Genomic DNA, 57671 nt, shown 5'->3' with positions numbered 1-57671 from the left:
CCGCATCGGCGTGGCGTCCGTCCACCACTATCAGCTCGTCCGCGAGATTGACCGCGTTGCAAACGTGATTCGGAATCACCCGCACCCTTTGCCCGAGGTCGGGCCGGGTGCCGGCATTCGGCCACTGCACGGTGGCGTGATGCTCCGAAAGGGCAGTGATCCGCGCGTCGGGTTCGCCGAGAATACGGCCGTATCCGGTGGCCCACGGTGCACGGTCGGCGCCGAGTGTCTTGCTTCCGGAGTCGAGCACCACCACCTCGCCCCGGGCCGACACCACCGTCGCCAACGCGGTGAGTGCGATATCGGATTCGGTCACCGCATCGAGTTCGAGTTGCTGAGCGTCCCCGAACACGTACACCCCCGGGCGTAGCTCGGTCGAGACGGTGGGTGTCTCGATGAGGGCGGTAGGCGACGAGCCGCCGCTGATCACCACGGGATCGATACCGGCGTCGCGCAATGCCGCGGCCGCGACGGCGAGTGACTCGGTCTCCTCGGCACCGGCGACGTGAGGCAGGCCCGGACCGTACGAATGCCCGGGAAAAGTGAACACGCCCAGCACATTCAGCTCCAGCCTGCGCGCCCGCCCCGCGACCTCGCCCGCCTGTTCGGGTGCAACACCTGTCCGATGGTGTCCGCTGTCGATCTCGACCAGTACCCCGATCGACGTGTCGCAGTGCTCGGCAAGTGCGCGAGCTCCGGCCGCGGAGTCGATTCCGACAGTCAGTTGCACGGTCTCGGACAGGGCTTGCAATCGTGCGCCGCGCGCGGCGTCGACCCAGAGCGGATAGGCGATGAAGATGTCGTCGAACCCGGCTCGAGCGAAGACTTCCGCTTCGGCCACCGTCGCGACGGTAAGTCCCCGCGCGCCTGCGGCGAGTTGGAGATGGGCGATCTCGATGCACTTGTGGGTCTTGGCGTGCGGTCGTACATCGAGACCGCGTTCGCGCGCCGATGCTGCCATGCGTGCGATGTTGCCGTCGAGGACGGCGCGGTCGACGAGGAGTGCGGGGGTGACGTCGATGGAAGGAAAGGCGATCATCATCTCGACCGTAGTCGCACGCGGAAGCGTGGGTGTGCTACCTGGCTCCGCGTCGCCCGGTCCGCTGCGTTCCGCCCCTGGGTGTGATCACGCGAGGAGACACCGTTCGTGTCATCGAGCGCTGCTGGTGGATCCGGGTCGGGTAGGTGCTGTGCTGCTTTCGCATTGGGATACTGCCTTTCGGGATGTGGGGCGGCCGGGTAGCCGGACTTTTCGGTGAGGGCGCGTCGATTCAGGCGCGGTCGAGCCACGTGAGCTGCATGCCGTTGCTGAATTCCCGGCGCGCAGTGACGGTGAACCGCGTCGGGCTGAAGTTCCCGGACAGCGCCGGGAGTCCGCCTCCTGCGATCACGGGGTAGCTCTTGAACATCAGTCGGTCGATCTCGTGGATGAGCTGACCTGCGAGGTTTCCACCTCCGCACAGCCAGATGTCGAGCCCCTCCTGCTCCTTGAGTGTGCGGACCAGTTCGACCGGATCGGTGTCGACGATCTTCACCTGCGGGTTGTCCACCGGTTCGAGTGTGCGAGAGACGACGTACTGCATCATGTGGTCGTATGGGCTGGTCATGCCGCCGGCCTCGTAGGTGTGGCGACCCATCACCACGGTGTCCCATTGCAGATTCGGTGTATCGGCCGGCATGTCGACGAGTTCGCGCAGCGGGGTCGGGACCGATTCCGGGTATCGCTCGTTGATCCACGACATGTCGTCGGCTACCGGGTAGAAGTCGAATTCTCCTTCGGGGCCCGCGATGTAGCCATCGAGAGTGACCGCCGCGTAGTAGACAAGCCTTCGCATAATTACCGGACCTTTCGTAGTACTATGCTTGAAGTGGTTTGAACGTAGTACTACAGATGGAGTGGTGTCAAGTGGTTCGGACGAATCCTGAGCGGCGACAGGCCTTGCTGGATGCATCGATCGAGGTCCTGGCCCGAGAAGGTGCGCGGGGATTGACATTTCGGGCGGTGGACAAGGAGGCTGCGGTGCCTGCCGGTACCGCGTCGAACTACTTCTCCAACCGCGACGACCTGCTCGTTCAAGTGGGGCACCGCTACTACGAGCGACTAGTCCCCAGTGGCGAGAGGATGGAGCAGTCCCAGCAACTGCAGACGCGCGAGTCCATGACCGAATTGATGACCGAGGTGGTCGAGCGGGTTTCCGGATTCCGCACGGGCTATCTCGCGATCCTCGAACTCCGGCTCGAGGCGACCCGGCGGCCCGAATTGCAGGCTCTGCTCACCGACCGGGTGCGCGCTGATCTGGAGTTCAATATCAGCAACTATCGACTGTCCGGATTGCCCGGCGGCGAGGATGCCGTCGTTCTCTTGTATCTCACCTTGAACTGGCTCATCCTGGACCGCCTTACGCTCCCGGGGATCTTCGACGAGAAGCGCGCCGCAGATCTGGTGCGAACGGCGGTCGACCGCGCTATTCCGGCCGAGGGCTGACGTTCCGTCCGAACCCTTGTCTCATTGCGCCTACTCGAAAGGCGTGTTTCGGTAACAATCGAATAACGGTATCCACTTCGAGAGTGGACGTCCGCTTTCTGTGAATACGCTCTGCGCATGACCAGTGGTGTGGATCACGAAACGGGCTACGACCTCGTCGTGCGCGGCGGGCTGTGGTTCGACGGAAGCGGCGCGCCAGGCGTCGTGCGCAATCTCGGCATCCGCGACGGCGTCGTCGAGGTTGCGTCCACTGACGAACTGCTCGTCGGGCCCGATACCGAGGTCGTCGACGCGCACGGTAAGTGGGTGCTACCCGGCTTCATCGACACCCACACTCATTACGATGCGGAAGTGCTTGTCGGGCCCGGGTTGTCCGAGTCGGTACGGCACGGTGTCACCACTGTGCTCATGGGTAACTGCTCGCTCTCGACCGTCTATGTCAACGCACTCGACGGCGCGGACCTGTTCAGTCGCGTCGAGGCGTTGCCCCGCGACCACGTGCTGCGCGCGCTGGACTCGGCGAGAACGTGGTCGTCGCCGCAGGAGTACGTCGATGCCCTCGACAAGTTGCCGCTGGGGCCCAATGTCACTGCATTCATAGGACACTCGGACGTGCGGGCGTCGGTGATGGGACTCGGCCGATCCACTGAACCCGCTGTTTCACCGTCCCGCGCCGAACTCGCAGCCATCGACGACAAGGTGAACGAGGCGCTCGACGCCGGATTCCTCGGGGTCTCCACGATGACCAACCCGTGGGACAAGATGGACGGCGACCGCTACCGCTCTCGTACGCTCCCGTCGACGCACGCATCGTGGTCGGAATTCCGTCGGCTGCATCGTATTCTGCGGCGCCGCGGCCGCGTGCTCCAGGCGGTGCCGAATCTCAACACCAAGTACGATGTCGCCTTCTTCGCTCTGGCGAGCACCGGCCTCGGCCGACGTCCGATGAAGGCCTCGGTACTGGCTGCCGCCGACACCAAGGCCGAGCGGTGGGTCAACCGGATCTTCGGGCCCATCGCCTACGCTGCCAACCGCATCGGTAAGGGTATGTTCCGCTGGCAGCATCTACCCACCACCTTCGAAGTGCACTCCGACGGCATCGATCTCGTGGTTTTCGAGGAATTCGGATCGGGCCGTGCCGCGCTTCATCTGAAGGAAGAACTGGGGCGCAACGACCTACTGAAGGACGAGGGGTACCGGCGGTGGTTCCGCGAGGACTTCGAGAAGAAGTTCTCTCCGCGCGTGTGGCACCGCGACTTCGACGACACCCGGATCACGGAATGCCCCGATGAGTCACTCGTGGGCCGATCCATCGGCGAGGTCGCCCGCGACAACAACCTCCACCCCGTCGACACCTTCCTCGACCTCGTCGTCGAACACGGACGGAAGTTCCGGTGGCACACCGTGATCGCGAACGATCGGGAGAAGGTTGCGAACCGGTTGATCCGGACCCCGGGTGTCACGGTCGGATTCTCGGACGCGGGCGCGCACCTGCGCAATATGGCCTTCTACAACTTCGGGATCTGTTTGCTGCGCCGAATCCGAGACAACGAGAAGCGGGGCACCCCGGTGATGCCGCTCGGGGAAGCGATCCACAAGCTCACCGGTGAACTCGGCGACTTCTACGGGATCGACGCGGGACATCTGCGAGTCGGCGACCGTGCCGACTTCGTGGTGATCGACCCGGCAGGTCTGAACGATGATGTGGACGCCTACCACGAAGCAGCAATGGACGAGTTCGGTGGACTCAGCCGGATGGTCAACCGCAATGACGACGCCGTCACCGCGACCGCGGTGGCCGGGAAGGTGGTGTTCCGCGAGGGCAGTTTCGTGCCGGGGTACGGGACCAGCATCGGGACCGGGCGGTTCCTGCGCGCGGGTGTCGAGGAGCGCGGACCGGCGCCGGTGCGGGGAACGCCTGTGGCACATCCGCTGTGAGTACCCCGGCGCGTACTCGCCGCACTCAGCAACAGCGGCGGCAGGAAACGATCGGGCGCATCATCGACTCGACCATCGAGTCTCTTGCCGAACTCGGCTACGCCGCTACCACGATCGGTGAGATCTGTTCGAGATCCGGGGTGTCCTCGGGCGGTATATTCCGGCACTTCCCGACGCGCCTGGACCTGATGGTCGCGGCGGCTGACGAGGTCAGTATTCGGCAGCTCGCGAACTTCCGGACGGGGCTCGAACAGCTCGGCGGGCCCGACGCCGGCATTGAATCGGTGCGCGCGTGCCTACAGTTGCTTCGCGACGCGACACGAGCCCCCATCAACGCGGCCTGGTACGAACTGCTCGGCGCCGCCCGCACCGATTCGAGGTTGCGTGAGCATCTCGTCCCGATGGGGGCGCGCTACCACGCTGCGATCGCCGAGTTCGCGCGTGCGCTGCCCGTCGCCGAGCGTTTCGGGGCCGCTGAGTTCGACATGATTCTGTTCTCCCTCGTCCACCTGTTCGACGGTGAAGCACTCGTCGCAACCGTGCATCCGCAGCCCGAGCAGGAGGAGCCCCGGATCGAATTCCTGGCCCAATTGTTGGTGAGCGTCACACTTCGCATAGGTTCGGGTAATGAGCAATGAGAACGGTCCTGCTCCGCAGTGGTTCGTGGATGCCCTTGCCGCGCCCGTCGAGACTGGAACCTACACGGTGTCGGGTGCGAGGATCGCCTACCGCGCGTGGGGTGAAGCGGGCTCACCCGGCGTAGTTCTCGTCCACGGCGGTATGGCACATTCGCGCTGGTGGGACCACATCGGTCCACAGCTGGCGAGCGGTCGTCGCGTTGTCGCACTCGATATGAGCGGACACGGCGACAGCGACCACCGCAAGATCTACAGCCTCGACCATTGGGCCGATGAAGTCCTCGGTGCGGCCGAACACGGCGGTATCTCCGGGCCACCTGTCCTGGTCGGCCACAGCATGGGCGGAATCGTCTCGTTCGTGGCGTCGGCATTGCACGGTGATCGGCTTACCGGTGTCGTCATTCTCGACTCTCCGATTCGGGACATGACCCCCGAGGAGATCGAGATGCGTACCAAGACGGTCGCGAACGCCGGGCCGCCGAAGGTGTACCCCTCTGTTGATGCCGCTGTTGCGCGGTTCCGGCTCGTACCTCCGCAGGACGAAGCAGAGCCGTTCGTGTTCGACCACATCGCCCGCACATCGCTGAAGGAGGTCGATGGGGGCTGGTCGTGGAAGTTCGACAACCTGCGCATGGGCCGGGAGGCGCGCCGCAGTCTCGAAGCATTGCATCAAGGCTGCCCCCTCACGTATTACCGATGCGAGAACGGCATCATCCGCGAACCGTTGCTGTCGCAGATCCGGGAGCAGCTGGGGTCTGACGCGACGATGGTGGAACTACCCGTCGCCGGACACCACCCGATGTTCGATCAACCGCTGGCCCTGGTCACGGCGATCCGGACAGTGCTCGCCGGTTGGGGTCGCTGAACCTGTGAACCCGCTTCGCCGGCTGGCGATCCGCCTGGGCGCTCAGCCGTGGCTGCCGCGCTACGCCCGCGTCATCGTCGGGATGGACCGTGCCATCCAGTGGCTGACGCGGGGTCGGCTCACGCTGCTGACGGCTTCCGGGCTACCCGAACTGATGCTCACGGTCGTCGGACGGAAGACCGGTGTGCACCGTACGACGCCCCTGCTCTGTGTGCCGTACGACGGAGGTTGGCTGGTCGCGGGATCCAACTGGGGCAATCCCGAGCCGCCCGCGTGGGTGCGCAACCTGAATGCAGTGGATGACGCTGCCGTACGGTTTCGTGGCACCGTCACCGCGGTCTCGGTACGGATCGCCGAAGGCGCCGAGCGGGAGGCATCGTGGGCCGCGCTGGTGGAGACATGGCCGAACTACGACTTGTACGCCGAACGGATCGAGCGTGAGATACCGGTGTTCATCCTGATGCCGAAATAGGTGTTCACGCCGGCTGGTGCGCGTCGGCGTCCTCCATCCGAATCGGCGTGCGGCGCTCGCGGAGCAGGTGACGCGCCGCCCAGTCGAGCCAGAATCCGAGGAAGCCGATCACGACGATCACCGCCATGACCTGGTCGTAGGCGAGCTGGTCACGCGCGTTGAGGATCTGATAGCCGAGCCCCGAACGCACACCGAGCATCTCGGCAGGGACCAGCACGACCCATGCGATACCGAGCCCCACGCGCAGACCCGTCTGTACCTGAGAGCGGATCGAGGGAAGCACGACCGTCGTGAGCAGCTCGACACGTGTCGCGCCGAAGGACCGGGCGACCATGAGGTGTCCGGGGTCGATGGCGTGCACCCCGGCTGCGGTGTTGATGACGATCGGCCATATCGCCGCTGCGGCAATGAGAAAGAATACCGGTTGGTGCCCGATTCCGAACAGCGCCACTGCGATCGGAGCCCATGACAACGGCGAGATCATCCGCAGGAACTGCATGACCGGCATGGTCGCCTGCTCGACGACCGGGTTGAGTCCGATCAGCAGCCCGAGTGGGATGCCGAGTGTCGCGGCGATCAGCAATCCGACCAGCAGCCGCCACAGGCTTGCGAGCATGTCGGGTAGCAGCACGCCGCGGGCGAACAGATCCACGATGGCCGGACCGACATACTGCGGCGCGAATTCGCGCACGAGTGAATCCGGTCCGGCGACCACGGTGGTGACCAGCCACCACAGCGCCACGGCGATGACGATCGCGATGGTCTGGGGCAGAAGCGGAAGACTCCGGGCGGACCGGGCCGTGGCGCTCACGTGGGGTCGACCTCCTCGATGCGGGTGAGATCTGCGGGTAACCCGAAGGCGTCGGTGCCGGGTATCCGGGTCAGTGACGTGCGGACGAATCGGTCGTCGACGAGTTCGTGGTGCACGGTGGCAGGGTCGATCCGTGACAGGAAGTCGGTATTGCCGTCGACGACCGTGCCGTGCATCGCCTCGACCAGTGCGGTGGTGAAACTGGGGAAGGGGAAGGGCTGGTAGCCGATCTGCTGAGGCATCCACTGGGGGTGCCGGGTGCCGGCGTCGCGGCCCGGATAGGTCAGTGCCGTCGTGATCGCGGGCAGCGGTTGCGGCAGATAGCGGTCGGAGAGCATCGCTGCGGCAGCCGGACGATCGGCGCCGATCTGCAGCTGTGCGGATACCACCGAATCGGTCAGGGACTGCACCGCCGCGGGATTCTCTTCGATGACGTCCTCGTGGACGAGCAACGCGCAGCAGGCGTGATCACGCCACAGGTCGCCGAGGAAGCGGTGGATCCGACCCACGCCGCGGAGTTCGGCGGCAGCGTTGAACGGATCTGCGACAGTGAATCCTGCGATCGAGCCGTTGGCCAGGGCGGGAATCATGTCGGACGGGCCCATCACGACAAGCCCGACGGTACCTGCGACTTTCGACGGCGCCTGCCGCACGACGGGTGTCAGTCCGCGTTCGCGCAGCATCTGCTGAACGACGATGTTGTGGATCGACCACCAGAATGGAATTGCGATGGTCTCGCCCGCAAGCTGCCCGAGGTCGGTGATGTGCGGAGCGACGGTGAGCGCGGAACCGTTGGTGTGGTTCCAGCCGAGGATGCGAGCGGAACTTCCCAGTCCGTAACGTAATTGGACCGCGAGCGGCATCAGCAGGTGCACGACGTCGACCTGCCTGCTGACGAATGCCTCTGCGAGCGACGCCCAGCTGCGGAACAGCACGGGTTGCGCGCCGTCGACGACGCCACGGGGATACAGTCCGGCGCCGTGTGCGACGAGCAGCGGCGCCGCATCGGTGATCGGGAGATAGCCGATGCGGAGTTGTCCCGTCGTGTTGGCGCGGTCTGTTGCGGCGGTGCGCACCAGATCGGCTGCGCCGAGCACGCCACCGGCAGCGGCGAGTCCGAGCGCTCCCTGCATCAGGGTCCGCCGTGTCAGTTTCCCATTCACGACGGAGTCAGCGACGAATCGCGGTAGTGCTCGAGGATCTCCGTGCGCAGGGGTGCCCGTTCGTTCTGGTTGACATCGGCGATGCGCCACTGCTGCCGCACTGTTCCACCTCGGCCGAACAGGGCGATCCGGTTGGCGAGGCGAAGTGCTTCGTCGATGTCGTGCGTGACCAGCACGGTCGTGAAGGCGAGTTCGCGGGCGAGTTCGCCGAGCCACGACTGTAGATCCGAGCGTGTCGCGGGGTCGAGTGCACTGAACGGTTCGTCGAGCAACAGCAGACGTGGACGCACCGCGACCGCACGGATCACCGCGATGCGCTGGGCCTGCCCGCCCGACAGCTGATCGGGGTAGTACCCGGCGAGGCCGGACAATCCGAATCGGGCGAGCAGTTCATCGGCGTACGTGATGTCGAATCGCTCTCGGTGGTTCTTGAAACGTCCGCCCAAAGCGATGTTCTCGCGGACGGTGAGCCATGGCATGAGGTAGGGCTGCTGGAACACGACACCCGTGTGGGGGCGGGTGTCACCGTCGGCGCTCGGCCACTCGATCTCTCCGCGATCGAGATGGTCGAGACCAGCGATGATCCGCAGGAGCGTCGACTTTCCGCTGCCACTGCAGCCGAGCAGGACGAGGAACTCCCCGGTGGGGACGTCGAGGTCGAGTCCCTGGAGAACCGGCTCGCGTCGACCCGCGAAACTCTTGTACGCGCCCGCTACTCGAACTTCGAGAGTTCCCATCGCAACTGTCCTTCCGAGGGAGATTGGATGGGGAGGAATGCGGCCTCGCGGAAACGCCTGTTCGTCGCGCTCGCGGAGGCATATCCGGCGCCGCCGCGGAGTTTCGCTTCGAGGCGCGTCGCGGCGACTGCGACGACCGAGCCGTCGAGACGAAGGCGGACCAGATCGGCCCCCGACACGTTGGACGGCGCGGTGGCGAATCGGTACAGGCGCTCCCGGAGCGAGTCGTATTGCTCTGCAAGGACTTCATACTCGTCGCTGAACTGCTCGCCGAGACCGTACAGGCGCGACGACGCCTCCTCGAGGGACGCTCGGGCAATGCCCGAGCAGAACGAGGTTTGCAGCAGCAGGAAGGTCGGGCGAATGGCACCGCAGAACTCGGTGAGGTCTTCGGAAATGATGTCCGAAGCCGGGATTCGGACGTCTTCGAAGGTGAGTGAGGTCGACGAGGTGGCGCCGAGTGCGAGGAGTTCGGGTGACGCGTTGATGCGGATGCCGGGTGCATCGGCATGCACTGCGGCGATCACGTGTCCGCCGTCGGCGGTGCGGGCGGGAAACACGATGAGTGATTCCGGAAAGACGTTGGAAGCCCAGTGGATCGGGCCGGAAACGGTGAGTCCGCTGTCGGTGCGTTCTGCGAGAAGCGGAAGGTCGCCGAGTCCGGCGAGGTATTTGAGCGCGGCCGCCATGGCGGTGACGCCGACCCGCCGACCCGATGCGAGCTCGTCGCGGTACCGTTCGCGTAGGTATTCCGGTGCGCGGTCGAGATATTCGAGTGTCATGCGCTGAGCCCACAGCGAGAACCCGACGGTGAGGGACTCCGCGGCGATCCCGTCGATGACCGCGACCATGTGATCGAGACATATTCCGCCGAGCCCGTTCTCGAGCAGGCCGAGCTCGCCGATGCGCGCGAGGTCGGTGCGGATATCGGTCTCACCGCGATCGAGAGCGGCGGCACGGTCGCGCACGAATTCGGCGATCGTGTCGAGCTGCTCGTTCGGGTTCTGAATGGCCGCGGTCATCGGATACCTATCCTTCGAGGGAGTGGATGCGGTCGATCGGGGTGCTGACGGCCTCGCGAGCGCGGACGACGGCGTCCTCGTCGGGGGCGTTGTAGAAGCACAGGCACTTGTCCATGTCCTCGCGGACGTAGGTGCGCAGGAAGCTCACCTCGGGCACATTGGCGTACTTCGGCGAGTTGGCCTTCTTGCGCGCGAGGTAGGTCTCCATGTCGATGGTGTCGGGGATGTCCCACTCGACGAGGTAACCGGCTTCGGGTCGTGCAGCCTTGATCTGGTCGAGCTCGGCACCGACGAGTCGAACCTCGTTGGGGCCTACCACTTCTGCGACGTCCAACGTGGTTGCCTCGAGCTGGGCTGCGCGGCATGCATCGAACTCGGCGACAGCGAAGATGCGGGTGCCGCCAGCGGTCACCTGCGACTCGATCAATTCGCCCCCGCCTGCGACGACCGCGGTGTCGAATGCCTTGATGGCGGCTTCGGCCTGACCTTCGGTGGGTACGAGTTCGTAGAGATACAGCGACATGGGTCACCTTCCGAGTAGAGCTGGGTGGACATGCTGACGGCAGGTGTGAGCGCAGGCGTACGTCAGGAATCGACGGGCGAGGCGAGACGGGGGCCGGTCAGCGCATGAAACGACAACACGCAGCACCGGTCACCCGCACGAGATCCACGTGCAGGCGACGGGTCAGAAGACAGCGTGTCACGGGTGCCACGATACATCTGGATAGAACGATCTGTCTATCGGGTCGATCCGTTAGGCTTTTCTGCGTGCGCACCACAGTCGAAACCCTCGCCAAGCGACCGCCCGCGGAACGACTCCTCGACACGGCAAGCGCACTGTTCGCCGAGTTCGGGATCCGTGCGGTGGGTGTCGATCGGATCCTCGCCGATGCAGGTGTCGCACGTGCAAGCCTGTACTCGTCCTACGGCTCGAAGGACGGCCTCGTCCATGCCTACCTGGACCGACTCGACCATCGCGATCGCACCCGATGGAACGATGCTGTTGCGGGCATCGACGATCCCGTGCGCCGAATCCTGACCTTCTTCGACCTTGCGCTGGCCTCGGCGCCCGGCAGGAACTTCCGGGGATGCCAGTACGCGAATGCGGCCACGGAGTTCCCGGAGGAGCGGATGGAGCCGGTGCTTGCACATCGTGAGTGGCTACTCGACACTCTCGTGGGACTGCTCGACCAGGCAGGTGTCGCCGATCCGGAACACATGGCCGAACGCGTCCGGTTGATCTACGACGGGGCGCTCGCCGGTTCGAAGTTCGAGCACTCGACCGGGCCGATCCGTGGTGGCCGAGACCTCGCTGCGGAACTCATCGAGGCAGCTCGAGACGCGCGGCGGACTCGCGTCGACGGGTGAGTCCACGGAATCCGGCGCCTGCGACCGCGAGGGTGATGAGTACACCGATCGCGCCGGCCGCTCCGGTCGACCCCTGCTGACCGCCGACGGTGTAGTCGGCAAGGGGGCTGCCCGCAAGCCGATGTTCGTGAACGGAGCGGGCCATGCAGTCGCCGGTCCGTGACGGATGAAGGGTGTCGTCGGGCGTCGTGGCGCTCGGTGTCGCGTTACTCGGTGTCGCATCGCACCCTCGCAGAGTTGCGGCTTCCAGCGCGTCGGGTGTGTTCGCGGCGAAGGCGGACAGGGCGAAGGTGGAGAGGATGCAGGCGATACCGAAAGCAGCCGCGCCGAGCGCAGTCACCAGACGGGTGTGCGTCGCGCCCGCCGAGGCAACGAGGACAGCCCCGGTGACAAGACCTTCGAGGAGAGCGACGGGTGCGTGGGCGCCGTACAGATACGCAAGCGTCGACAAAGTCATGGGTGAAGCGCCGGAGATCGCGTAGACGACCACGAATCCGGTGACCGCGGCGAACACCGACGCGCAGCCTGCAGTGAATGCGATGGTGAACGTTCGTGCGGTCGGGGACAGCGTGTCGCGGCGAGTGAGGAATGTGCGAAGGGCGACGGCGGTTCCGTACCCGCCGGCGACCCCTGCGAGGGCCATGACGGTGGTGTTCGCTCCGAGTACGGTGAGGCCTCCGTCGGCGAAGACGAATGCCTGGATGGCGAGCACGAATGCCAAGCACAGCGCGGCGCCGAACGGGCCGATGAGCAGCACTGCCACAGCGCCGCCGAGGACATGGCCGCTCACCCCGGGGAGGACCGGGACGTCGATCATCTGCATGGCGAACACGAGGGCGGTCACGAGTGCCGCGGTCGCGGCGGACTTTTCGGACAGCTCGGCCCGGGCCCTCCATGCGGCGAGCGCGAGGACGAGCACGGCGACAACATAGAACAACGCTGATGCACGCGGGGTGATCAGCCCGTCGCTCATGTGCATGGCCACGGTCTCCACGGTCAGGTTCTCCACGATCACGGTGCCCCCCATCTCACGCTCGTGGGCGCAACGCTAGTGCCGGGTACGCAGTTCCCGAGTGACATTCGTCAGGCCGGTTTCCGTGTCGACCGTATACACGAATAGGAACATGTTCTATATTTCGTTCATGTACGAGTGGTCCGACACAGACCTCATGTTCCGCGACGCGCTGCGCGGATTCATCGAGAAGGAAATCCGCCCCCACATCGACGAGCTCGAGTCCGGTGAGCTCCCGCCGTTCGACATCATCCGCAAGATGTATGCCGCGTTCGGGATCGACGAGATGGCCCGCGAGTCTCTCGACCGGGCTCTCGCCAAAGAGGAGAAGGGCGAGACCTCGTCCGGCGGTACAGGGGGAATGGGCGGGTCGCCGGGTATGGCGGCGCTGCTCAACATCGAGATCGCCGGCGTGAGCCTCGGGCTCGTCGCATCGATGGGTGTGAGCCTCGGGCTCACCGCAGGCACGATTCGCAGCCGCGGGACCCTCGCGCAGAAGAAGCGCTGGCTGCCTGAACTGGTGACCTTCGAAAAGGTCGGTGCCTGGGCCATCACCGAACCGGACTCGGGATCCGACGCTTTCGGCGGCATGAAGACCACCGTCCGTCGCGACGGTGACGATTACATCCTCAACGGACAGAAGACCTTCATCACCAATGGGCCTTATGCCGACGTCATCATCGTCTACGCCAAGCTCGACGACGGCGATGCGACGGTCGACCGACGCGACCGCAAGGTTCTCGCGTTCGTGCTGGACAAGGGGATGGAAGGTCTCACCCAGAGTCCGCCGTTCAAGAAGATGGGTATGAACTCCTCGCCCACCGGTGAATTGTTCTTCGACAATGTGCGCATCACCCGCGATCGCCTCCTCGGGGAAACCGAGGACGGTGGGAGTAGTGATGGGAAGAGCAGTGCGAAGGAATCGTTCGCGGCCGAGCGTATCGGGATCGCGTACCTGTCGCTCGGCATCATCGAGCAGTGCCTGACGCTGTGCACCGAGTACGCGAAGTCGCGCAAATTGTGGGGTACTGCGATCTCTCAGTTCCAGCTCATCCAGCTCAAGCTTGCCGAAATGGAGATCGCCCGGGTCAACGTGCGGAACATGGTGTTCAGCGCGATCGAGCGTGCGCAGGCGGGGAAGCCGGTGAACCTGGCGGAGGCGTCGGCGATGAAGCTGTACTCGTCACGCGCTGCCACCGAGGTCGCGATGGAAGCGGTGCAGTTGTTCGGTGGCAACGGGTACATGGCCGAGTACCGCGTCGAGCAGCTGGCCCGTGATGCGAAGTCGCTGATGATCTATGCGGGGAGCAACGAGATCCAGGTGACTCATATTGCGAAGGGGCTCCTGGCAGATTGACCGAAATGACTGTTTTGCGGTGAAATTTCCCGGTCGCAGGCTCGATCGGTAATACCAAACCGTGCCGATGGACACCGGGTAGTGGTAATTGCCCGGTGTCTTCGCATATCTTGACACGTGGGCCTACAGGCCGGGAGTAGTTATCTGCAACTGGCGATAACCATAAATTGATGTGCACAAGTATCGGGGAGGATCACGATGCACGGGGGAGAGAATGGGCCGCGAGACCGGCCGATAATCCGGTTCGACGACCGGCCGACCACGCCGATCAATATCGATGGCCGGTCGGCACGCGCCGAACGCACGCGCCAGGCGGTCATCGATGCGCATATCGCATTGATACGCGATGGCGAGCTCAAGCCGACAGGCGCACAGATCGCTGAACGAGCACGAGTATCGCTGCGATCTCTGTGGGGCCACTTCGGCGACCTGGAGACGCTGTTCTCGGCGACCGGGGCCGAATTGATGCGTCGACAGGACGACGCACACGAGCCGGTGGATCCGAGCCTGCCGCTCGCGGAACGTATCGACCGATACTGCCGTCAGCGTGCCGAGGCGCTCGAGTACATCGCGCCCTTCTCGCGATCGGCGGAGGTTCGGGCGCCGTTCTCGGAAGAACTGCAACGGAACCGGCACCGCTACCTCGAGCGAGCGGAAATCGAAGTGCGGATGCTGTTCGCTCGGGAGTTCACCAGAGCCGACGACACGGCGCGTGTTCAGATCGTCCAGGCGATCGCCATCGCGTCGACGTGGCCCACCTGGGTCTCGCTGCGCGACGTCGTGGGTCTGTCCGTTCCGGACTCGACCGAAGTGATGAAGCGAATGATCGGTGCCCTGGTGGAATCGGTCATGTCGCCGACAGCGCAACCGCTGGCCGTCTGACCGCAATCCGGTCTGTCCCGACCGCGTGTAAGTTCATGGCCCGGCATGCGCCGCGAGGAAGGGTCCGATGACCGACAACACCTCGGGCGCGGCCGCGACCGTGCCCGCGTGGTCGACACCGCGCAGGATCGCCAGTCGCGCACCCGGAATCGTGCGCGACAAGAATCGGGTGTCGTCCACCCGTAGGTGATCCTCGGAACCGGCGACCGCCATCGTCGGCACTTCGACTTCGCCCAGTGTTGCGTCGTCGATTCCCGGTTCGCGGTCGGACCGGCGGAAATACGCGACGAGTGCCTCGGTGTCGTTGGCGCGGAACGCCGCAGCGGTGACAGGGTCGACCGGCACCTCTCGGTGGTTACTCCACTCCGCGAGAAAGCTGTCCATTCCCTTCTGTGCGAGCACCTCCACACAGCCAGGGAAGAACAACGAGTCCATCGCCCCGCGTTGCGGACTCGCACTCCCGCCGAGCGAGATCAAACTGTGAAGCCGTTGCGGCGCGGTCACCGCGAGCGCCAGGCCTGCCCGTGCTCCGAACGAATACCCGAGGTAGTGCACATGTCGCACGCCGACGGCATCGAGAACGGCCACCAGATCGCCGACGATCGACTCCATCGCGTACGCGTCCTCGTCGTGCGGAGTGTCGCTGCGCCCGTGCCCGCGCAGGTCGGGCAGGAGCAGTCGGTAGTGCTCCCGCAACGCGGCCACGTACCCGAGGCCGCGCCATACTGCCGACGACAGTGCGCTGCCGTGCACGAGCATCAACGCCGGTGCGTTCTCGTCACCCGATCGGGCGGGCAGAGACGAGAACGCGATGCGCGTGCCGTCCGCAGGATTGGTCGCATAGCTCACTCCTCCACCTTCACACACTCCTCCGGGATCTCCGCGTCTTCCGGAGCAACGGACCGCGTCACACCGATCTCGCCGAGGAACCGCTCGTCGTGGGACACCACCACGAGTGCGCCCTCGAACGCCTGCAAAGCCTGGGTCAGATGCGCGAGGCTCGGCAGATCCAGGTTGTTGGTCGGTTCGTCCAGGATCAGCAACTGCGGGGCCGGATCGGCCGCAAGGAGGATGGCCAACGCTGCGCGGAGTCGCTCACCGCCCGAGAGGACCCCGACGGGCACGTCGGCATCGGTCCCGCGGAACAAGAAGCGCGCCAGGCGTGCCCGCACCTCCTGCGGAGGCAGGTGCGGTGCGCGCAGTTCGGCATTGGCCACCACTGATGCCGTGTCGTCGAAGATGTCGAGGCGTTGGGGGAGTAGCGCATACGGCACCAGTGGCCCGGCGTCGACGATCCGGTTCAGGAGCGTGGTCTTTCCCGAACCGTTGGGTCCGCGCACCGCAATGCGCTCCGGCCCCACGATTTCGAGCGGGCCCGCAGTGATCCGCTGCCCGGGGTGCACCGAAGTGCCGGGCAGATCCACTCGGATCTCACGGTCGTTGCGCACCGCATCCTGTGCCTGATCGAGTTGAGTCCGAGCGGATTCGAGGTTTCCCTCGTGTTCGCGCCGATACTTCCCCGCGGACTCCTGTGCCTGCCGCTTGCGCATGCCCATGATGATCTTCGGCTCGCGCTTGTTCTCGAACATCTTCCTGCCGTAGCGTGCTCGCCGGTCGAGCGTGACGTGCGCGGCTGCGAGCTCGCGGGCCTGCCGGCGAACGTCGCTGCGCGCGTCCCGCACCGCGGCCCGAGCGGCTTCCTGTTCGGCTTCGATGATCAGCTCGTAGTCGCTGAAGCCGCCGCCGAACATGCGGAGACTGCCGTCGCGCAGTTCGGCGATCGTGTCCATCCGATCGAGAAGATCGCGATCGTGACCTGCGACGATCACAGTCCCCGGGAAGCGGTCGAGGGCGTCCTGCAGGCGTTCGCGAGCGGCCGAGTCGAGATTGTTGGTCGGCTCGTCGAGTAGCAGCACTCCGGGTTCGGAGAGCAGCCGCGCGGTGAGTCCGAGCAGGACGGTCTCGCCGCCCGAGAGTGTCCCTACGGTGCGATCGAAATCATTCTCGTCGTGCAGGATTCGATCGAGCCCGAGTCGGTGCACGGTCGCGAGCGCACGTTCCTCGACGTCCCAGCGGTCGCCGACGGTGTCGAAGTCGTCCCCGGTGCCGTCTCCGGATTCTATTCGTCGCAACGCTGTTCGCACTGCCTCGATCCCGAGGACGGTCGAAACCGACACAGCGGGATCGAGGGTGATGTCCTGCGGCAGGTACGCGACCCGGCCGGAGGTCGTCACCGATCCGTGCACCGGTCTGAGATCTCCTGAAATAAGCTGCAACAGAGTGCTTTTGCCGCTTCCGTTGCGCCCGACGAGTCCGGTACGTCCGGCGGTGAAGGTCGCGTCGAGCCCTTCGAAGACGGCTGTGCCGTCGGGGTGCTCGAATGCGAGCGCGGACAGCGTGACACTGCTGGAGGAAGAAATGGGTGTAGACATACGAACTCCTGGAGGTGGAAGACGGCCCGCACGTACTGCGCGGTGGTCGAGAACCTCTACAGGAGCAATGCCTTCTCCGAACGCCGGGAACAAATTCGGTCTCCACGATAAGTGCAACGGAGCGGGGAGTGCAAGCGAATTGACGGCTGTCGGGTCGCAGGCTTCGGTTGTCGCACAGTTCACCGGCTCGTGACGTCGGCCGACGGCGCTGTTCTCCGATCTCCGGCATGATCGTGGCCATGCATACAGGTCGACGAACGATCACGCTCGTGACGGCGGCGTCCCTCGCTCTCGGCGTGGCGAGCTGCGCGACAGGGCCGGATCAGCCCGACACGGTCGCGCAGGAGTTCGCCGCTGCCCTGGATACCGGCGACTCGGCGTCGGCCGCTGCGCTGACCACGGACCCGGCTGTCGCGGAAAAGATGATCTCGGGTCTGTTCGAGGGTTTGGGCAACGACGATCCGACCGTGACGGTCGCGGGTACCGGAGAAGGTGACACCTTCGAGCTGGACGTGTCGTGGAACTTCGGGGAGGGGCGCGACTGGTCGTATCGCACCATCGGCTCCGCGACCCCGGACGGTGCCGACGAGTCGGATGACGACGACGGGTGGAGGATCCGGTGGGACCCGGCGCTGCTGGCGCCGGAGCTGAGCCAGGACACGTCACTGCGCTACACCCCGACGACGGGCACGCCGCCGACGATCTTCGACAGTGCGGGACAGCCGCTGATGAGTGAGCAGATCGTGACCCTCGTGAATCTCGATTCGTCCGCCGACCCCGCGGTGGTGGCGCCCCTGCTCGCCACGGCTGCACCGACGATCACCGCGGCGTCCCTCGCTGCCGACCTGGAGAAGGCGGACGGCGCACCGGTGACCGCGGTGGTTCTGAGAGACGCCGATCTTGCCCCCATCGAAGAGCAACTCTCCGCGACGCCCGGCGTCACGCTCGCACCGCAACCACGGCTGCTCACCGCCGACCGTGATCTGTCGTCCCCGGTGTGGTCGGGTCTGGACGAGATGTGGCACGAGAATCAGGCCGCGACCGCGGGCTGGGCAGTGCAGTCGGTGGCCGCCGACGGCACCGTTCGATCGATCGCAGGAGTGGCCCCCACCGAAGCTCCCGACATGTACACCACGATCGATCCCGGTCTGCAGGCTCGGGCGGAAAGCACGCTCGCGTCGTTCGACCGGCCGGCCGTGATCGTCGGGATCGACGCCGAGACCGGTGCGGTGCGCACCGTCGCGCAGAACGCCGCGGCAGATCGGGAAGGCCCGGTCGCGCTCACCGGTCTGTACCCTCCGGGTTCGACGTTCAAGACCGTGACCACGTCGGCGGCGTTGCAGGCGGGGCTCGCCGAGCCCGACACGGTACTTCCGTGCCCCGGGGTCGCGACGATCGGCGACCGGACCATTCCGAACGACGAGAGTTTCGACCTCGGCGAGGTGCCGCTGCACACCGCCTTCGCACACTCGTGCAACACCACGATGGCCGCACTCGCCGTGGACATGCCTCCCACTGCCCTGACCGATGCCGCATTGCAGTTCGGACTCGGCGTCGACTACATCACCCCCGGCCTCGTGACCGTCACCGGAAACGTCCCACCGATGGAGTCGGGCGCGGCACGTGTCGAGGGCGCGATCGGGCAGGGAGAGGTGACGGCCTCACCGTTCGGTATGGCACTCGTGGCCGCGTCGATCGCGGGTGGGAAGACACCGTTGCCGATGATCGTCGAGGGCCAGCAGGCAACCGCCGACCAGGATGTCGCACCCGCTCCGGAAGGCACGATCGCTGCACTCCGAACGATGATGCGAGAGACGGTAACCGAGGGCACGGCGAGCGCGCTGAGCGACTTTCCCGAACTCATCGGCAAGACCGGAACTGCGGAGTACGGTGGCAACAACGGGGCAGCCGGAGATGTGAGCGGGGCACACGGCTGGTTCATCGGCGCGCAGGATAACCTGGCGTTCGCAGTGTTCGTTGCGGGTGCCGACAGTTCGGCTCCCGCCGTGGGGGCGGCCGGGCAGTGGCTGGGGAGGTGACCTTCTCGGATGTAGCGCAATCGTGATCGCATCGTAGACGACTCGTGCTTGTGACCGATGTTGCTGGAGTGAAGGTTGGGGAGTATGGGATTTCGAGAGTGGCAGCGTCGGCGCGGCGTTCGCGCTGTCGCCCTCGGTGCTGCCGTGGCTGTCGTTGCCGCGGTGGGTCTGAACACATTCGTGTTCGATGACCCGCGCAGCGATGCACAAATCCTGGTCGACGATTTCGTCGAAGCGCTCAACGATCGCGAACCCGACGTCGCCTCCGAACTCACCTCTTATCCCAACGCCGCCGAGCCAGTGCTGGCGCAGATGTTCGACGGACTCTCCGACGGCAGCGTCGACTACGACGTCGCCCAGCTCGTCGAACTCAACGAAGACTCCGGATACTTCACCCTCACCGCCGACTGGAACTTCGGAGAGGGCAAGGACTGGCACTACCAGGTCGACGGATCCGTTCGGAAGCTGGCCGTCGGCTGGCGTGTGTCGTGGAGCCCCAATGCGGTCGTCCCCGACCTCGCAGGCCGAACCGTCCACCACGTGCGTACGGACGCCGCACCACCGAAGATCTTCGACCGCACGGGCAAGCCGCTGATGGAGGAGCAGACCATCAATGCGGTCGTGCTCGATCCCGCATTCATGCCCGATCCCGTCGCCAGCACGACACGGCTTGCCGAAGTCCTCGCTCCCGTCGCTCCCGTCATCACCTCCGAGCTCATGCAGGGGCGGCTCGCCGCAGATCCCGGAGCTCGCATCACCGCGGTCAAACTCCGCGACCAGGACTATCAGTTCCTCGAAGAGGACATCGTTGCTGTGCCAGGCGTCGAAGTCATCAAGACGCCGACGCTGATCAGCTCCGACCGCCGGGTCTCGACCCCGCTACTCGATTCGCTCCGCTCGGCGTGGCAGCTCGAACGCGACCGCACCGCCGGTTGGGCCGTGACACTCGAAGATCCCCAGCAGGGGCCGATTCAGGTTGCGGGGTTCCAGGGACCCCCGCCACCGGATCTGACGGCCACCGTCGATTCGCACGTGCAGCTCGCGGCCAAGGAAGCGGTCGTCACCGTCGGTACCCCCGCGGCGCTCGTCGCGATCCAGCCCTCGACCGGCGGGATCCTTGCCGCAGACGTCAACAACCAGGCCATGGAACTCGGCCCCGTAGCCACCCGAGGTCTGTATTCGGCGGGCTCGGTCTTCGATCCGGTGCGGTTGGCGGCAGGTCTCGACCGCGGTGTTGCTCCCGATTCGGTGAACACCGACGATCTGGCCGATACCGCACGTCGCCTCGGGCTCGGCGTGGAGTACTCGGTGCCCGGGTTCGAATTCGAGACGGCACAGATCGGGCACGGGCGGTCCGGAGTAGTGCAGTTCACCGGAGACGACGGTGACGAAACGCTCGTGAGTCCGCTCGGCGCCGCGTTGCTGGCCGCATCGATCGCGCGCGGCGAAGCTCCCGCGCCCATGCTCGTGCAGGGGCAGCCCGCGTCGGTCGCCGATGCACCCGAGCCGCTGCCGTCGCATGTGACCGACGCTCTGCGCGGACTGATGATCGACAACGTGCAGAACGGTCCCGCGTCCTTCTTGAAGGGGCACCCGGGTCTGGCCGGCATCGCCGCCTCCGCCGGCGACGACCGCTGGTTCTTCGGTTACACCGGCGACGTGGCGTTCGCGGTGTTCGTTGCCGACGCCGACGGCGGCGACCGCGCGGTGAAGATGGCCGACCGGTTCCTCACCGAATTGGCGAAGCCGCCCGCCTGACCCTTCGCGCGCACGGCGCCCACCGGGGCTCCCTGGCGAGGGGACCGGTACGTTCGATCATCGTGACGATTGTCGATGTACTGCTGCTCGTCGTCGCAGGGTTCTTCGCCGGCGTCGTCGGGTTCGTCACCGGTCTCGCGTCACTTGTGTCCTACCCCGCATTACTTGCGGTGGGGTTGTCGCCCGTCGCCGCGAACGTCACCAATACGGTCGCGATGGTCGGTGTCGGCGTCGGTGCTCTCAGCAACTCCGCTCGTGAAGTGGTCGACACGGGACCGCGGGTGTGGCGGTGGACGGCATACGCGGCGCTCGGTGGTCTCACCGGCGCTGTCGTGCTCCTCGTCGCGCCACCGGGGTCGTTCGAGGCCACGGTGCCTTTTCTCGTCGCGTTCGCGTCGCTGGCCCTGCTTCTGCAGCCGAGGATTCGTGAACTGGCCGGTGGCCGCGATCTTCCCCGCGTGTTCGCCGCCGCGCTGTTCGTCGTCGCGGTGTACGGCGGCTACTTCGGGGCAGGCGCGGGCGTCATCTTCCTCGCACTCACGCTGATCTGTACCTCCGAGTCGATCTGGCGCGCGAGCATCCTCAAGAGCTATCTGCTCGGCGTCGCCAACCTGGTCGCGGCGATCGGTTTCGCGTTCTTCGGACCGGTCCACTGGATCGCTGCGGCGGCCATGGCGGTAGGTGCGTTCGCCGGCGGCTGGTGCGGTCCTCCACTGGTCAAGCGGATCCCTCCGACCCTGCTGCGGGTTGCGGTCGCAGTGGCAGGGTTCGGTCTCGCCGCGTGGCTCGGCTTCGGCTGACTCGGCGCGACGCGTCGCTAGTGCACGCCGTGCATGAGCTTCCGGATCCGCGGGGTGAGTGCGATCAGGATCAGGCCGACGGCGATCGAAGCGCCGCCGATCCACAGGTAGTACGGCACTTCGTTGTTCTGGTCGTAGTAACCGGCTAGGGTGCCCGCCATTGCACTGCCCAGCGCGACCGACAGGTAGAACAGAGCCACCATCTGGGTGTGGAAGTTCTTGGGTGCGAGCTTCGTCGACAGGGACAGGCCCACCGGTGACAAGAACAACTCTGCCAGCGTGAACAGCAGCAGGATGCCGATGAGCCCGAGCAGCGGTGCACTGTTGGCGCCGCCCCCGGACATCGGGATGAAGCACAGGAACGCAATGCCCATGATGATGGTGCCGCACGCGAACTTGACGGGGGACGACGGTTGCCGAGGCCCGAGTTTCGTCCAGGCGGCGGCGAACACGCCGGCGAACAGAATGATGAAGACGGGGTTGATGGACTGGACCCACGACGGTGGGAACTCCCAGCCGAACAGGTTGCGGTCCAGGCGTGAATCGGCGTACACCGCGACCATGGTGAACTGCTGTTGGAACAGCGACCAGAACACGGCGCTCGCAAGGAACATCGGGATGAACGACCAGACCCGGCTGCGCTCGGTCGTCGTGATCTGCTTGCTGCTCAGAATGACGAAGAAGTAGACGACCGCCGCGACGACAGTCAGCGCGACCACGATGTCGGACATGTTGCCCGAGGTGATGACGCCGGTCGCCGCGAGGAGGCCGACAACGACGACGGCTGCCACCGCGCCACCAGCGACTCGCAGTCGCAGATCGGCCGGGAGTGGATGCGGCGGTGTACTGCCGATGTCGCCGAACTGCTTGCGATAGAGCGTGTACTGCGCGAGACCGAGGAACATGCCGATTGCTGCGAGACCGAAGCCCCAGTGGAAGCCGTACCGGGTCTGCATGAAGCCGGTGAGCAGTGGACCGACGAGTGCACCGAGGTTGATGCCCATGTAGAAGATCGAGAATCCGGCGTCGCGACGATCGTCGTTCTCGTCGTACAGGTCGCCGACCATGGACGTCGCGGTCGCTTTGAGCCCGCCACTGCCGAACGCGACGCAGATCAGGCCCACGCCGACCCCGAAGAGTCCGGGCAGCAGTGCCAACGCGATGTGGCCGATCATGATGAGCACGGCACTGTAGAACAGTGTGCGTTCGGCGCCGAGCAGGCGGTCGGCGATCCATGCCCCGACAATCGTCGACAGGTAGACGGTGCCGCCGTAGGCGCCGACGATCGAGGTGGCGGCGACCTGGCTCAGACCCAGCCCGCCGTCTGTCGCCGAGTAGTACAGGTAGTAGATCAGGATGCCCTGCATGCCGTAGAACGAGAACCGCTCCCACATCTCGACACCGAAGAGGTTGGCGAGGGGGAGCGGTTGTCCGAAGAACCGGTGATCGGTTCTCGATTCGGCCGGGGGCACAGTGTCGCTCATGAGTGTCACTGTTGCACCGAGGAGCGGATGGTGTGGGCGATTCAAATCATCGAAAGCGTGATCACCCCGTTGTTTCGATCACCGCTGTGTCGATCACCCCGTCGTGTCGATCACCGGCGTGAAGTTCATTGCGTGGTGATCCGGCGGCGGATCACCACCTGAGCGATCACACGCCATCCGACGAGGACGACTCCGAGGGACAGTGTCGCGACGATGATGAATGCGGTCGCGGTGCCTTGGCCGGTCAGTGCTCGCAGCAGCATTCCGCCGACGAGGGCGCTCACCCACAGAATCAATCCTGTGGGGACTGCGGCGTAGGCGTCGAACTTGTCGCGGTAGAGCCATGCGGTGAGGAACCACCCGATGGTCAGTCCACCGAGGAACGGCCAGGCCGTTCCGGCCAGACCCACGAGGTCGAGTGCTTCGTCATGGCTGGATCGTCCGATTATGGCGAAGACGATGACCAGAATGACGTCGAGAACCAGCGCGGGTGCGTACTTTCTCACCCGTCCAGGGTATCCCCGACGCTCGTGGGCCGAGCCGACGGTGTCAGGCCTGAGCGAGGGCCTCGATCTCGATGTTCAGGGTGATCTTGTCGCCGACGACTGCTCCGCCGCCTTCGAGGGGCATCTCGATGCTGATGCCGAAGTCCTTGCGGTTGATCACGGTGGTGGCTTCGAAGCCGGCAACAGCGCCCTGGCCCATGCCGGGGTTCACGCCGTTGAACTCGAGCTTCAGCTCGATCGGGCGGGTGACACCGTGCAGCGTGAAGTCGCCTGCGAGGATCAGGTCGCCGTTCTCGGCCCGCACGCCCGTGGTGGCAAACGTCGCGACGGGGTGGTTCGCGGTGTCGAAGAAGTCGGCGGATTTGATGTGCGCGTCACGGTCGGCGTTCTTGGTGTTGATCGAGTCGACCTGGATCTCGGCGTTCGCGCTGGCAGTTCCGTCCTCGGCGACCACGATCGTGCCGGTGAAGTTCTCGAAGGTGCCGCGGACCTTGCTGACCATGAGGTGGCGGACCGAGAAACCGACGCTGGAGTGGACGGGGTCGATGGTCCAGGTACCTGCGGTCAGGCCGGGGAAGACGGTGGTGCTTGCGGTCATGAGGTGCTCCTTGGATGTCCGGGTCGTTTGTTGAAACTTCAACTGCTGACATATTGAGGATGGCACAATCTAGTTGAGTTCGCAACTACTTTCTCGAAGGAGATCAGTCCGGCTGGAGAACGGTCCGTTCGGCGACGGGGTCGATGTCGGCCCCGGCGCTCACACCGCGGTACAGGACCGCCACGGTGATCCACCCGATCGCCGCAACGAAGACGACGCTCACCGCTCGATAGACGAACACTGCGGCGAGAGACTGAGATGCGCTCAATCCTGCTGCGGTGAGGGTGGCGATCAGCGTGCCGTCGACGAATCCGAGACCCGCAGGGGCAAGCGGGACACTGCCGACCGCCTTCGCGGCGGTGAACGCGATGATCAGACCGGCCAACGACGGTGTGCCGCCTACCGCCCAGCACGCGAATCCGAGACAGATCATGTCGAGTACGCGATTCAGACCCGACCACGCCGCCGCGGCCAGCATGTCCCGTCGACGGAGGTGCACCGCTTCGAGCTGGGACAGGGCGCGTTCGAACGCCTCGATCCCGGCGTCGGCCGACCTCCTGATCAGGCGGTTGAATCGCTCCAGATTCCACGTGACGAAAGTCTTGATCGACGACGGATTCTGCGCGACATACCGGAGCCCGATCAGTAGCGCACCGGCCGCAGTGATCGACAGGAGCAACGTGACGGGACTGATCGACGAGCCGACAGCGAAAGCGCCGACGGCACCCATAGCGGCAAGTGCGGCGGTGGAGACGACCCCCGACACCGCGAGCTGCCAGGATGCGACCATCGGTGTTGCGCCCCAGCGGCGCGTCTGCCGGTAGGTGAAAGCGGTGGAGAAGACGAGACCTGCGGGGAGGGTCACTGCCATCGCGGTACTCCCGTAGACCACCGAGGTCGACCGGGACAGACTCACCCGGACTCCGCCCGCACGGAGCACCTTGCGGAGGAGTCCGGCGAACGCGCTCAGTGACAGCAGTTGTGCGACCACCGCCGCCGCGGCCCACCCCCAGTGCATCTCCGTCAGGGCTCGCCAGGATTCGCTCATCGATGGCCACAGGTAGATCCCCTCGACGACGAGGAGAGCGATCAGTGCGATCGCGGACACCCACTTGATCCACCTGAAACGGCCCCGTCGCGGTGTAGCGTCGGGGCCAGATCGGTCTTCATGCGGCTGCGCCACTCGGCCAGCGTATCGAACGCCGTCGAAACACTTGTATGGTTACCCGTTGGTAGAGGCCGGTTCGGGTGATCGAACGGGCCACGCCAGCTGTGTCATGCGCCCCCGTCCGCGCAGCTGAACCTCATCGCCCAACTCCCAGTGGCCGCGCTCCTCGTCGTCCGCGAAGTACAGCGCACTGGACGAGGCGAGCACCCGGCTCGGGCGCAGTTTCGCGAGTTCGGTCAGCCGCGACGCCTCGTTGACCGGATCGCCGATCACCGTGTACTCGAAGCGCTCCGCCGCACCGATGTTCCCGGCGACCGCCAGGCCGGCAGAGACTCCGATACCGATGTCGAGCCCGGTGATCTCGTCGAGCGCGAACCGCAACTCGCGTGCCGCCGCCAACGCCGCGGTAGGGGCGTCGGGACGGTCCAGCGGTGCACCGAAGATCACCAGTGCGGCGTCACCCATGAACTTGTTCACGAATCCGTTGTGCTTGTCGACGACGTCGACGACCACACGGAAGAATTCGTTGAGCAACTCCACTACCTCGTTCGGGGGCCGCTCCGCGGCAGTGGCCGTCGACCCCACCATGTCGACGAACAACACGGCGACATAGCGCGTCTCACCACCGAGCTCCGTGCCGTACTGCAGGGCTCGGCGCGCGACGTCCTCGCCGACGTGCTGACCGAACAGTTCCCGCAACCGTCGCCGCTCGTCCGATTCGGACATCATCCGGTTGAAGCCCACCTGCAGCCGACCGATCTCACTGCCGTCGAACACCTCGACCTGGACCCCGGAGGCGCCGCGCTGGACGCGCTCGATGGCCCACCGAAGCTGCTTGATGGGATCGGAGATCTGCGACGAGGTCAGCAGCGACAGGACGAGCGCGAGCCCGATCGACATCACCGCCAACGCCAGTACCGACCATGCGAGCGCATCGGAGCCGAATTCGTTGTCGGTGGTCAACTGGGTGACGCACAGCAACACGATCCCGGCGACCGGCATCAAGGTGCCCAGCCCCCACGTCATTGCGAGACGGGTACCGACACCGGGCGCCATGGTCCGATCGAAACGACCTTCACTCAGCGCCCGCGCGGCCACCGGGCGCAGGATGCGCTCGCCGAGCATGTAGGTGAAACCGAATGTGCTTGTCGCGGCCATCGCGACGGTGACGGCGACGGTCACCGCGAGCGACGGCATCTCTTCAGCGGTGAGGAAGACGAACAACACCCCACCGAGCAGCCACAGCGCGAGATGCACGATCGCCTGCCGCAACGGTGCGTGCAGGGCAGCCATCTGCTCCGACCGTGTCGGCGGGCCCCCGCGCAACTGCCACCGCACCACGGACCGCAGCATCAACGCTGCCGCACTCAGGCTCACGACCCCCGCGAACCCCAGGTAGACGGCGAAGACGGCAAAATTGCGGACCCTGTCCGCGATGATGTTCTCCGACTCCTCGATCGGCAGCCCGTAACGAACGAACGCGAACACCAGCATGGCGCCGAACAGATTCGAAGCACCCATCGAGACCATGTAGAGCGGCCAGCGACTTCGCAAAGTCGCTGCGACTGCTCGATATGACCTCAACACGACTTCAAATCAAACCACTGTGTGGACGGTCACATGACCTTGTGGTCGCACTTGGGGGCCACCGAATGGTTGGATTCACCGCAAAAGCGACGACGAAGGCGAGGAGCGCGGAGATGGGGGGATCCATATCCGGGCTCTCACGCACGGCAGACCCGGACGCCCCGCTGTGGCGTGCTGCGCAGGTGTTCCGGCTGGTAACGGTTGTCTACGCGGTCAGCTCCCACGTCTCCACCGTCCCGAACTACACCGACGAGGCATTGAGCTGGTTCCTCATCGGCGTCCTCGTGGCGTGGTCGCTGACCTCGGCGCTACTGCTCTCACGCGGACCTCGGGGGCGTCGGGTGGTCGTTGCCGTCGACCAGATCACAGCCGTCGCACTGATGGCGTCGACCCGATTGATCTCCGATCACGACTGGTACAGCCACCATCAGACGATGCCGACCACGTTGTGGGTCGCCAACGCTGTCATCTCGGCCGCACTCTTCGCCGGCCCGCTCGCAGGAATCGCTTCGGCGATCGTGATGGCCGCCGTCAGCGCAGTGGTGCGCGACCAGGTCAACCTCGACCTGTGGTCCGACGCGACCGCGCCTGTTCTGGTCGCCTGCGGTGTCGCGATGGGATTCGCGATGAGGACGGCCCGGACCGCTCACCGCCGGCTCGAGGAAGCGGTGCGGATCGCCGCGGCGACGGAGGAACGCGACAGGCTCGCCCGGCAGGTTCACGACGGCGTGCTGCAGGTACTCGCGCTCGTACAGCGAGGAACCGGCGAGAACTCCGGAGTCGGTATCGACCGTGCCGAGCTCGCCCGGCTGGCCGGTGAACAAGAGGAGGCATTGCGCCGCCTGATCTCCGACCAGGACACCGAGGTCGATCGGGGTGGGCAACATGTCGACCTGACCGCGATGCTGCGAATGCGGGTCGACGGCGATGTCACCGTGGCCGCGCCCGCGGATCCCATCGTGATGGAGCGGCCACGCGCCGGGGAACTTGTGGCGCTTGCGACCACCGCGCTCGACAATGTCGAGCATCATGCCGGTCGCGACGCACGAGCGTTCGTGCTGCTCGAAGACCTCGGCGACGAGATAATCCTCTCCATCCGTGACGACGGCGTCGGTATCGCCCCCGGACGGCTGGCCGAAGCCTGTGTGCAGGGACGTCTCGGCGTATCGAAATCGATCATCGGCCGGGCACAGTGGCTCGGCGGGACAGCAGAGCTCGAGACAGCACCCGGCGAAGGCACTGAGTGGGAGATACGCGTGCCCAAGGAGGCAACACATGGCTGAGATCACCGTGATGGTGGTCGACGACCATCCCATCTGGCGCACCGCCGTGGCCCGCGATCTCACGGACGCCGGTTTCCGCGTGGTGGCGGAGGCCGACAGCATGCGAACGGCTCGAACGCGGGCCGTGGTCGAGCCGGATGTCGTGCTCATGGACATGTCGTTGACCGACGGCAGCGGAACGGATGCGACCAGGGCCGTGCTGGAGGTGTCGCCACGGTCGCGGGTACTTGTGTTGTCGGCGTCGTCCGAACGCGCCGATGTGCTCGGTGCGGTGAAAGCAGGGGCGTCCGGTTATCTGGTGAAGAGCGCGTCCGCCGTCGAACTCGTCGAAGCCGTAGTGAAGACCGCTGCGGGTCAGGCCGTGTTCACCCCCGGTCTGGCGGGGCTCGTGCTCGGCGAGTATCGGAAACTGTCGGTGTCGAAACTGAGTGAATCGTCTGCGCCGACCCTCACCGACCGCGAAACCGAGGTCCTACGACTCGTCGCGAAGGGAATGTCGGCGAAACAGATCGCGTCGCGCCTGGTGCTGAGTCACCGCACCGTCGAGAATCACGTGCAGGCGACGCTGCGCAAACTGCAGCTGGCCAATCGGGTGGAACTGACCAGGTATGCAATCGAACAGGGCCTGGACTGATTCTGGGCAGCGGCGTGTTCTGAACCTCGCGTCGTGCACGGAAGCCTGCATGGTGCTCGGACGACTCTAAAGTGGTCGGCATGGACCCGAAGGATCTGAGAGTCTCGGACGCAGAACGTGAACACGTGGGTGAGCTGCTGCAGCGCGCAGTCGGCCAGGGCATGCTGTCACTCGGTGAATTCACCGAACGAATGGACACCGTGCTCGCCGCGAAGACCCGTGGAGATCTGAACCAGGTACTCGTCGATCTGCCTGGTATCCAGATGCGACCGGAACTCCAGCAGCAGCCGCAGTTTCCGCCCGCTCGGGCGTACGAGCCCCAGGTCGCCGCGGTGACTCCGTCGATGTACCCCGCGGGCACCGGGACGGTACTCAAGGGCCGGATGTCGACGATCGCGCGTAAGGGTCGCTGGGAGGTGCCGCCGGTGCTGCAACTCGACACCGTGGCGTCGTCGGTGTCGCTGGACTTCACCGAGGCGGTGATGCAGACGCAGGTCGTGCGGATCGAGATCAGCGACTACCTCAGTTCGATCAGCATCGTCGTTCCGATGGAGGCGACAGCGGACATCAACGGACTGGAGGCCATGGCCTCGTCGGCGACCTCGAAGGTGGGCGCGGGCGCCCCGTACGGCCCGCTGCACCTGGTGGTGACAGGCAAAATGCGTGCCGGAAGCCTGACAGTCGCGCACCCGATGGGTGCGCGACTGCGCAAGTTTCTCCGGGGTACCTGACCAGTTCTCACTGGCGGCGTTGCCGGGCGATCAGCTCACTGACACTGATCGTCTGGGCATCGTCCTCGCGGTGCCGCCGGCCCTGCGTGTCGGGACCGCGCGAAGCTCGGTTCTCTGCTTCGGGACCGCTCGAAGCTCGGTCTGCGGGCGGTCGGCGATGGTCGTCGCGCTCGGGTGATTCCGGCCTGTCGGGCGCGTTCGCGACGGGGTCGTTCGGGCCCTGCCCTTCGCGCTGTTGCTGGGACCCGGGTGCCCGGTCGGAGGTCGATGGAGTCCTCCGCATCTGCGAAAGCCAGCTTTCGATGGCCTGTGGATCACGAGCCTGAGCCCGGGGAGCCTGCCCCTGCTCAGGGACGGGGCGACCCACGGATGCAGCCTGGGTGTTGTCGCCGGGGTTGCCCGTCGGCGGCTGGGGACGCACGTCGGTCCGGGGCAGTGGCGGAGGTACCGATCCACGCTGTCTCCGTGGCAGCGGCGGCATCGCTGAGCTGGGCGGTTGCTGCTGCGGAGACCCGGCCTGCTGTGCCGGGCCCTGCTGCCGTGGCGCAACCGGCTGCTGCGGACCTGCCGTCCCGCGGCGGGGGAGCGGACCGCTCGCGTTGCCGGGCGCAGGCATTCCGCGAGTCGGCAGTGGACCCTGCTGCGGCGGCGAACCCTGGTGGGGCGGAACGGGCCGATGATCCGGTCGGTCACGACGGATCGGCGCGGAAACCTGGTCGCCTCGGCGAGGCGGAAGTCCGGAGCCGCCGCGCGGTGCCGGGCCCCCCGGCTGCCCGGGCTGTCCCGGCTGGCGCGAGGCCGGCGGACGTCCCTGCGATCGGCGCGGTGGAGGAAGGTCGCGTGTCCGTCGCTGCTCGGACGCCGGGCGTGGCGCGGCGATCGTGGGCATCGGCTGCGTCATCATGTCGCTCTCGCCCCCGGCATCGCCGAACATGCCCTTCGGGAACCGGTGCGATCCCGTTGCCGTGATCGTGGAAGGTCCGAACATGCCGACTGTGATGAGCTCGGGAACATCCTCGGGCATCAGCTCGTCGGGCAGGATCGGCTCGGCGAGGCCGACCTTCTCCTGGATCCGCTTCATCCATGCAGGCGCCCACCAGCAGTCGTCGCCGAGCAGTTTCATCACCGCTGGAACGAGGAACATGCGGATCACGGTTGCGTCGATGATCAGCGCCGCGATCATGCCGTACGAGATGTACTTCATCATCACGAGCTCGGAGAACGCGAACGCTCCGGTGACGACGATGAGGATCAGCGCTGCGGCCGTGATGATGCGACCGGTGTGGGAAGTGCCGATACGGATCGATTCGGTGGTGCTCGCTCCCTGCGATCTGGCTTCGACCATGCGCGAGAGCAGAAACACCTCGTAGTCGGTCGAGAGACCGTAGATGATCGCGATGATCAGCACCAGTACCGGCGACATGATGGGACCGGGGGTGAAATTCAGCAGGCTCGCACCGTGACCGTCGATGAATATCCAGGTGAGGATGCCCAGGGTCGAGCCGAGCCCGAGCGCACTCATCAACGCGGCCTTGATCGGTAGCACCAGCGACCCGAATGCCAGGAACATCAGCAGTGTCGTCAGTACGACGACGAAGACGACCATCAGCGGCAAGGTGTCCAGCAGTGCCGCGATCGAGTCCTGCTCGATCGCAGGCGTGCCACCCACATAGACCTCGACGCCGTCGGGCCACGACGCGGAATGCAGGTAGTCGATCGTGTCGGAGGTCATGTTGCGGTCGACGAGCCCGGCTTTGAGGACGCGGACACCGTCCTTCGCGGGACCTTCGATGGAGAACTTCTCGACCAGCCCCGGCGCAGCGCTACCGGTTTCGATGATCTTGTTGAGGTCGCCGCCCTCGGCGCCTCGGATCACGAGCTTGACCGGCTCGGTTCGCTGGCCGGGGAACAATTCGTCGAACTGCGCCTGCGCGGCCCGTGTCGGGTGATCCGGTGGAAGGTACGTCTCGTTGATGCCGCCGAATTTGATACCGGTCAGCGGAGTGATGAGCAGCAGCAGACCGATGACCGTGGGGATGGTCACCTTCATCGGGTTGAGCATCACCCAACGGGTCAGACGACCGATGAAGCTGTTCTCGATCTGCTCGTTCGACTGGATCTGACCGAACCGCTTCATGCCGAATTTGTCGATCCGTCTGCCGAGGATCGCCAGGATGGCGGGGAGCACCGTCACCGATGTGAGCGCAGCCAGCGACACGGTCGCGATCGCACCGTAGGCGACGGACTTGAGGAAGCCTTGCGGGAACAGCAGGAGCCCACCGAGGCTGGTGATCACCATCGTCGCCGAGAACACGACGGTGCGACCGGACGTGATCACCGTGCGGCGCACCGCGGCGGCCGTCTCGTAGCCTTCGGCAAGTTCTTCGCGGAACCGCGACACCATGAACAGGCCGTAGTCGATGGCCAGACCGAGCCCGATCAACGACACTACGGGTGCGACGAACGAGTTGACCTCGGTGAAGTTGGTGATCAGACGGACGATGCCGTTGGCAGCGACAACCGTCAGGCCACCGGTGATCAGCGGTAGTGCCGCAGCGATCACACCACCGAACACGAAGAAGAGCAGCACACCGACCGCGGGGATCGCGAGGATCTCCATGCGTTTGATGTCGTTGGCCATCGTGTCGTTGAGCGCGTTGGTGACCGGCTGGAGTCCGGCGAGCTTGACGTCCACGCCCTCGATCCGGAGCGAATCCTTGACGTCGCGGAAGTTGTTCGCAATTTCGGTGTCGTTGTCACCGGCGATCGCGATGGAGGCCACACCGTGCTGTTTGGAATCGTCGGCGAGAGCGGGCAGCGCCGGAGCGCTGTCGGTACGCCAATACGAACCGTTGATCTTGAGAATCTGGTCGGGGTTGTCGGCGAGCCACGAGTTCAGGCCCGCGGTGACGGTCGCCGTGAACTCGGGGTCGTCGACGGTCTTGCCCTCGGGTGCGGTGATGAGTGCCAGAACATCGCCGTTGGTGTCTCGCCCGAATGTGCCGTCGGCCAGCTTCGCGGCCGTGACGGACTCCGAGCCGGGGTCGTCCCAGCCGCTCTGACTGAGATGGTCGTTCAGGCTCAGGCCGTACCCGGCGAGCCCGAGCAGCGCCGCGACCATCACCGCAATGACGGTGAAACGAGCGCGGACGACGAGCTCTCCCCAACGGTCGAACACGTAAATCTCCTATTCGGCGACGCTCTTGCGCCCCGCAAGAAGGGCTGAAAGCGGTCGGAACGGCTGCAGCCACGCACCCTCGTCCGGCAGCGTTTCGAGGCTGACTCGCGGCAGCGGCTCACGGAACACGCCGGGGATGTCCTCGAGATCGACGAAGTCGAGGATCTCCGAGGTCACCGCCCAGCTTGCATGCTCACGGAAGCCGAGCACCTGCACTGCGACGCCTGCTGCGGCAAGTTCCTCGAGGGGTTCCCGGAAAGCCTGCCCGTCGGCGGATGCAACCATCACACCGGCGAGGCCTTCGCCGCGCCGCAGCTCGATGTGCTCGAGCATATCGGAGTCGACGTCGCTGTCCTCGTCGATCTTGGGCTTCGCGAACACCGCGAAACCCACGTTACGCAGAGCTTCCACCCACGGACGCACGACGTCGGCGCTGCCGGGTGCGATATTCGTGAAGACTGTCGCCTCGGCCTCCAGCGGCGACACGCGGTGACGCGACAGGTCGGCCGTGCGGCCGAGGAGCCAACGGCCCAGCGCGTCGAATCTCGGCCGGTACGCGGCAGTCGGGCGGCCACCGAGGATCGCCCCGAGGCCCATATCGAGGTTCGGTGCGTCCCACACGAGCAGGACGCGCCCGGGCCGCTCGGTGCTCTCGATCACGGCGGTGTCGGTCGCACCGGGCACTTCTTCATGGACGCTCATGCTCCGATCTTCCCCCAGATCATCTCGGCGATGTGGCTGCCCACCTGGTGAGCCTTGTCCTCGAACTTCGTGACCGGACGATCGTGGCTGACGGGGGACTCCCACGTCACATCTGTGAGCTGGGGTTCAGCGTTACCGGCTTCCAGGATCCACTCCGCATATTCGGCGTGGTCGGTTGCGACATGCAACACTCCGCCCGGCTTCAACCGACTCGCGATGAGCGCGAAGGTCCCGGGCTGCAGCAGCCGGCGCTTGTGATGCCGTGCCTTCGGCCACGGGTCCGGGAAGAAGACCCGGACGGCGGTCAGCGATTCGGGCGCGACCATGTGTTCGAGGACCTCGACGGCGTCACCACGCAGGATCCGCAGATTGGACACCGGCGCGTCGGTGTCTGCGGTGCGCTCGATCCGCTGCAGTGTCTGCGCGATACCCGGGCGGTAGACCTCGATGGCGATCAGGTTGATGTGGGGTTCGGCCTGTGCCATCGCGACGGCAGCGGTGCCGGTGCCGGAACCGATCTCGAGCACCAGGGGGGCCGAACGGCCGAACCATGCGTCGGTGTCGAGCTGGTCATCGCCCACATCGCGACCGAGTTCGGGCCAACGGCGGTCCCATGCGTCCTGCTGCGGATCGGTGAGAGATCCGCGGCGAGAGCGGAAACTCGTCACCCGCGGGTACAGGCGGTTGCCCCTGGACTGCCGCTCGTCGAGCGTGTCGGTCGTGTCCTGATCGGAGTGGTTCACCCGACCATTGTCACGTATCGGGAGAGTGCGTGGCAGGAGTGACCGGTGTGACCACAGGGTTTTCTCAGGATGAGGACCCCGGACAGCGCGCTCGGGCAGTGTCGGAACGTGGTCTCTGACACAATTCGTTCGCGACGATCGGGGGGATCATGACGGGGGAATCGAGCACGAGGTATCCGGGGGCCGATCCGTGGCGCCGGATCGCGGACGAGGTGGATCGGCTGGATCCGGACGCCGGCCGCACGCTGCATTCTGCGCTCGCCCGGTGCACCGCACCGCTGCGGATCCAGGTCGCGGGACGCGCAGGTGTCGGACGCGCAGATGTGCAGCGAGCATTGGCCGGGTTGCCCGCCTCCCCGGAATCCGCCGTCATCGACGTTCCCGGAACGCCCGATCCTGTTCTCGACGCCGATGTGGTGATCTATGTGCTTCCCTCCAGGCTCGATCCGGTCACGGTGCATCCCGCCGACCGTCGCGCCCTCGCAGCGCTCGATTCCCGGCGCGTCATCGTGGTGGTCGCGGGCGACACGCCGGTCCGGGGTCTCGGGGCATCCGTGTTCACGCGGGACGACCCGAATCTGGAGGCGGTGATACTCGATCAACTCGACCGCGCTCACTCCGGACGGTTCGAGGATTTCGTGACGTCGGTGGCGGGGATCGCGGCGTCGCCGCAGGCAAGGGACGTCATCGAGGCTGCACTCGAGAGTCCTGCCGAGCCCGGATCGTCGCTATCCGGGTTTTCGGGGCCCGACGTTCCGACGTCGAATGTTCCGGTCCCGTGAACGGCGCCGACGATGTCCTACGTCGCTGGAACCCGCGCGGTTGGGCACGGATGCACCGATCTCCGGTCCCGGACCGCGGTGTTGCGGTAGTTCGGGTCGCGGGGGTCGCGGGTTCGGGCCGCACCACGCTCACCGCCGAACTCGCAGAGCTCGGCGGCATCGAATACGTCGAGGACGGGGATGCTCCCGTGGTGCTCATGGTGCTCGATGCATCCTCGGTTCTCGGCCGCACAGAACTCGCCGTGCTCGACGCAGCGGCGCGTGACGCGGCCGACGTGGTGTTCGCGTTGACCGGAATCGACCGATATCCGCGATGGCGGGCGATCAGCGAGCGCGACATCGAACTGTTGCATCGGCACATGCCGAGGCTCACGCGGGTCGTGCTGATTCCGGTGTCCGTCGTCGCAGCGGCCCGGGCCAGGAAGCTCGGAGGCGATGTCGGTCGGGTGCTCGCGCTCGAATCGGGGCTGGTGGGCGTGCACGACGCGCTCCTCGCCGCGGCGAAGACATCCGTGCAGGGCCGGTCGACACGCACCGCGGTGGTCGCACAGACGAGCAGCATGATCGTCGAGGAGATCGCTGTGCTCTCGGCCGCCGACGACACCGCTGATCTTCGTGCCGAGCGCGAACGTCTCGTGACGCGACGGATCGGCCCCGGACATCGCCCGGACTCCCATCGAGTCCGAGCGGAACTGAGGCGGGACCTCGCGGTGCGCGTGCGGGAGGCATCGGCGGAACTGCACGTCGTCCTCGACGAGGGTTCGGTCGATACGTGTGGCGTCGAGATCCTGCTGAACACGCATTCGCAGCGAATCCGACGGGAGGTCGCGGTAGCGGTCGAACGCGGCCTGGGAATCCTGTCGCAGTTGCCGAATACAGAACCGGCTCCCGCCCCGCGGGTCCCCGGTCGTCGTCTCGACGATCGCCTCGCGCTCGTGTTGGGGGCCTCTGCGGGTGCGGGCCTCGGCCGTCTGGTGGCCACCCTGCTCGGAGCGATACCGGTGGCGGTCTCGGTGCTGGTGACGGTTGTGTGCGGGGCAGCAGCCGCGTGGTGGCTCGTTCGTCTGCGCAGACAGTTGGCGCACCGCGAGCTGATGCGACGGTGGGTCGTCGACGAACTGACCTCGCTTCGCGTGGACCTCGAGGCGTGGATCCGGGCGATGGCCCTCGACGCCGAATCGAAGCACGCGCGCGACACCGCCGCGCGGGAGCTCGCACGCGCCACCGAATTGCGCGAGCAGGTCGCAGCAATCGACGACCGGATTCGTCGACGCCTCGGTGAACAGCGCGCCCGCATCGCGGCCTGTGAGCGGGACCTGGCGATGTTGAGGCAGGTGGAACCGTTGTCGGCTGCGGTGCGTCCAATCAGAGGGACGGCGTAGGAGAGACCGAACAACGCACAACAAGATCTCAGGGGGCAGGCATGGCCGACACATTTCTCGGCACAGGCGGGTTCGACGACCACGGCCTCGGCGGTTTCGACGTGTTCGACCCAGCGAGCACCGCAGCGTGGGCGGACTCCGTCGGCGCCACGACCGACCTCGACGGGGACGGGCTCCGCGACACCGTCGCCTTCGACAACGGCCACGGTGCCCTGGTCGTTGCCACCGACAGCAATCTGGACGGTTCCACCGACCGGCTCACAGCCGTCGCCGACGATGGAGAATACGGTGTGTGGGAGTTCCGGCGAACTGCGGACGGCGCACCGGATTGGGTCCGGATCGATGCGGGTACTCTAGGCAGAGACGAATGCCACATTCCGGAAGGTAAGTGAGCCGTATCGCCTGTACGAACAGGAAGGACGGAGGTAGTCTCCACGTCTCTGAATCGTTTCTGTGACATTTCCGACCGGCCCCGATTGTTCCCGGTCCGACGTCCGGCGTTAACCTCTATGAATAGGACATCCGGCGCCCGCGTCCTCCGTACGGCCACGGACGAAGCGGGTGGTACCCCTGCCGAGAGGGGAAGGCCCGGGTTCGCCTCTGATCAAGCATAACCATGCAGGTCGGGGCAGACCCGGTTCCGGGCACACCCCAGGAGAGTTTGATGACCTCAGCAACCATTCCCGGCTTGAACGGGACCGACGACAAGCTCCCGACCCAGCATGCCGAGCTGCTTGCGTGGGTCCAGGAGGTTGCCGAGCTCACTCAGCCCGATCGCGTCGTGTGGGCCGACGGATCCGACGAGGAATGGGATCGGCTGACTGCCCAGCTCGTCGAATCCGGCACTTTCACTCGTCTGAACGACGAGAAGAAGCCGAACTCGTTCCTCGCGAACTCCGACCCGTCGGACGTCGCGCGCGTCGAATCCCGCACCTACATCTGCAGCGAGAACGAGATCGACGCGGGCCCGACCAACAACTGGATGGCGCCCGACGAGATGCGCGCCACCATGACCGACCTGTACCGCGGCAGCATGCGCGGACGCACCCTCTTCGTGGTGCCGTTCTGCATGGGCCCCCTCGGCGCCGACGATCCGAAGCTCGGTGTCGAGCTCACCGATTCCGAGTACGTCGTCGTCTCCATGCGCATCATGACCCGCATGGGTGCCGCTGCCCTCGAGAAGCTGGGCACCGACCGTCCCTTCGTCAAGGCCCTGCATTCGGTGGGCGCGCCGCTCGAAGCCGGTCAGCAGGACGTCGCGTGGCCGTGCAACGACACGAAGTACATCACTCACTTCCCCGAGACCCGGGAGATCTGGAGCTACGGTTCCGGTTACGGCGGCAATGCACTGCTCGGCAAGAAGTGCTACTCGCTGCGTATCGCCTCGGCAATGGCCCACGACGAGGGCTGGCTCGCCGAGCACATGCTCATCCTCAAGCTGATCTCGCCCGAGAACAAGCCGTACTACATCGCCGCGGCATTCCCGTCGGCGTGCGGTAAGACCAACCTCGCGATGATCCAGCCGACCATCCCGGGCTGGCGCGCCGAGACCCTCGGTGACGACATCGCATGGATGCGGTTCGGTGAGGACGGCCGACTCTACGCCGTGAACCCGGAGTTCGGTTTCTTCGGTGTCGCCCCGGGCACCAGTGCCGATTCGAACCCGAACGCGATGCACACCATCGAGGCAGGCAACACCATCTACACCAACGTCGCCAAGACCGACGACGGTGATGTGTGGTGGGAGGGCATCGGTGGCGACAAGCCCGCTCACCTGACCGACTGGCTCGGCAACGACTGGACTCCCGAGTCCGACACGAAGGCTGCTCACCCGAACTCGCGTTACTGCACGCCGATGTCGCAGTGCCCGATCCTCGCCCCCGAGTGGGACGACCCGCAGGGTGTGCCGATCTCCGCGATTCTGTTCGGTGGACGTCGTAAGACGACGGTCCCGCTGGTCAGCGAGTCGTTCGACTGGCAGCACGGCACCTTCCTCGGTTCGACGCTGTCGTCCGAGCAGACCGCCGCAGCCGAAGGCAAGGTCGGCAATGTTCGCCGCGACCCGATGGCGATGCTGCCGTTCCTCGGTTACAACGCCGGCGACTACCTCAACCACTGGATCAATCTCGGCAAGAATGCCGATGAGTCCAAGCTCCCGAAGATCTTCTACGTCAACTGGTTCCGCCGTGGCGACGACGGCCGCTTCCTGTGGCCCGGCTTCGGCGAGAACTCCCGCGTGCTGAAGTGGATCGTCGACCGCATCGAGCACAAGGCAGACGCACAGTCCACGGCCATCGGCTACGTACCGACCGCAGCCGACCTGACCCTCGACGGCCTGGACGTCGACGCCGCGGACGTCGACGAGGCCCTGAAGGTCGACGTCGACGAGTGGAAGGCCGAGATCGACGGCATCGCCGAGTGGTTCGAGTTCCTCGGTGAGAAGGTGCCCTCCGGCATCCGCGACGAGTTCGAGGCACTGAAGCAGCGCCTCGGCTGAGTCCGACCCGCCTGTAGCCGAATGCCCCGTGTAGGTCAGTTGAACTGACCAGCACGGGGCATTCGGTGTCTGCGGAGATCGGCGTGTTCAGGCGTTCTGTGTAGCCACCCACTCATCGAGTCGACGTTTCGCCTCCTCCGGCGGAACATCCTCGACGCGCGTCATGACGGCCCAGCGATGCCCGAACGGATCGAGGAGGGAAGCGAAGCGATCGCCGGTGACGAACGTCGACGGTTCCTCGAAGACCTGTGCACCCAGCGACACCGCGCGAGCGAACGTCGCATCGACATCCGCGCAGTACAGCACGTACGAATGGTTGACGTTGTTCGTGCCATCGGGGGCGTGCAGCCCCATCGACGGATGCGGGTCGCTCAGCTGCATGCGGCCGTGGCCGAAATCGAGTTCGGCATGCATGACAGCTCCGTCGGGGCCGTCCTGGCGGTCGACGAGTTTCGCGCCGAACGCGTCGGTGTAGAACTCGATCGCTTTCGCCCCGCCGTCCACGACGAGGAACGGTGTCAATGCGGTGTAACCGTCGGGAATGGGATTCACGGAATTCGTCATGCTGCCCAGTGTTGGACCTGAGGGCGGCACCTGTATTGAAGGAACCCGACATGGTGCGTCGTGGGCAACATGATGCAATAGGTATATCGCACACCACAGCCGGTCCCTGGTGGCCGGGAGAGGATCAGCTATGAGCGGGATCTACAACAATGTCACCGAGCTCGTCGGTCGTACCCCGATCGTCAAGCTCAATCGGCTGACCGAGGGCCTCGGCGCAACCGTCGCTGCCAAGCTCGAGTTCTACAACCCGGCCAACAGCGTCAAGGACCGCATCGGCGTGGCGATCATCGACGCCGCCGAGAAGTCCGGTGAGCTGAAGCCCGGCGGCACGATCGTCGAGGGCACCTCCGGCAACACCGGCATCGCGCTCGCCATGGTCGGCGCAGCCCGCGGCTACAAGGTGATCCTGACGATGCCCGAGACGATGTCGACCGAGCGTCGTGTCATGCTCCGTGCCTACGGTGCCGAGATCGTCCTTACTCCGGGTTCCGAGGGTATGGCCGGTGCAGTCGCGAAGGCGAAGGAAATCGTCGAGTCGACCGAGAACGCGGTGTCGGCGAGCCAGTTCGCGAACCCGGCCAACCCGCAGATCCACCACGACACCACCGGCGAAGAGGTCTGGAACGACACCGCCGGCGAGATCGACATCTTCGTCGCAGGCATCGGCACGGGTGGCACACTCACCGGTGTCGGCCGCAACCTCAAGGCACGCAAGCCGGGTGTGAAGATCATCGGTGTCGAGCCCGCCGATTCGCCGATCCTCACGGGCGGCAACCCCGGCCCGCACAAGATCCAGGGGCTCGGCGCCAACTTCGTTCCCGAGGTCCTCGACCGGGAGATCTACGACGAGATCATCGACGTCCAGTTCGACGACGCCGTGAAGACGGGTCGTGCGCTCGGCACCGACGAGGGAATCCTCGGCGGCGTGTCGGCCGGAGCGAACGTGTGGGCCGCTCTCGAGGTCGCAAAGCGCCCCGAGAACGCAGGCAAGCTGATCGTCGTGGTCGTGCCCGACTTCGGCGAGCGTTACATCTCGACGCCGCTCTTCGAGCACATCCGGGACTGACCGTCGCTGTGAGCATTCTCCGTACTCTCCGTGAGGACCTGCAGGCTGCGCGCGGCAACGATCCCGCCGCGCGCAGCGATGTGGAGAACGCGGTCGTGTACTCCGGTCTGCACGCGATCTGGTCGCACCGTGTCGCGCACCGGATGTGGCTGGTACCCGCATTGAAGGGGCCGGCGCGGGTCCTCTCGCAGTTCACTCGGTTCCTCACCGGAATCGAGATCCATCCCGGGGCGACGATCGGCCGGCGTTTCTTCATCGACCACGGCATGGGCGTGGTCATCGGTGAAACAGCGGAGATCGGTGACGACGTCATGCTGTATCACGGTGTGACGCTCGGTGGCCGGTCGCTCGCGAAGGAGAAGCGGCATCCGACGCTCGGTGATCGCGTCACCGTCGGTGCGGGAGCAAAGATTCTCGGGCCGGTCGTGATCGGCGCCGACAGTGCGATCGGCGCGAATGCGGTCGTCACACGAGATGTCCCGGCCGACTCGATCGCCACGGGTATCCCCGCGACTGTGCGGTCGCGGAAGAAGCATGAGCCGCTGGTGGATCCGACCACCTACATCGATCCGGCGATGTACATCTGAAGATGCAGCACCCTGGTTCGGCCCGCAAAAACTGTGTCGCCGAACGGCATCGAGGGGGCTGTTGTGTGTGCTTCATCGAAAGAAAGCGCACACAACCGCCCCCTCGGCGGGGCCTGCGGTCAGTCCTGGTAGCCGGGCGGGTACAGCACCGACTTGGTCTCGCAGAACGCCTCGAGCCCTTCCGGTCCGTTCTCCCTGCCGATGCCGGAGTTCTTGAAGCCGCCGAACGGTGATCCGGGATCGAAGGCGTACCAGTTGATTCCGTAGGTGCCCGTGCGGACACGCGAAGCGACGTCGAGGCCCTTCTCCACGTCTGTGGTGTACACCGATCCCGCCAGTCCGTAGTCGGAATCGTTCGCGATCTTGATGGCGTCGTCGACGCTGTCGTACGGGAGCACCGACAGGACCGGCCCGAAGATCTCTTCCCGGGCGATGGTCATCGAGTTGTCGACGTCGGCGAAGACCGTCGGTTCGACGAAGTAACCCTTGTCGAGGCCCGAAGGACGGCCGCCACCGAGTACGAGGCGTGCCCCCTCTTCCACGCCCTTCTTGATGTAGTCCTCCACGCGGTCGCGTTGCTTCGCGGAGATCAGGGGGCCGAGCTGGGCGTTCTCGTCGGACGGCGGGCCGACGGGGAAGAACGCGGCGGTGGCGACGATCTTCTCGACCACCTCGTCGTACCGCGACCGCGGTGCGAGAATGCGGGTCTGACCGACGCAGGCCTGCCCGGTATTCATCAGACCGGACATGACGAGCATTGCGATGGTGGAGTCGAGATCGGCGTCCTCGAGGATGATTGCGGCAGACTTGCCGCCGAGTTCGAGCGAGCAGCGCTTGAGGTTGCGTGCGGCGATCTCACCGATGTGCTTGCCCACGGCAGTGGATCCGGTGAAGGTGATCTTGTCGAGGCCCGGGTGCGACACGAGGTGCTCGCCGGTCTCGGCGCCACCGGGCACCACCGACAGCACCCCTTCGGGGAGGCCTGCCTCGGCGAAGATCTCGGCGATCACGTTGACGGCAAGGGGAGATTCGGGTGCGGGCTTGAGGACCACGGTGCAACCGGCGAGCAGTGCGGGACCGAGTTTGTTGGCGCACAGGAACAGCGGCACATTCCACGCGATGACCGCGCCGACCACGCCGACGGGTTCGCGGGTGACTCGGGTGCGGCCGAACGAGCCGTTGCGTTCGTCGACCCAGGGAAACGAATCTGCCAGTCCTGCATAGAAATTCAGTGTCGCGAGTGAGGGGGTCATCTGCATCATCTGCACGGATGCGGCGGGCTGCCCCATCTCGGACGAAACGAGCTCGGCGATCTGCGCGCCGCGCTCTTCGATGATCTTCGCGGCCTTGCCGATCACTGCTGCGCGCTCTGCCGGGCTCATCCGCGGCCACGGTCCGTCGTCGAACGCGGTGCGTGCCGCGGCGACTGCGGCGTCGACGTCCTTCGGTCCGGCGACGGGTACCGAGCCGACCCGTTCCTCCGTGGCCGGGGAGAACACCTCGAGCCTCTCGTCGGTCGACGGCGCCACCCACGTGCCGCCGATGAACACCTTGTCGTAGTCGGTCATCATTCGCCCCTCTTCGTTCACGCCGGATCACCCCGACACTAGAACACGTTCCACATTTTCGAAAGGGTCGATTCACGCTCGCGGTGGCGCGGCGGCGCAGCGATGCCCACACTGGAAGATGCCGACCGTCAGGAGCAGACATGGCAGAGAACAATCCGTTCGGATTCGATCCCGACGACATCGACCGGGTGGTCCGTGAGGCAGGGGAAGAACTGCGCGAACTCAAAGACCGGATCTTCGCATTTCTCGACCAGCCTGCCGCGCCGACGTCACGGCAGCATCCGCAGCCGGAAACCACCGGCGAGGCAGGGGACGGCGTATGGGTCATCTACACCGCCGACGCCGACGGTGTGGCTCGCATCGACCAGGTGTATCCGTCGGAGCTCGAAGCGCTCCGCAGTCTCAAGGGCAACACCGACCCGGCCCGGTCGGCGCGGTTCCTGCCGTTCGGGATGAGCGTGAGCGTGCTCGACCGTCAGCCGTGATGAATGTACGACCGGAGCTGATCGCGTTCGGCCTGTAGTTCGTCGATATGGCTCTTGACCACGTCGCCGATACTGACGATCCCCAACAGCTTGCCGTCGACGACGACCGGCAGGTGCCGGATGCGCCGCTCGGTCATGGTCGCGGCCAGGCTGTCCACGCTGTCGGCGGGCCGGCATATTGCCATATCGACCGTCATGACCTCGGACGCCGTGGCGACGAGTATCGATGGACCTCGTTCGTGGAGCTGCCGGACGATGTCGCGCTCGGTGACAATTCCGACGACGTCGGTGCCGTCGACGACGACCACCGCGCCGATGTTGTGGCGCGCGAAGTCTCCGATCAGCTCACAGACCGTGGTTCCTGGGGGAACCGTCTGCACCGCCGAACCCTTGTTCCGCAAAATTTCGGCAATCCTCATCGGATACCACCGATCCGTCCCACCGTGCCGGGCTTGTCGAGGTAGCGCTGGTCCAGTCAGGGTAGGTCCTCGGGACTCGTACGCAGCCGTTTGGTTACCTACTCGTGACCATGGGCGAGCGCAGCGGCACCGGCGAGCGTTCCCAGTGCGCCCAACGACGCAGGCACGATGCGCAGCTCCTCGATGAACTCCAGCCGGGCCTGTCGCGCAGCAGACGCCAGCATCGGACGCCACAGCGGTCTTCCCGACTCCGCGAAGCCACCGCCGACGACGACGAGTGACACGTCTGTCAGTGCTGCCGCCGACGCGATGACCTGCCCCAGCGCCGTTCCTGCGCGTTCGAGCGCAGCTGCCGCGATTCCGTTGCCGTCCTGCGCTGCTGCCGCCAGCGCAGCGCCGTCCCGCCCCTGCCAGCCGCGTGCCCTCGCCCACCTCACTGCAGCAGTGCCGCTCGCCACCGTCTCGATGCAGCCCGCGCCACCGCACGTGCATTTCTCGAATCCGTAGGCCGACACGATGTGGCCGATGTGGCCGGCGTTCCCCGTGCGGCCGGATACGAGGCGACCGTCGAGGACGATGCCGCCGCCGATCCCGGTGCCGAGCACCACCCCGAGCAGATCGTTCGTTCCGCGCCCAGCGCCGAATCGATGCTCGGCCAATGTGGCGGCAGCGCCGTCCATCGCCAACGTGACACGTGCGCCGGGGAACACGCTGCGCACAGCCTCCACCAGCGGAAACTTCGAAGACCACTCGGGGATGTTGATGGGGGAGACGGTGCCGCGGCGTGTGTCGACGGGCCCTGCCGCCGCGATCCCCACCGAGGTGATCGGCTCGGCCCCGGCCACCTCGCGCAGCACTGCGGCGCAGGCATCCCATACGGAAGCCTCGGGTACGGGCACCGTCTTCGGCTCGACGGGTGTTCCGTCGTCCGCGACGAATGCGGCCGCGAACTTCGTACCGCCGACATCGAGAGCCAAGCCGGTCATGACGCGACTTCGGCCGATCCGCGGCGTCGCAGCACGAGCACCAGGTTGCTCACCAGGAACTCGCGTACGCCCGGCACCCGAACGAGCGGCCACGCCCACCGCGGGTGGTATCGGGGGAACGCGGCGAGCAGCTCACCGTCGGGGGTGGAGCGGGCCCACCCGAGTCCGTCGGTGCAGCCCACTTCGAACAGCGACACACCGTATCGGTTCTTCGGTTCCTTCCCGTGCTTCCTGGCGTAGCGGCGCGCCGCGTACTCGCCGCCGAACGCGTGCCACGGGCCGGTCTCGTGCCCACCGAACGGGCCCCACCACAGCGTGTACGAGAGCACCATCAGCCCTCCGGGTCGTGTGACCCGCAGCATCTCGTCGGCCATCACCCACGGCTGCGAAACATGTTCTGCGACATTCGACGACAAGCACACGTCCACCGACCCGGTGCGCAGTGGAAGCGCGAGGCCCGACCCGCGGACGGCGCCACCGACCTGCAGGCCGGCCGCGTGCATCTCGGACGGATCGGGCTCGATCGGCACGTAGCGCGACCCCACGTCGGCGAAGGCGTCGGCGAAGTACCCGGGCCCGCCTCCGACATCGACGACGGTGGTGCCCGCGAGATTGTTTCCGGTCAGACCGGTGTAGAGGTCGTCGACGAGGTCGACGGTGTCGCGGGCCAGACCGCCGTAGAACTTGTCGGGTGCGGTCTGCTCGAAACGGAAACTACCGAGCAGACCGATGGAGCGCCGCAGGGTGGCACGGCGTTCGAACAGCCGGGTCACACGGGGAGCGATCGTGGTCTTCGAGGGCACGTCGAACCACAGTAGTGCCCGTAGCAGGCGCCGTCGTGCACCTGCATCCCGTGCGCACCCGCTAGTGTGTCCGTGACATCCACAGCGTCCGTACGGGCGTGCGGTCAGCTATCACCGGGGGGTAATCCGCGTGCGGGAGGTTCTCTTGCTCTGCTGGCGCGACAGCGGGCACCCACAGGGAGGTGGCAGCGAGCGCTATCTCGAGCAGGTCGGCGCACAACTCGCTGCACGCGGTATCAAAGTCACCCTGCGCACCGCGTCGTATCCGGGCGCGAGCAAGCGCGACACCATCGACGGTATCGACGTCAGCCGCGGAGGCGGCCGTCTCGGTGTGTACCCGCGCGCTCTCGCTGCCATCGTCGCCGGGCGTCTCGGCTTCGGCCCCCTCAGGGGCATCCGCCCCGATGCTGTCATCGACACCCAGAACGGCATCCCCTTCTTCTCTCGGTTCGTTGCAGGCGCACCCGTCACCGTGCTCGTGCACCATTGTCATCGCGAGCAGTGGCCCGTCGCAGGCCGTGCGATGGCGAAGCTGGGATGGTGGATCGAATCCACCTTGTCGCCGCGAGTGCACCGCAGCAACCAATACCTGACGGTGTCGCTGCCGTCGTCCGACGAACTCCGGATGCTCGGTGTCGACCACGAGCGCATCGCGGTGGTCCGCAACGGCGCCGATGCCATCCCGGCGGGTGTGACCCCGGGTGGCGATCACACCCGCACTGCCCACCCGAGCGTGTGCGTGCTGTCTCGGCTCGTGCCGCACAAACAGATCGAGGACGCACTCGGTGCGGTCGCAGCCTTGCGCGACCGCATTCCCGGCCTGCACCTCGACGTAGTCGGTGGTGGCTGGTGGGAACAGAACCTGCGCGACGTCGCCGCCGAGCTGGGGATGGACGATGCCGTCACCTTCCACGGCCACGTCTCGGAAGACCGCAAGCACGAGGTGCTTTCACGGTCCTGGCTCCATGTGATGCCCTCCCGCAAGGAGGGATGGGGGCTTGCGGTGATCGAAGCTGCGCAGCACGGTGTCCCGACGATCGGATACCGCAGCTCGAAGGGCCTGACGGATTCGATCGTCGACGGTGTCACGGGTGTCCTCGTCGATTGCGCCGACGACCTCACCGCGGCCGTTGCGGAACTGCTCGGGAATTCCGAGCGTCGCACCGAGCTGGGCGACAAGGCCCGGATCCGGGCGGGTGAGTTTTCGTGGGAGGCCACCGGATCCGGTGTGCTCGCAGTGCTGACCGCCGTCGCGTCGGGGCAGCGGGCGTCAGGCCTGTTTCCCCGGATCACGCCGGAGGAGATCGGCGAGGGCGCCCAGCAGCTTCGATATGCGGGCACGTAGACGAATTCCCAGCATGCCGGCAGCCCCGACAATCATCACCAGTATCAGCAGCAGGTGCGCGAGGATCACCACGCTCCGACCGGACGTCTCCCGAACCCAGGCTCCGTCGACCTGATAGACGGACAGATCGTCGTCGCTGTAGACCTGCGTGAGCCGGTCGAGTGTCTCCTCGGAGCGGCCGTGGTCGCCGGGTGTGCCGTGCTGGACCAGGACCCAGCCGACGCCCCGCGCCGCCAGATCGGACGGATCTGCACCGCCTTGCAGGAGTCGTTCGACGTCGACGGCACGTGCGCCCTCTCCCTGCACCGCGCCACCTTCGACGATGAGGGTTCCGGTCTGCAGCACGTCGGCACCCAGCATGCGGGGCGTCGGGTCGAGGACCGCCACGGGGCCGGAATACTCGAACCGGCGGAACATGCCCGTGGGCATCACCGCGACGTCACCTTCGTTCGCGGTGACGATGCGTGCCACCTGTTGCCACCCGTCCGGATACCGAATCGGTCGCACGTGGCCGCCGACACCCCATGCGAGGTCGGGGAGCGCCCCGACCACGACGACGACCGCCAGCGCCGCCCACGCGATACCGCTGCGGGCCCGGTCGGGAGTGAAGTGCCGTCGCAATGCCCCGACTCCGGCGGCCGCGGCCACCGCGTAGAGCGGCATTGCGAGTGCCACCCACTTCTGGGTGTCGCGCAGCAACCCGGCCCCGGGGACGTGCACCATCGCCCACTCTCCGAGTTGCAGACCTGCCGCGGTGGCGCCGAGAGCCGTGCCGAGCACGGCGACGACCGCGACGACAGCCAGCGCGACGATCACCGGGTTGCGGCGCCTGCGCCACAGTGCGGGCAGTCCGGATGCGACGACGCCGAGCAGCAGCAGGGTCCCGACGAGTGCCCACGGCGTCGTGCGTGAGCCGGGCACCGCATCGGCATTCCAGATCCCGCCGAGGCCGGCGACCGAACCGATCGTGCCCAGCAGTGGCTCCGCCCTGGCCGCGAATGCGCTCACACCTGCCGGATCGGCCTCGGTGCCGCCACCGGACAGGGCTGTTGCGACGAGCCATGGCGCCGATACCGCCACTGTCAGGGCGACGGCACCTGCGAGCCGCCCTACCCGAGGCGCGCGGCCCCCGGGCATTGCGAGGACCACGACCGTGGTGGTCGCAGCGAGGAGCACACCGGTGGGCGTCAGTCCCGCCACCGCGAGCCAGAACGCGAGGGCCCACCAGCCGCCCCCCGAACGTCGGCGTACCGCGACGGCCGCGCACACGACCCACGGCAGCGCTGCGTAGCCCGCGAGGAGACTCCAATGTCCCTGCAGCAACCGTTCACCGACATACGGGTTCCAGATCGCGACGGTCGCCGCCACCACCTGCGGGGGCACTCCGGCGCCGGGCAGTAGAACCGAAACGAGCCGCGCCGCGCCGACTCCCGCGGCCCACAGTGATGCAGCGAGTAGAGCCGTGACGGCGACACCACCGTCGACGACGGTCGTCACCCAGGCGAGCAACGCATCCTGGGGGACTGCGCGGGCCGCGGCGTCGGACAACCCGAGCGCCGAATCCGTCAGATACGAGCGGGGCGTGCTCACCGCGTCGCGTAGTAGCAGATAGCCGTGCGAGGTGAACAGCGGACCGAGCACCACGACGGTGAGCGCCAGCGACCACAGCGCAGGCACGAACGTCGGTGCGAGAGCCGACGGGGACGTCGTCGTGCGCTCGCGGTGCAAACCCCGTATGGACATGGCCGCAGACTACGGTGCGCACGGGTGCGAGGATGGGCGGATGCCGCCACAGAACACGCTTCGCCGTTCCGGGACCGGAACCGCGGTGGCCGGGATGACTATGGTGACCGCGGGCGCCATGACCGCCAACATCGCGTCCTACCTGCTGCATCTGCCCGCCGGACGGTGGCTGGGCCCCGCAGGCTACGGAGAGTTCGCGAGCCTGCTGGCAGCCCAGCTGGTGCTCGCGGTGCCTGCGCTGGCGTTGCAGACCGTCATTGCGCGTGAAGCCGTGCACGGCACGGGCACCGCGGTGCTGCGTCGACTCGGCCACCGATGCGCACTGATCGCCGCTGCAGTCGCTGTTGTCCTCGTACCGGTGGTGTCGTGGGCACTGGAGACGAGCATCGCGGGCGCGTTCGGGTCGCTGGTGACGGCGCCGCTGCTGGTGCTCCTCGCGACCGAACAGGGACTCTTGCAGGGGCGTGCCCGGTTCGGGGCGCTGAGCGTCGTTCTCGCTGCTGCCGGAATCGCGAAGGTCGTCCCTGCCGTCGCGGTGCTTGCCGGTGGCGGCGGACCGGGTGCTGCGCTGCTCGCAGGCGCGGCGGGCACAGGCATCGTGGCGGTGGCCACCGCGGTGTTCGTCGGTCGCGGCGAGCCTGCACCCGCCGCTGGGGCCGCGGAGGCGCCGACCCGTGTACCTGGAGCGGCCGCGGTGTTGCGCGCCTCGCAGGTCCAGCTCGCGTTGATTGCGCTGACATCGCTCGATCTGATGCTCGCGCGCATGCTGCTCGATGCCGACTCCGCTGGCCTCTATGCACTCGGGGCGGTCGCGACGAAGGTCGCGTTCTGGCTGCCGCAGGCCGTGGGGGTGGTGTTGTACCCGCGGATGGCGAACCCGGCGGAGTCGGCTTCTGCCGTGCGTTCGGCGCTCGCGGTCCTCGTCGGTCTCGGCGCGGTGCTCGTCGCGGCAGCAGCGATCTGCGCGCCCATCGTGCCGATTCTCGTCGGCGACGCCTACGAGCCCGTCCAGTCCCTACTATGGTTGTTCGCGTTGCAGGGTGCGTGCCTCGCGGTGCTGCAGGGCGCGTTGCTGTCCGCGATTGCCGGAGATCGCACCGCGCTGGCCGGTGTCGCGTGGGTGGGTCTCGCGGTCGAGGCCGTGCTGATGGCGACGATCGCGTCGACGGTGGAACAGTTCGTCGCGGTGGCCGTCGGTGTCGCAGCCGTCACGGCAGCGGTGGTGTCGGTGCTCGCTGTCCGCGGGGCATCCGCGGCGACCGAGTCGTCTCGGCTCGGACATGCGGAACGCCGCCCCGCACCGTGAGGTGTGAGGCGGCGTTCGTTCGGCCTTGATCAGTCCTGAGTGGGGGGCTTGTTCAGGTCTGTGCGGGGAATTTCCTGCGTCTGGTCGGTGGTCCAGTCCCGCTGCTCCGGCTCCTGCGGAAGATCGGAGCGGGGAATGACCTCGGTGCGATCTTCCGTGAAGTCGCGCTGCGTGTCGGCCGCATGGGCACCACCTGCACCCGCTGCTGCGGCCGAGGCCGGACCGGCGGGTGCCGGGCTGCCTGCCGCGGCGGCACGCCGACCACCGTTTCCGCCACCGCGGAGACCGAGGAAGAACCCGACGATCAGCAGGATGACGCCGAGGATGGCGGCGATGATCGGCAGGGTCTTACCGAAGAGCGACAGCTGGTCCTGGCCGTCGCGGGCCTGCTCGAGCTGGAATTCGATGGTCGGTTCGTCGAACGGCAGCGTCACGTCGAGGACGGTCACCTCGGGGGTGTTCGCCTCGCGTGCGTAGTACTGGTCCTGCTGTTCCTGACCCTTGACGACGACACCGGTGATCGGGTCGACCCACAGGTCTCGGACGTTGTTGTACCAGCGGGTCATCTCGACGGGCTCGTCGCCTTCACCGACACCCCACGTCGAAGCGGGAAGCTCCAGCTTGTAGGTCGGAGCGCTCGGGTCGGCCTCCGACAGGTCGACCGGGCCGATCTCGTGCTGGAAGTGGTAGACAGGCATGCCGTTGATCTCTTCCTCACCGATGAAATCGATGGGGTAGGTCTCACGGGCATTGATGTCGTAGTACGGATACGACTCCTGCTTGACGTCGAACGGGAACTTGTACTGCAGGCCTTCGCGGTTGTCGATCTCCTCGCCCGGCGAATCCGCAGACGTCTGGATCGTGCTCACCCGATCGGGGTACTCCTCCTTCGACACCGGCATCGACGACACCCGGTCGATGGTGAGCCGGTCGACGGTCGCGGACACGAGTCCGGTATCGCCCTGCATGTCGAGACGACGCACCGTCTGACCGGCCTGGAGCGTCATGATCTCGCCGTCGGCCGGATCCTCGACGGTCACGAAGCGCTGCGCCACGATCGGGACGTCGGTGTCGACCTGAGCGTTACCGGCGAGCAGCGCACGCGAATTCAGAATGTCGCCGGTGCCTTCGGCGACCGTCGTCACCTCGAGGTCGAGCGGCGTCTTCTTCAGCTTCCCGACGGTGTACGTCGGGATCAGAATCGCGATGGCCAGAAGGAAGGCTCCCAGGCCCACCAGAATCATTGCCAGTATCCGGCCCGAGCTGGAACGCTCAGCCATGCTGTATCTCCTCACTCAACGGTTTCATCGAGTACCCCCACCGGCAGCAGGGCTGCACGGATCGCCTGGCATCCGACCCGCGAACACCACGTGAGCCCAGACACTAACAGCCCGGGGTTCGGTGATGCGCGCCCGCACGCCGGGTGCCCACACTTCTCGTATCGGGCACTACACGGCACACTGTTCGACGATGACCGCTCTCAACATCCCGTCCCGCCCCGCGTCGGGCTTTCTCCCCGCGCTGGAAGGTATGCGAGGTATTGCCGCCGTAGGCGTGCTCATCACCCATGTCGCATTCCAGACCGGAGCGGTTCACGATCCTTGGCTCGGCAGGGTGTGGGGCCGATTGGATCTCGCGGTGGCCTTGTTCTTCGCACTGTCGGGTTTCCTGTTGTGGCGCCCGCATGCGGCTGCGGCACGCGAGGAGACCGATCCTCCGTCGACCCGCCGGTACTTCGTCTCGCGCGCGACCCGGATCCTGCCGGCCTACTGGGTGGCGGTGATCCTCATCCTGTGGCTGCTGCCCGGCGCGGGGGGTGGGCCGACGGTGTGGTGGGCCAATCTCGCGCTGGTGCAGGTGTTCGTTCCGCTGACCCTCACCGAAGGGCTGACCCAGATGTGGAGTCTGTCGGTGGAGGTGGCCTTCTATCTCGTGTTGCCGCTGCTCGCGTGGTCGGTCAGAAGTCTGCGCGGTCACGCCGCCCGCTTCCGGATTCCGGTCCTGCTGGGTGCGGCCGCGTTGTCGCTGGCGTGGGTGTGGGTACCCGTGCCCACGCAGGACCACATCAACCACGACAACTGGCTGCCCGGTTACCTGCCGTGGTTCGCGGCGGGCATGCTTCTCGCCGAACTTGCCGCGCACCCCCCGACGTGGATGCATCGCCTCGCCGCGAAGCGGCACATCATGGCGATCGCGGCACTCGTTGCGTTCGGTCTCGCGACGACACCGCTCGCAGGCCCGGCAACCCTCACCACCCTCGAACCGTGGGAGTACAACGGCAAGATCGTGCTGGGCGCGCTGGTGAGTTTCGCGTTGCTGGCTCCACTCGTACTCGCGCCGCGCACCGAACATCGCATCCTCGCAAGTCCCCTCGCACTCACGATCGGCCGCTGGTCGTACGGAATCTTCATCTGGCATCTCGCCGTGCTCGCCGTCGTCCTTCCGGTGTTCGGCATTCCCGCGTTCCAGGGACGCTTCTGGTTCGTGCTGATCGTGACGGTCGTGCTGAGCGTCGCGGTGGCGTCCGTGAGCTACGCGTTCGTCGAAGAACCTGCGCGACGGATGTTTCGTCGCTGGGAACGCCGCCGCCAGAACTCGGGTACCTCCACAGCGCGCGCCGCCGCGACACCGACTGCGACCAATCCGACCAGCGCCGCGAACTGAATCAGGTACGAATGTCCGACGTAGCCGTCGGGTGAGCGCCACGGCCCCGTCGACAGTAAGGCCATCGCGAGCATCGTCGACCCACCTGCGATGCCGACGAGCATCCGCGATGCGGTCGTCGAACCTCGACGTGCGGCCACGGTGATGGCACCTGCCGCGCCGACGGCCGTCACCGCGACCCCCGCAGCGCCCGCGACGACGAAGGAGGCGAGTGCGACCCCGATGAGCGCAGCGGTCGTCGAATGCCACGTCCGCGGTGCGGGACCGGGGTCGGGTACCGGGCGGCGGCGGGGCAGGAATGCGAGTGCGAACAACGGAATCAGCAGCAGAAGACCCCCGAAGATCCCCACGCGATACCAGCGATCGGTCGCGAATTCGAGGGTGACGGTGCCGTCCGTTCCCGCGGGCACGATCCAGCCCTGCTGCCATCCGTCCGCGATGAGCGGCGTCAGCTCGGTGCCGTCCGGCGCGGAGGCAACCCATCCGACGTTCGTGCTCTCCGGCACCACGATCAGCTGATCGGAGTCGGATGCGGGCACGTGCAGTTCACGCAGGTTCTCCGTCCACGTCCCCATCTCGAGTTCCACGGGGTCGGTACGTGGGGGTTCCGTCCCCACCAGAGGCAACTGCATACTCGACGCCACGAACGCGGTGCCCGGCTCGACGTCCACATCGACCCGGCCCGCACGCATCCCCGCCGCGTCCGTGTCGCACAGGGTCGCAGGAATTTCCGCGCCTTCCGCGAGGTCGCGGACCGTCCCGGTCACCGAGGTGTGGTAGTCGCGGCCGTCGATCGTGATCACCGGTCCGGTGTCGCACCCGATCGTGACAACGCGGTTGTAGATCGGATCCTGCGCGCCGATCGGACCATTTTCACCGAGAATGGTGATCTCGGCGAGTCCCGGGGGCGTCTCTTTCGAGAACCCGAGGATCGTGCGATCGATCGTGTCGACGTGATCGACGAGGGTGATCTGCACTTCGTCGGTGAAATGCGGGGTCACCTCGATCTCGCCGGAATCTTCGTCGACTTCCCGGACCTGCGGGCCGTTCCCGAGGTTCACCGAGACCCGGGTGGGCGCGGCGGGGAGCGCCCCCAGCGAGGTTGCGAGCTCGAGACCCGTCACCACCTGCGGTGACGGCAATTCGAGGGTCAGGGTGGGATGCGGCGCCCCGGACTCGAGCGAACTCTCCTCCGCGGTCCACGACGTGCGCGGGTCACCGTCGGTGGCGGCGAATGCCGAACCTTGCAGGTCCACCACGTCGGCAGCACCGCGGGCGACGACCCGATCGGATCGGTCGATCACGTCGTCCAGTGCTGGCCCGGGGCGGGCGCGTACCCACAATTGCGGCGTCACCCACGACTCGGTCGGAACGTTCAGGGTGCGGGTGAACAGGTTCGGTTCCTCCGGCGCGGTTGCCAGGCCGAACGCGCACCGCACCCGGTCGGGGGTGTCGACGCAACTACCGCGACCCGGGAACTCCTGCCGGAGATCCCATCCGCGCACAGCGGTCCCGTCGGAGGGGCCGGGCACGACGATGCGCCGCCGGATGTCGAGGAACTGCGGGTCGGAGCGGTCGGTGTGGTCTTCGAGCGCGACCTCGGACAGTCCGAACTGGTTGCCGCGGCTACCTCCCTCGGCGTACGTCGCGGTGATCCGGATCCAGGTAGTCGTGCCCAGCGGCAACGCCACGGTCTGGGGAGTGCCGGGCTTCTCGACACGGACGGCGGTGCTTCCCCGGTCCGTGGTCACCTCGAGCCACTTCACGGGTGCACCCAATGCACCCGAACTCGTCGTCAGGTGCAGGATGCCGGCGTCGATCGGGGTGTCGAGGTCGAGTTGCAGCCATTGCCCGATCGCGGATTCGAGTCCGTTGCTGTGCCAGCCGGTGGTGGGGTCACCATCGATCGCGGCGGCAGGACCACTGCCGACCGATGTCCCGCCGAGCTGCGTGGCGTCCGACGCGGCACTCGACACACTGATCCGTGCGCCTTCCCATTCGGCCTGCACGAGTTCGGTGTCGGGCACGGGATAGTCGGGTACCAGATTGTGGGTGCGTCGCTCGTCGCCCTCGGCGCGGATCGTCGACGAATGGTGATCGACCTGCCCGTAGTCGGTTTCCCGATCGGTGGGGGTGTCGGTCACGGTGAGGGCGTCCGGCTCGCGTCCAGCGCGTGCACTGTCGGCCGCGAACACCCGTGGACCCACATGGCCGGGGTCGGTGGTGTTCAGGCTCAGCAGCGACTCGGGTCCGCCCTGCACGACGGGCACCGCCGCGGCGTCCACCGTGTACGGCCCGACAGGCGCGTCCGCCGGTTCGGCGACCCGGTAGATCTCGACCGCCCGATACACCGGACGCAGATCGGCGTCGGCGACGACGCCGTCGGGCTGGACGCGTTCGATCTCCGAGCCGAACTCGGCGACCCGCTCGATGCCCGGCGACCCCTCGACGGCCCGGTGCACCAGCGCCGGACGTGCCGCGGGGGAGGTGTCGGGATCGAGATCGTTGCGCACCACGAGGTAGCCGATTCCCATGCTGCGCAGCGTTGCCGCGAGCCCGGGCGACGGGCGGCCGTCGGCGATGAGTCGCTGCACCGAATCGAGGGCACGGATCGCGCCCGGCGGCACCAACGGAACCGCGTCGCGTGAGGCCCACGGTGTGGACGCGAGTGCCTGGATCGGTTCGTCGCGGGTCAGACCCCAGATCTGGCTTCCGAACGGTGCTCCGGGCAGGATCAGGGCGCGCTCGCCGCGTTCGTCGGTGTGCTCGTCGAGCCACTGTGCGGTCTCGTGCCAGTATTCGGGCACCTCGTCGTATGCCCCGCGCGGTGCGAGTTTCCCGGTCCACGCGAGCGACGTCGCGAGGGTGGCAGCGACGAGCACCAGGGTGGAGAAAGCGAGCATCGGGTTGCGTTCGGGATGTGCGAATGCGGTGCGAGCCTGCCGCCACGGCACCGAACCGGGCAACGGCACCCACCGCAGCAGATGCGCCAGTCCGAGGACGAGCGGAAGCCGCACGAGCGGCTCGAGTTTGTGCACGTTGCGTAGCGGCGCACCCGTGGAATCGAGGAACAGCCGGACCTGTTCGGCAAACGGGGAACTCAACTCGCCGACGTACCCCGCGCCGAGGCCCGCGACACCGACGAACAGGATCAGTGTCCACCGGCCGCGCCCAGGCATCGTGCGCATTGCCAGCCCTGCGAGACCGGCGGCGGCGAGCAGTCCGGTGACGAGCACCGCGGCGGGCTGGGTGACCAGCACGGCCCCGGCGATGCGTTCCGGCGACACGAACGGCGTCCAGCTACTGGTGCCGCGCAGCACCTCGGCCAGCGACGTCCATTCGGTCGTCACCCCGGACGACTCGATGAAATCCAGGAAAGGAGGACTGACCTTGCCCAGTAGCAGCAGCGGCACCATCCACCACGTCACAGCGACCACACACAGCGGCAGCCACCACACGGTGAAACGCCACCAGCGTCGATTCGGCCGGTGCGCGATCCACCACAGGGCCGCGACTAGGCATGCCGCAGCGGTTGCGACGGCATTGATCGCGCCCATCAGCGCGACGGCGACGGCGGACTGCGCAGCGAGAACACGGTGCGAGCGCGCCCCCCGACCGTTCAGATAGCGCACCACGGGCAGCAGCACCCACGGCGCGAGCATCAGCGGGTGTGCTTCCGACGAGATGGATCCGAGGGTCGTCAGGACACGCGGCGACAACACGAACACGGTCGCCGCGATCACGCGCGAGCTCCGGCTGCCGATTCCGAGTGCTTCGGCGAGCCGGACAAGACCCCAGAAGCCGGCCACGAGCAGCAGCGCCCACCACAGACGCTGCGTGATCCACGGAGGGATGTGCAGAACCTGCCCGAGAGCGAAGAACGAACCGTGCGGGAAGAAGTACCCGTACGCCTGGTTCTGTACCTGTCCGAGCGGTGCCACACTGCTCCACTGGTGAGCGGCGCGCGTGAGGAAACCGATCGGGTTCTGCGTCAGGTCGTATTTGGTGTCGGCAACGATCAGGCCGGGGACTTGCGCGAACGAAAGGACGAACGCGACGGCGGTGACGACATACAGCCACCGCCGCGACAGTGGTTCCGCGTTCGGTGAAGACTCGGCGGCGGAAGGTTCCGCAGCGCCGCGCGTACGTGAACTCGAAGCGTTGCCGGCGCCGTCAGCGGCTGCCGTACTCAACCTGGTTCAAGAGGGACGAATCAGCGTTGCCGCTGCGATCGATCTCGGGACGAGAGTTCTCGGATACCGCAGCAGTGACTCCGAAGACTGCGACGGCGCCGACGACGACACCGGCCACCGCGCTGATCAAGCCTGGTCCCAGGAACTTCCCCATGCCCAACTCCCCATCATCGATCGACTCACGTCGTTTGGTTCCGCGTCAAGGTATCACCCCGGATAGCGGAGACGGTGCCAGCGCACCGTCTCGACCTCTCACAGGCCGATGGTGCCCAGCAGTGTGCGCAGCTTCGCGGTGGTCTCGGCCAGCTCGTCGTCGGGGTCCGACCCCGCGACGATGCCGCCACCGGCCCATGCGACGGCGCGCAGCCCGTCGGCGCTGAGCTCGGCGCAGCGGATCGCGACGAGCCAGTCGCCGTCGCCGTTCGAGTCGCACCAGCCGACCGCGCCGCCGTAGAAGCGGCGGTCGCCTTCCGTCGCCCTGATCGTCGCGAGAGCCGCCTCGGTGGGTGTTCCCGCGACCGCAGGTGTCGGGTGGAGGGCTGCGGCAACGGAGATCGCGTCGGTGCCCGGATCGCGCAGTGTTCCGATGATCGGGGTAGCGAGGTGCCACACATCCGGCGTCGAAGTCAGTTCGGGCCCGGCGGGGATGTCGAGGTCGCGGCACAACGGGCCGAGTCGCGCCCGGATCCAGTCGATGACGAATGCGTGCTCGGCTCGGTTCTTCGATGACGCCAGCAGTTCGTCACCGGCCTTTCGGTCGGTCTCCGGGTCGGTGTGACGCGCGGCGGTGCCGGCGAGTGGACGACACGTCACGGTCTCGCCGCGCACGCTGACCAGCAGTTCCGGTGTTGCGCCGACGAGAGTGTGGCCCCAGTAACGTTCTTCTGC

At 66.4% G+C, this 57671-nt stretch carries 51 protein-coding genes and 1 pseudogene (2 of these 52 only partly in view); 24 read left to right on the top strand and 28 right to left on the bottom strand.

All coding sequences use genetic code 11. From position 1 onward, the window contains the following. Positions 1 to 1039 carry the 5' portion of an alanine racemase gene (locus tag HCA61_RS06380; protein WP_169687309.1) on the bottom strand. 44 nt of this gene lie to the left of the window's left edge, so only the first 1039 of its 1083 coding nucleotides appear in the window; its start codon is at positions 1037 to 1039; its stop codon lies beyond the left edge, outside the window. Between the two features lie 232 nt (positions 1040 to 1271). Then, entirely contained in the window at positions 1272 to 1835 is a 564-nt protein-coding gene (locus HCA61_RS06375) for a dihydrofolate reductase (RefSeq protein ID WP_169687308.1), read from the bottom strand. Positions 1836 to 1906: 71 nt separating this feature from the next. Between HCA61_RS06375 and HCA61_RS06370 the strand changes: the two genes are divergently transcribed. The 5 genes from HCA61_RS06370 to HCA61_RS06350 all read left to right on the top strand — a co-directional run bounded on the left by HCA61_RS06370 (position 1907) and on the right by HCA61_RS06350 (position 6398). Continuing rightward, positions 1907 to 2485 (top strand): TetR/AcrR family transcriptional regulator, encoded by a 579-nt coding sequence (locus HCA61_RS06370; protein ID WP_169687307.1) that lies wholly within the window; start codon positions 1907 to 1909, stop codon positions 2483 to 2485. 117 nt (positions 2486 to 2602) lie between these two features. Further along, entirely contained in the window at positions 2603 to 4423 is a 1821-nt protein-coding gene (locus HCA61_RS06365) for an amidohydrolase family protein (RefSeq protein ID WP_169687306.1), read from the top strand. Continuing rightward, positions 4420 to 5061 carry a TetR/AcrR family transcriptional regulator gene (locus HCA61_RS06360; RefSeq protein WP_169687305.1) on the top strand — a complete coding sequence of 214 codons (642 nt, stop codon included), beginning with the start codon at positions 4420 to 4422 and terminating at the stop codon, positions 5059 to 5061. Before HCA61_RS06365 ends, HCA61_RS06360 begins: the two co-directional genes overlap by 4 nt. Next, positions 5051 to 5926, top strand: coding sequence for an alpha/beta hydrolase (locus tag HCA61_RS06355; RefSeq protein ID WP_169687304.1), 876 nt, complete (start codon positions 5051 to 5053; stop codon positions 5924 to 5926). The genes HCA61_RS06360 and HCA61_RS06355 overlap by 11 nt, the downstream gene beginning before the upstream one ends. A gap of 4 nt (positions 5927 to 5930) precedes the next feature. Further along, positions 5931 to 6398: a nitroreductase family deazaflavin-dependent oxidoreductase gene (locus HCA61_RS06350; protein WP_169687303.1), complete on the top strand. Its 468-nt coding sequence runs from the start codon at positions 5931 to 5933 to the stop codon at positions 6396 to 6398. Between the two features lie 4 nt (positions 6399 to 6402). Here HCA61_RS06350 and HCA61_RS06345 read toward each other — a convergent pair whose 3' ends face one another. Genes HCA61_RS06345 through HCA61_RS06325 form a run of 5 tightly spaced genes read right to left on the bottom strand, consistent with a single transcriptional unit; the run spans position 6403 to position 10654 of the window. Then, the gene (locus HCA61_RS06345) at positions 6403 to 7209 is read right to left on the bottom strand and encodes an ABC transporter permease (RefSeq protein WP_169687302.1); all 807 of its coding nucleotides are present in this window, start codon (positions 7207 to 7209) and stop codon (positions 6403 to 6405) included. Continuing rightward, entirely contained in the window at positions 7206 to 8372 is a 1167-nt protein-coding gene (locus HCA61_RS06340; RefSeq protein WP_346777497.1) for an ABC transporter substrate-binding protein, read from the bottom strand. Before HCA61_RS06340 ends, HCA61_RS06345 begins: the two co-directional genes overlap by 4 nt. Beyond that, on the bottom strand, positions 8369 to 9109 hold the full coding sequence (locus HCA61_RS06335; protein ID WP_169687300.1) for an ATP-binding cassette domain-containing protein: 741 nt from the start codon (positions 9107 to 9109) through the stop codon (positions 8369 to 8371). The genes HCA61_RS06340 and HCA61_RS06335 overlap by 4 nt, the downstream gene beginning before the upstream one ends. After that, a complete protein-coding gene (locus tag HCA61_RS06330; RefSeq protein ID WP_169687299.1) occupies positions 9085 to 10131 on the bottom strand; it encodes an acyl-CoA dehydrogenase family protein in 1047 nt (348 codons plus the stop codon). Before HCA61_RS06330 ends, HCA61_RS06335 begins: the two co-directional genes overlap by 25 nt. 7 nt (positions 10132 to 10138) lie before the next feature. Beyond that, the gene (locus HCA61_RS06325; RefSeq protein WP_169687298.1) at positions 10139 to 10654 is read right to left on the bottom strand and encodes a DUF4242 domain-containing protein; all 516 of its coding nucleotides are present in this window, start codon (positions 10652 to 10654) and stop codon (positions 10139 to 10141) included. A gap of 245 nt (positions 10655 to 10899) precedes the next feature. Between HCA61_RS06325 and HCA61_RS06320 the strand changes: the two genes are divergently transcribed. After that, on the top strand, positions 10900 to 11499 hold the full coding sequence (locus HCA61_RS06320; RefSeq protein ID WP_346777496.1) for a TetR/AcrR family transcriptional regulator: 600 nt from the start codon (positions 10900 to 10902) through the stop codon (positions 11497 to 11499). Here HCA61_RS06320 and HCA61_RS26195 read toward each other — a convergent pair. Continuing rightward, positions 11453 to 12526: an energy-coupling factor ABC transporter permease gene (locus HCA61_RS26195; protein WP_169687296.1), complete on the bottom strand. Its 1074-nt coding sequence runs from the start codon at positions 12524 to 12526 to the stop codon at positions 11453 to 11455. The two genes, HCA61_RS06320 and HCA61_RS26195, sit on opposite strands and share 47 nt — an antisense overlap. A 115-nt stretch (positions 12527 to 12641) precedes the next feature. On the opposite strand from HCA61_RS26195, the gene HCA61_RS06310 reads away from it, so the two are divergent. Together HCA61_RS06310 and HCA61_RS06305 are read left to right on the top strand one after the other, a co-directional pair. After that, positions 12642 to 13868, top strand: coding sequence for an acyl-CoA dehydrogenase family protein (locus HCA61_RS06310; protein ID WP_169687295.1), 1227 nt, complete (start codon positions 12642 to 12644; stop codon positions 13866 to 13868). A 198-nt stretch (positions 13869 to 14066) separates the two neighbouring features. Beyond that, complete coding sequence (locus HCA61_RS06305; protein WP_206039684.1) at positions 14067 to 14750, top strand: TetR/AcrR family transcriptional regulator; 684 nt, start codon at positions 14067 to 14069, stop codon at positions 14748 to 14750. Between the two features lie 33 nt (positions 14751 to 14783). Here HCA61_RS06305 and HCA61_RS06300 read toward each other — a convergent pair whose 3' ends face one another. Both HCA61_RS06300 and HCA61_RS06295 read right to left on the bottom strand, forming a co-directional pair. After that, entirely contained in the window at positions 14784 to 15599 is an 816-nt protein-coding gene (locus tag HCA61_RS06300) for an alpha/beta hydrolase (protein WP_169687294.1), read from the bottom strand. Further along, positions 15596 to 17182, bottom strand: a complete 1587-nt coding sequence (locus HCA61_RS06295; protein WP_169687293.1) for an ATP-binding cassette domain-containing protein — start codon at positions 17180 to 17182, stop codon at positions 15596 to 15598. The genes HCA61_RS06300 and HCA61_RS06295 overlap by 4 nt, the downstream gene beginning before the upstream one ends. 227 nt (positions 17183 to 17409) lie before the next feature. On the opposite strand from HCA61_RS06295, the gene HCA61_RS06290 reads away from it, so the two are divergent. The 3 genes from HCA61_RS06290 to HCA61_RS06280 all read left to right on the top strand — a co-directional run bounded on the left by HCA61_RS06290 (position 17410) and on the right by HCA61_RS06280 (position 21779). After that, positions 17410 to 19221, top strand: coding sequence for a penicillin-binding transpeptidase domain-containing protein (locus tag HCA61_RS06290; protein WP_169687292.1), 1812 nt, complete (start codon positions 17410 to 17412; stop codon positions 19219 to 19221). Between the two features lie 84 nt (positions 19222 to 19305). Continuing rightward, complete coding sequence (locus HCA61_RS06285; protein ID WP_169687291.1) at positions 19306 to 20979, top strand: NTF2-like N-terminal transpeptidase domain-containing protein; 1674 nt, start codon at positions 19306 to 19308, stop codon at positions 20977 to 20979. A gap of 62 nt (positions 20980 to 21041) precedes the next feature. Continuing rightward, positions 21042 to 21779 (top strand): sulfite exporter TauE/SafE family protein, encoded by a 738-nt coding sequence (locus HCA61_RS06280; RefSeq protein ID WP_169687290.1) that lies wholly within the window; start codon positions 21042 to 21044, stop codon positions 21777 to 21779. Positions 21780 to 21796: 17 nt separating this feature from the next. On the opposite strand, the gene HCA61_RS06275 is transcribed toward HCA61_RS06280, so the two are convergent. The 5 genes from HCA61_RS06275 to HCA61_RS06255 form a co-directional block, all read right to left on the bottom strand. Next, positions 21797 to 23263 carry a peptide MFS transporter gene (locus HCA61_RS06275; RefSeq protein ID WP_169687289.1) on the bottom strand — a complete coding sequence of 489 codons (1467 nt, stop codon included), beginning with the start codon at positions 23261 to 23263 and terminating at the stop codon, positions 21797 to 21799. 125 nt (positions 23264 to 23388) lie between these two features. Continuing rightward, positions 23389 to 23769: a DUF3054 domain-containing protein gene (locus HCA61_RS06270; protein WP_169687288.1), complete on the bottom strand. Its 381-nt coding sequence runs from the start codon at positions 23767 to 23769 to the stop codon at positions 23389 to 23391. Positions 23770 to 23812: 43 nt separating this feature from the next. After that, positions 23813 to 24367 carry a YceI family protein gene (locus HCA61_RS06265; protein WP_169687287.1) on the bottom strand — a complete coding sequence of 185 codons (555 nt, stop codon included), beginning with the start codon at positions 24365 to 24367 and terminating at the stop codon, positions 23813 to 23815. A 103-nt stretch (positions 24368 to 24470) separates the two neighbouring features. Beyond that, entirely contained in the window at positions 24471 to 25550 is a 1080-nt protein-coding gene (locus HCA61_RS06260) for a YbhN family protein (RefSeq protein ID WP_308198776.1), read from the bottom strand. A gap of 39 nt (positions 25551 to 25589) precedes the next feature. Then, on the bottom strand, positions 25590 to 27065 hold the full coding sequence (locus HCA61_RS06255; protein ID WP_169687471.1) for an adenylate/guanylate cyclase domain-containing protein: 1476 nt from the start codon (positions 27063 to 27065) through the stop codon (positions 25590 to 25592). 170 nt (positions 27066 to 27235) lie between these two features. Here HCA61_RS06255 and HCA61_RS06250 point away from each other — a divergent pair, with 170 nt between their 5' ends. The 3 genes from HCA61_RS06250 (at position 27236) to HCA61_RS06240 (ending at position 29770) form a co-directional block, all read left to right on the top strand. Beyond that, positions 27236 to 28405 (top strand): DUF5931 domain-containing protein, encoded by a 1170-nt coding sequence (locus tag HCA61_RS06250; protein ID WP_169687286.1) that lies wholly within the window; start codon positions 27236 to 27238, stop codon positions 28403 to 28405. After that, the gene (locus HCA61_RS06245; protein WP_240958970.1) at positions 28398 to 29039 is read left to right on the top strand and encodes a response regulator transcription factor; all 642 of its coding nucleotides are present in this window, start codon (positions 28398 to 28400) and stop codon (positions 29037 to 29039) included. The genes HCA61_RS06250 and HCA61_RS06245 overlap by 8 nt, the downstream gene beginning before the upstream one ends. A gap of 80 nt (positions 29040 to 29119) precedes the next feature. Next, positions 29120 to 29770, top strand: coding sequence for a DUF1707 domain-containing protein (locus HCA61_RS06240; RefSeq protein ID WP_169687285.1), 651 nt, complete (start codon positions 29120 to 29122; stop codon positions 29768 to 29770). A 7-nt stretch (positions 29771 to 29777) separates the two neighbouring features. On the opposite strand, the gene HCA61_RS06235 is transcribed toward HCA61_RS06240, so the two are convergent. The 3 genes from HCA61_RS06235 to trmB are packed head-to-tail and all read right to left on the bottom strand — an operon-like array spanning position 29778 to position 34429. Then, positions 29778 to 32948 (bottom strand): MMPL family transporter, encoded by a 3171-nt coding sequence (locus HCA61_RS06235; protein ID WP_169687284.1) that lies wholly within the window; start codon positions 32946 to 32948, stop codon positions 29778 to 29780. Positions 32949 to 32957: 9 nt separating this feature from the next. After that, entirely contained in the window at positions 32958 to 33650 is a 693-nt protein-coding gene (locus HCA61_RS06230; protein ID WP_169687283.1) for an NYN domain-containing protein, read from the bottom strand. Next, positions 33647 to 34429 (bottom strand): tRNA (guanosine(46)-N7)-methyltransferase TrmB, encoded by a 783-nt coding sequence (trmB, locus tag HCA61_RS06225; protein ID WP_206039750.1) that lies wholly within the window; start codon positions 34427 to 34429, stop codon positions 33647 to 33649. Before trmB ends, HCA61_RS06230 begins: the two co-directional genes overlap by 4 nt. Positions 34430 to 34542: 113 nt before the next feature. Between trmB and HCA61_RS06220 the strand changes: the two genes are divergently transcribed. From HCA61_RS06220 to HCA61_RS06205, 4 genes are all read left to right on the top strand, one after another. Continuing rightward, complete coding sequence (locus tag HCA61_RS06220; protein WP_169687281.1) at positions 34543 to 35175, top strand: hypothetical protein; 633 nt, start codon at positions 34543 to 34545, stop codon at positions 35173 to 35175. Further along, positions 35172 to 36557 carry a hypothetical protein gene (locus tag HCA61_RS06215; protein WP_169687280.1) on the top strand — a complete coding sequence of 462 codons (1386 nt, stop codon included), beginning with the start codon at positions 35172 to 35174 and terminating at the stop codon, positions 36555 to 36557. The genes HCA61_RS06220 and HCA61_RS06215 overlap by 4 nt, the downstream gene beginning before the upstream one ends. A gap of 41 nt (positions 36558 to 36598) precedes the next feature. Beyond that, entirely contained in the window at positions 36599 to 36949 is a 351-nt protein-coding gene (locus HCA61_RS06210; RefSeq protein ID WP_169687279.1) for a DUF6802 family protein, read from the top strand. A gap of 272 nt (positions 36950 to 37221) precedes the next feature. Next, complete coding sequence (locus HCA61_RS06205) at positions 37222 to 39054, top strand: phosphoenolpyruvate carboxykinase (GTP) (protein ID WP_169687278.1); 1833 nt, start codon at positions 37222 to 37224, stop codon at positions 39052 to 39054. An 87-nt stretch (positions 39055 to 39141) separates the two neighbouring features. Here HCA61_RS06205 and HCA61_RS06200 read toward each other — a convergent pair whose 3' ends face one another. Then, positions 39142 to 39618, bottom strand: coding sequence for a VOC family protein (locus tag HCA61_RS06200; protein ID WP_169687277.1), 477 nt, complete (start codon positions 39616 to 39618; stop codon positions 39142 to 39144). A gap of 130 nt (positions 39619 to 39748) precedes the next feature. Here HCA61_RS06200 and cysK point away from each other — a divergent pair, with 130 nt between their 5' ends. Both cysK and epsC read left to right on the top strand, forming a co-directional pair. Then, the gene (gene cysK, locus HCA61_RS06195) at positions 39749 to 40684 is read left to right on the top strand and encodes a cysteine synthase A (protein ID WP_169687276.1); all 936 of its coding nucleotides are present in this window, start codon (positions 39749 to 39751) and stop codon (positions 40682 to 40684) included. A gap of 8 nt (positions 40685 to 40692) precedes the next feature. Next, on the top strand, positions 40693 to 41271 hold the full coding sequence (epsC, locus tag HCA61_RS06190) for a serine O-acetyltransferase EpsC (protein ID WP_169687275.1): 579 nt from the start codon (positions 40693 to 40695) through the stop codon (positions 41269 to 41271). A 119-nt stretch (positions 41272 to 41390) separates the two neighbouring features. Here epsC and HCA61_RS06185 read toward each other — a convergent pair whose 3' ends face one another. Next, positions 41391 to 42839: an aldehyde dehydrogenase gene (locus tag HCA61_RS06185; protein WP_169687469.1), complete on the bottom strand. Its 1449-nt coding sequence runs from the start codon at positions 42837 to 42839 to the stop codon at positions 41391 to 41393. 140 nt (positions 42840 to 42979) lie between these two features. Between HCA61_RS06185 and HCA61_RS06180 the strand changes: the two genes are divergently transcribed. Beyond that, positions 42980 to 43324 (top strand): hypothetical protein, encoded by a 345-nt coding sequence (locus HCA61_RS06180; RefSeq protein WP_169687274.1) that lies wholly within the window; start codon positions 42980 to 42982, stop codon positions 43322 to 43324. Here the strand turns inward: HCA61_RS06180 and HCA61_RS06175 are convergent. The 3 genes from HCA61_RS06175 to HCA61_RS06165 form a co-directional block, all read right to left on the bottom strand. Next, positions 43315 to 43743, bottom strand: coding sequence for a CBS domain-containing protein (locus HCA61_RS06175; protein ID WP_169687273.1), 429 nt, complete (start codon positions 43741 to 43743; stop codon positions 43315 to 43317). The genes HCA61_RS06180 and HCA61_RS06175 overlap by 10 nt on opposite strands. Positions 43744 to 43841: 98 nt before the next feature. Next, positions 43842 to 44729, bottom strand: a complete 888-nt coding sequence (locus HCA61_RS06170; RefSeq protein ID WP_169687272.1) for an ROK family protein — start codon at positions 44727 to 44729, stop codon at positions 43842 to 43844. Beyond that, positions 44726 to 45502, bottom strand: a complete 777-nt coding sequence (locus HCA61_RS06165) for a class I SAM-dependent methyltransferase (RefSeq protein WP_169687468.1) — start codon at positions 45500 to 45502, stop codon at positions 44726 to 44728. Before HCA61_RS06165 ends, HCA61_RS06170 begins: the two co-directional genes overlap by 4 nt. Before the next feature lie 160 nt (positions 45503 to 45662). Between HCA61_RS06165 and HCA61_RS06160 the strand changes: the two genes are divergently transcribed. Continuing rightward, a complete protein-coding gene (locus tag HCA61_RS06160) occupies positions 45663 to 46877 on the top strand; it encodes a glycosyltransferase family 4 protein (RefSeq protein ID WP_169687271.1) in 1215 nt (404 codons plus the stop codon). Here the strand turns inward: HCA61_RS06160 and HCA61_RS06155 are convergent. Then, positions 46803 to 48620, bottom strand: coding sequence for a hypothetical protein (locus HCA61_RS06155; protein ID WP_240958969.1), 1818 nt, complete (start codon positions 48618 to 48620; stop codon positions 46803 to 46805). The genes HCA61_RS06160 and HCA61_RS06155 overlap by 75 nt on opposite strands. A gap of 100 nt (positions 48621 to 48720) precedes the next feature. Here HCA61_RS06155 and HCA61_RS06150 point away from each other — a divergent pair, with 100 nt between their 5' ends. Further along, positions 48721 to 49926, top strand: coding sequence for a polysaccharide biosynthesis protein (locus HCA61_RS06150; protein WP_206039745.1), 1206 nt, complete (start codon positions 48721 to 48723; stop codon positions 49924 to 49926). A 29-nt stretch (positions 49927 to 49955) separates the two neighbouring features. Here HCA61_RS06150 and HCA61_RS06145 read toward each other — a convergent pair whose 3' ends face one another. Further along, positions 49956 to 51206, bottom strand: coding sequence for a DUF3068 domain-containing protein (locus HCA61_RS06145; protein ID WP_169687269.1), 1251 nt, complete (start codon positions 51204 to 51206; stop codon positions 49956 to 49958). A 124-nt stretch (positions 51207 to 51330) separates the two neighbouring features. On the opposite strand from HCA61_RS06145, the pseudogene HCA61_RS06140 reads away from it, so the two are divergent. Beyond that, positions 51331 to 52434: pseudogene (locus HCA61_RS06140) on the top strand (acyltransferase); the annotation flags it as partial. A gap of 23 nt (positions 52435 to 52457) precedes the next feature. On the opposite strand, the gene HCA61_RS06135 reads toward HCA61_RS06140, so the two are convergent. The 3 genes from HCA61_RS06135 to HCA61_RS06125 all read right to left on the bottom strand — a co-directional run. Further along, positions 52458 to 56783 carry an alpha-(1->3)-arabinofuranosyltransferase gene (locus HCA61_RS06135; RefSeq protein WP_169687268.1) on the bottom strand — a complete coding sequence of 1442 codons (4326 nt, stop codon included), beginning with the start codon at positions 56781 to 56783 and terminating at the stop codon, positions 52458 to 52460. Continuing rightward, positions 56764 to 56937 (bottom strand): DUF2613 domain-containing protein, encoded by a 174-nt coding sequence (locus HCA61_RS06130; RefSeq protein WP_169687267.1) that lies wholly within the window; start codon positions 56935 to 56937, stop codon positions 56764 to 56766. Before HCA61_RS06130 ends, HCA61_RS06135 begins: the two co-directional genes overlap by 20 nt. Positions 56938 to 57035: 98 nt before the next feature. Then, positions 57036 to 57671, bottom strand: the 3' portion of a protein-coding gene (locus HCA61_RS06125; protein WP_169687266.1) for an isochorismate synthase. The gene runs 447 nt beyond the window's last position; 636 of the gene's 1083 nt are visible here — the last part of the coding sequence; the start codon falls outside the window, past its right edge — the gene reads right to left on this strand; it ends in the stop codon at positions 57036 to 57038.

The sequence above is a fragment of the Rhodococcus sp. HNM0563 genome (assembly GCF_012726195.1).
Classification (GTDB): domain Bacteria; phylum Actinomycetota; class Actinomycetes; order Mycobacteriales; family Mycobacteriaceae; genus Rhodococcus.
This window is presented reverse-complemented; position numbering and strand designations above follow the sequence as displayed.

What these genes read in the sequence shown, in the direction of transcription:
- HCA61_RS06305 (WP_206039684.1), top strand. Translation starts at nt 14,067, where the DNA reads ATGCACGGGGGAGAGAATGGGCCGCGAGACCGGCCGATAATCCGGTTC.
- HCA61_RS06250 (WP_169687286.1), top strand. Translation starts at nt 27,236, where the DNA reads ATGGGGGGATCCATATCCGGGCTCTCACGCACGGCAGACCCGGACGCC.
- HCA61_RS06205 (WP_169687278.1), top strand. Translation starts at nt 37,222, where the DNA reads ATGACCTCAGCAACCATTCCCGGCTTGAACGGGACCGACGACAAGCTC.
- HCA61_RS06295 (WP_169687293.1), bottom strand. Translation starts at nt 17,182, where the DNA reads ATGTCTACACCCATTTCTTCCTCCAGCAGTGTCACGCTGTCCGCGCTC.
- HCA61_RS06145 (WP_169687269.1), bottom strand. Translation starts at nt 51,206, where the DNA reads ATGGCTGAGCGTTCCAGCTCGGGCCGGATACTGGCAATGATTCTGGTG.
- HCA61_RS06230 (WP_169687283.1), bottom strand. Translation starts at nt 33,650, where the DNA reads ATGAGCGTCCATGAAGAAGTGCCCGGTGCGACCGACACCGCCGTGATC.
- HCA61_RS06335 (WP_169687300.1), bottom strand. Translation starts at nt 9,109, where the DNA reads ATGGGAACTCTCGAAGTTCGAGTAGCGGGCGCGTACAAGAGTTTCGCG.
- HCA61_RS06325 (WP_169687298.1), bottom strand. Translation starts at nt 10,654, where the DNA reads ATGTCGCTGTATCTCTACGAACTCGTACCCACCGAAGGTCAGGCCGAA.
- HCA61_RS06290 (WP_169687292.1), top strand. Translation starts at nt 17,410, where the DNA reads ATGATCGTGGCCATGCATACAGGTCGACGAACGATCACGCTCGTGACG.
- HCA61_RS06265 (WP_169687287.1), bottom strand. Translation starts at nt 24,367, where the DNA reads ATGACCGCAAGCACCACCGTCTTCCCCGGCCTGACCGCAGGTACCTGG.
- HCA61_RS06245 (WP_240958970.1), top strand. Translation starts at nt 28,398, where the DNA reads ATGGCTGAGATCACCGTGATGGTGGTCGACGACCATCCCATCTGGCGC.
- HCA61_RS06275 (WP_169687289.1), bottom strand. Translation starts at nt 23,263, where the DNA reads ATGAGCGACACTGTGCCCCCGGCCGAATCGAGAACCGATCACCGGTTC.
- HCA61_RS06255 (WP_169687471.1), bottom strand. Translation starts at nt 27,065, where the DNA reads ATGGTCTCGATGGGTGCTTCGAATCTGTTCGGCGCCATGCTGGTGTTC.
- HCA61_RS06155 (WP_240958969.1), bottom strand. Translation starts at nt 48,620, where the DNA reads ATGTCCATACGGGGTTTGCACCGCGAGCGCACGACGACGTCCCCGTCG.
- cysK (WP_169687276.1), top strand. Translation starts at nt 39,749, where the DNA reads ATGAGCGGGATCTACAACAATGTCACCGAGCTCGTCGGTCGTACCCCG.
- HCA61_RS06240 (WP_169687285.1), top strand. Translation starts at nt 29,120, where the DNA reads ATGGACCCGAAGGATCTGAGAGTCTCGGACGCAGAACGTGAACACGTG.
- HCA61_RS06285 (WP_169687291.1), top strand. Translation starts at nt 19,306, where the DNA reads ATGGGATTTCGAGAGTGGCAGCGTCGGCGCGGCGTTCGCGCTGTCGCC.
- HCA61_RS26195 (WP_169687296.1), bottom strand. Translation starts at nt 12,526, where the DNA reads ATGGGGGGCACCGTGATCGTGGAGAACCTGACCGTGGAGACCGTGGCC.
- HCA61_RS06310 (WP_169687295.1), top strand. Translation starts at nt 12,642, where the DNA reads ATGTACGAGTGGTCCGACACAGACCTCATGTTCCGCGACGCGCTGCGC.
- HCA61_RS06365 (WP_169687306.1), top strand. Translation starts at nt 2,603, where the DNA reads ATGACCAGTGGTGTGGATCACGAAACGGGCTACGACCTCGTCGTGCGC.
- HCA61_RS06150 (WP_206039745.1), top strand. Translation starts at nt 48,721, where the DNA reads ATGGTGACCGCGGGCGCCATGACCGCCAACATCGCGTCCTACCTGCTG.
- HCA61_RS06200 (WP_169687277.1), bottom strand. Translation starts at nt 39,618, where the DNA reads ATGACGAATTCCGTGAATCCCATTCCCGACGGTTACACCGCATTGACA.
- HCA61_RS06375 (WP_169687308.1), bottom strand. Translation starts at nt 1,835, where the DNA reads ATGCGAAGGCTTGTCTACTACGCGGCGGTCACTCTCGATGGCTACATC.
- HCA61_RS06330 (WP_169687299.1), bottom strand. Translation starts at nt 10,131, where the DNA reads ATGACCGCGGCCATTCAGAACCCGAACGAGCAGCTCGACACGATCGCC.
- HCA61_RS06180 (WP_169687274.1), top strand. Translation starts at nt 42,980, where the DNA reads ATGGCAGAGAACAATCCGTTCGGATTCGATCCCGACGACATCGACCGG.
- HCA61_RS06175 (WP_169687273.1), bottom strand. Translation starts at nt 43,743, where the DNA reads ATGAGGATTGCCGAAATTTTGCGGAACAAGGGTTCGGCGGTGCAGACG.
- HCA61_RS06355 (WP_169687304.1), top strand. Translation starts at nt 5,051, where the DNA reads ATGAGCAATGAGAACGGTCCTGCTCCGCAGTGGTTCGTGGATGCCCTT.
- HCA61_RS06210 (WP_169687279.1), top strand. Translation starts at nt 36,599, where the DNA reads ATGGCCGACACATTTCTCGGCACAGGCGGGTTCGACGACCACGGCCTC.
- HCA61_RS06170 (WP_169687272.1), bottom strand. Translation starts at nt 44,729, where the DNA reads ATGACCGGCTTGGCTCTCGATGTCGGCGGTACGAAGTTCGCGGCCGCA.
- HCA61_RS06185 (WP_169687469.1), bottom strand. Translation starts at nt 42,839, where the DNA reads ATGACCGACTACGACAAGGTGTTCATCGGCGGCACGTGGGTGGCGCCG.
- HCA61_RS06220 (WP_169687281.1), top strand. Translation starts at nt 34,543, where the DNA reads ATGACGGGGGAATCGAGCACGAGGTATCCGGGGGCCGATCCGTGGCGC.
- HCA61_RS06130 (WP_169687267.1), bottom strand. Translation starts at nt 56,937, where the DNA reads ATGGGGAAGTTCCTGGGACCAGGCTTGATCAGCGCGGTGGCCGGTGTC.